This window comes from Vagococcus salmoninarum (assembly GCF_003987495.1).
Classification (GTDB): domain Bacteria; phylum Bacillota; class Bacilli; order Lactobacillales; family Vagococcaceae; genus Vagococcus_D; species Vagococcus_D salmoninarum.
The window spans coordinates 1-57,671 of the sequence record NZ_NGJU01000002.1 but is presented as its reverse complement, the minus strand read 5'-3'; the positions used below and the strand labels follow the sequence as shown (position 1 = coordinate 57,671).

General features: G+C 37.3%; 59 protein-coding genes, 1 tRNA gene and 1 pseudogene (1 of these 61 running past the window's edge). 42 read left to right on the top strand and 19 right to left on the bottom strand.

Annotated elements, in window-relative coordinates:
* The 3 genes in view from hslU to CBF35_RS01925 are tightly spaced (at most 19 nt apart) and all read left to right on the top strand, a layout consistent with a single transcriptional unit that may run on beyond the window.
* Nucleotides 1-1,067: the 3' portion of an ATP-dependent protease ATPase subunit HslU gene (gene hslU / locus CBF35_RS01935; RefSeq protein WP_126778196.1), read on the top strand. It extends 331 nt beyond the left edge of the window; only the last 1,067 of its 1,398 coding nucleotides appear in the window; its start codon lies off the left edge, out of view; its stop codon occupies nt 1,065-1,067.
* Between the two features lie 19 nt (nt 1,068-1,086).
* Nucleotides 1,087-1,878, top strand: coding sequence for a GTP-sensing pleiotropic transcriptional regulator CodY (gene codY, locus CBF35_RS01930; RefSeq protein ID WP_126778195.1), 792 nt, complete (start codon nt 1,087-1,089; stop codon nt 1,876-1,878).
* A 15-nt stretch (nt 1,879-1,893) separates the two neighbouring features.
* The gene (locus CBF35_RS01925; protein WP_126778194.1) at nt 1,894-2,769 is read left to right on the top strand and encodes an aldose 1-epimerase family protein; all 876 of its coding nucleotides are present in this window, start codon (nt 1,894-1,896) and stop codon (nt 2,767-2,769) included.
* Nucleotides 2,770-2,876: 107 nt separating this feature from the next.
* Here CBF35_RS01925 and ald read toward each other — a convergent pair whose 3' ends face one another.
* The 3 genes from ald to CBF35_RS01910 all read right to left on the bottom strand — a co-directional run bounded on the left by ald (nt 2,877) and on the right by CBF35_RS01910 (nt 5,418).
* Nucleotides 2,877-3,989: an alanine dehydrogenase gene (gene ald / locus CBF35_RS01920; protein ID WP_126778193.1), complete on the bottom strand. Its 1,113-nt coding sequence runs from the start codon at nt 3,987-3,989 to the stop codon at nt 2,877-2,879.
* Between the two features lie 136 nt (nt 3,990-4,125).
* The gene (gene plsY / locus CBF35_RS01915; RefSeq protein ID WP_126778192.1) at nt 4,126-4,749 is read right to left on the bottom strand and encodes a glycerol-3-phosphate 1-O-acyltransferase PlsY; all 624 of its coding nucleotides are present in this window, start codon (nt 4,747-4,749) and stop codon (nt 4,126-4,128) included.
* A 102-nt stretch (nt 4,750-4,851) separates the two neighbouring features.
* Complete coding sequence (locus CBF35_RS01910) at nt 4,852-5,418, bottom strand: LOG family protein (RefSeq protein ID WP_228025931.1); 567 nt, start codon at nt 5,416-5,418, stop codon at nt 4,852-4,854.
* 197 nt (nt 5,419-5,615) lie between these two features.
* Between CBF35_RS01910 and CBF35_RS01905 the strand changes: the two genes are divergently transcribed.
* The 3 genes from CBF35_RS01905 to CBF35_RS01895 all read left to right on the top strand — a co-directional run bounded on the left by CBF35_RS01905 (nt 5,616) and on the right by CBF35_RS01895 (nt 6,826).
* A complete protein-coding gene (locus CBF35_RS01905) occupies nt 5,616-6,059 on the top strand; it encodes a CoA-binding protein (RefSeq protein ID WP_126778191.1) in 444 nt (147 codons plus the stop codon).
* Nucleotides 6,060-6,062: 3 nt separating this feature from the next.
* Complete coding sequence (locus CBF35_RS01900) at nt 6,063-6,506, top strand: hypothetical protein (RefSeq protein ID WP_126778190.1); 444 nt, start codon at nt 6,063-6,065, stop codon at nt 6,504-6,506.
* Nucleotides 6,507-6,637: 131 nt separating this feature from the next.
* Nucleotides 6,638-6,826: a hypothetical protein gene (locus CBF35_RS01895; RefSeq protein ID WP_126778189.1), complete on the top strand. Its 189-nt coding sequence runs from the start codon at nt 6,638-6,640 to the stop codon at nt 6,824-6,826.
* 49 nt (nt 6,827-6,875) lie between these two features.
* Here the strand turns inward: CBF35_RS01895 and CBF35_RS01890 are convergent, their stop codons facing one another.
* Nucleotides 6,876-7,763: a Rossmann-fold NAD(P)-binding domain-containing protein gene (locus CBF35_RS01890; RefSeq protein WP_126778188.1), complete on the bottom strand. Its 888-nt coding sequence runs from the start codon at nt 7,761-7,763 to the stop codon at nt 6,876-6,878.
* Between the two features lie 332 nt (nt 7,764-8,095).
* On the opposite strand from CBF35_RS01890, the gene parE reads away from it, so the two are divergent.
* The 4 genes from parE (at nt 8,096) to pflA (ending at nt 16,152) form a co-directional block, all read left to right on the top strand.
* Nucleotides 8,096-10,150: a DNA topoisomerase IV subunit B gene (gene parE, locus CBF35_RS01885; RefSeq protein ID WP_126778187.1), complete on the top strand. Its 2,055-nt coding sequence runs from the start codon at nt 8,096-8,098 to the stop codon at nt 10,148-10,150.
* A 15-nt stretch (nt 10,151-10,165) separates the two neighbouring features.
* Nucleotides 10,166-12,637 (top strand): DNA topoisomerase IV subunit A, encoded by a 2,472-nt coding sequence (gene parC / locus CBF35_RS01880; protein ID WP_126778186.1) that lies wholly within the window; start codon nt 10,166-10,168, stop codon nt 12,635-12,637.
* 332 nt (nt 12,638-12,969) lie between these two features.
* A complete protein-coding gene (gene pflB / locus CBF35_RS01875; protein ID WP_126778185.1) occupies nt 12,970-15,216 on the top strand; it encodes a formate C-acetyltransferase in 2,247 nt (748 codons plus the stop codon).
* 162 nt (nt 15,217-15,378) lie between these two features.
* The gene (gene pflA, locus CBF35_RS01870) at nt 15,379-16,152 is read left to right on the top strand and encodes a pyruvate formate-lyase-activating protein (protein WP_126778184.1); all 774 of its coding nucleotides are present in this window, start codon (nt 15,379-15,381) and stop codon (nt 16,150-16,152) included.
* A gap of 67 nt (nt 16,153-16,219) precedes the next feature.
* On the opposite strand, the gene CBF35_RS01865 is transcribed toward pflA, so the two are convergent.
* On the bottom strand, nt 16,220-16,423 hold the full coding sequence (locus CBF35_RS01865) for a DUF6366 family protein (protein ID WP_126778183.1): 204 nt from the start codon (nt 16,421-16,423) through the stop codon (nt 16,220-16,222).
* A gap of 148 nt (nt 16,424-16,571) precedes the next feature.
* Between CBF35_RS01865 and CBF35_RS01860 the strand changes: the two genes are divergently transcribed.
* From CBF35_RS01860 to CBF35_RS15055, 3 genes and pseudogenes are all read left to right on the top strand, one after another.
* Nucleotides 16,572-17,204, top strand: coding sequence for a GntR family transcriptional regulator (locus CBF35_RS01860; protein ID WP_126778182.1), 633 nt, complete (start codon nt 16,572-16,574; stop codon nt 17,202-17,204).
* Between the two features lie 219 nt (nt 17,205-17,423).
* Complete coding sequence (locus CBF35_RS01855) at nt 17,424-18,617, top strand: quaternary amine ABC transporter ATP-binding protein (protein ID WP_170174684.1); 1,194 nt, start codon at nt 17,424-17,426, stop codon at nt 18,615-18,617.
* Nucleotides 18,610-20,338, top strand: a pseudogene (locus CBF35_RS15055) (ABC transporter permease/substrate binding protein). Before CBF35_RS01855 ends, CBF35_RS15055 begins: the two are co-directional and overlap by 8 nt.
* 114 nt (nt 20,339-20,452) lie before the next feature.
* Here CBF35_RS15055 and CBF35_RS01840 read toward each other — a convergent pair.
* Both CBF35_RS01840 and CBF35_RS01835 read right to left on the bottom strand, forming a co-directional pair.
* Entirely contained in the window at nt 20,453-21,898 is a 1,446-nt protein-coding gene (locus tag CBF35_RS01840; RefSeq protein WP_126778179.1) for a four-carbon acid sugar kinase family protein, read from the bottom strand.
* Complete coding sequence (locus CBF35_RS01835) at nt 21,891-22,784, bottom strand: NAD(P)-binding domain-containing protein (RefSeq protein ID WP_126778178.1); 894 nt, start codon at nt 22,782-22,784, stop codon at nt 21,891-21,893. Before CBF35_RS01835 ends, CBF35_RS01840 begins: the two co-directional genes overlap by 8 nt.
* A 253-nt stretch (nt 22,785-23,037) precedes the next feature.
* Between CBF35_RS01835 and CBF35_RS01830 the strand changes: the two genes are divergently transcribed.
* From CBF35_RS01830 to CBF35_RS01815, 4 genes are all read left to right on the top strand, one after another.
* Entirely contained in the window at nt 23,038-24,300 is a 1,263-nt protein-coding gene (locus CBF35_RS01830; RefSeq protein WP_126778177.1) for a GntP family permease, read from the top strand.
* A gap of 148 nt (nt 24,301-24,448) precedes the next feature.
* Nucleotides 24,449-25,396 carry a LysR family transcriptional regulator gene (locus CBF35_RS01825; RefSeq protein ID WP_126778176.1) on the top strand — a complete coding sequence of 316 codons (948 nt, stop codon included), beginning with the start codon at nt 24,449-24,451 and terminating at the stop codon, nt 25,394-25,396.
* A 25-nt stretch (nt 25,397-25,421) separates the two neighbouring features.
* Nucleotides 25,422-26,348, top strand: coding sequence for a manganese-dependent inorganic pyrophosphatase (locus CBF35_RS01820; protein ID WP_126778175.1), 927 nt, complete (start codon nt 25,422-25,424; stop codon nt 26,346-26,348).
* 87 nt (nt 26,349-26,435) lie between these two features.
* The gene (locus CBF35_RS01815) at nt 26,436-27,356 is read left to right on the top strand and encodes a hypothetical protein (RefSeq protein ID WP_126778174.1); all 921 of its coding nucleotides are present in this window, start codon (nt 26,436-26,438) and stop codon (nt 27,354-27,356) included.
* Nucleotides 27,357-27,359: 3 nt separating this feature from the next.
* Here the strand turns inward: CBF35_RS01815 and CBF35_RS01810 are convergent, their stop codons facing one another.
* Nucleotides 27,360-28,283: an ROK family protein gene (locus CBF35_RS01810; protein WP_126778173.1), complete on the bottom strand. Its 924-nt coding sequence runs from the start codon at nt 28,281-28,283 to the stop codon at nt 27,360-27,362.
* A 295-nt stretch (nt 28,284-28,578) separates the two neighbouring features.
* On the opposite strand from CBF35_RS01810, the gene CBF35_RS01805 reads away from it, so the two are divergent.
* Entirely contained in the window at nt 28,579-29,664 is a 1,086-nt protein-coding gene (locus CBF35_RS01805; protein WP_126778172.1) for an AI-2E family transporter, read from the top strand.
* Between the two features lie 81 nt (nt 29,665-29,745).
* Nucleotides 29,746-30,531, top strand: a complete 786-nt coding sequence (locus tag CBF35_RS01800; RefSeq protein ID WP_126778171.1) for a pseudouridine synthase — start codon at nt 29,746-29,748, stop codon at nt 30,529-30,531.
* Nucleotides 30,532-30,913: 382 nt separating this feature from the next.
* Here the strand turns inward: CBF35_RS01800 and CBF35_RS01795 are convergent, their stop codons facing one another.
* The 4 genes from CBF35_RS01795 to CBF35_RS01780 form a co-directional block, all read right to left on the bottom strand.
* Entirely contained in the window at nt 30,914-31,369 is a 456-nt protein-coding gene (locus CBF35_RS01795) for a GNAT family N-acetyltransferase (protein WP_170174683.1), read from the bottom strand.
* A gap of 109 nt (nt 31,370-31,478) precedes the next feature.
* Nucleotides 31,479-32,021, bottom strand: coding sequence for a DUF1697 domain-containing protein (locus CBF35_RS01790; protein WP_126778169.1), 543 nt, complete (start codon nt 32,019-32,021; stop codon nt 31,479-31,481).
* Between the two features lie 72 nt (nt 32,022-32,093).
* Nucleotides 32,094-32,579: a hypothetical protein gene (locus CBF35_RS01785; protein ID WP_126778168.1), complete on the bottom strand. Its 486-nt coding sequence runs from the start codon at nt 32,577-32,579 to the stop codon at nt 32,094-32,096.
* 66 nt (nt 32,580-32,645) lie between these two features.
* The gene (locus tag CBF35_RS01780; RefSeq protein WP_126778167.1) at nt 32,646-33,830 is read right to left on the bottom strand and encodes a CynX/NimT family MFS transporter; all 1,185 of its coding nucleotides are present in this window, start codon (nt 33,828-33,830) and stop codon (nt 32,646-32,648) included.
* 328 nt (nt 33,831-34,158) lie between these two features.
* Between CBF35_RS01780 and CBF35_RS01775 the strand changes: the two genes are divergently transcribed.
* From CBF35_RS01775 to CBF35_RS01750, 6 genes are all read left to right on the top strand, one after another.
* Entirely contained in the window at nt 34,159-34,962 is an 804-nt protein-coding gene (locus CBF35_RS01775; RefSeq protein ID WP_126778166.1) for a DUF2785 domain-containing protein, read from the top strand.
* Nucleotides 34,963-35,231: 269 nt separating this feature from the next.
* A complete protein-coding gene (locus tag CBF35_RS01770) occupies nt 35,232-36,629 on the top strand; it encodes a PTS mannitol transporter subunit IIBC (RefSeq protein WP_126778165.1) in 1,398 nt (465 codons plus the stop codon).
* Between the two features lie 5 nt (nt 36,630-36,634).
* Nucleotides 36,635-38,719: a BglG family transcription antiterminator gene (locus CBF35_RS01765; RefSeq protein ID WP_126778164.1), complete on the top strand. Its 2,085-nt coding sequence runs from the start codon at nt 36,635-36,637 to the stop codon at nt 38,717-38,719.
* 20 nt (nt 38,720-38,739) lie between these two features.
* Nucleotides 38,740-39,180, top strand: a complete 441-nt coding sequence (locus CBF35_RS01760; protein WP_126778163.1) for a PTS mannitol transporter subunit IIA — start codon at nt 38,740-38,742, stop codon at nt 39,178-39,180.
* Nucleotides 39,173-40,330, top strand: a complete 1,158-nt coding sequence (locus tag CBF35_RS01755; protein ID WP_126778162.1) for a mannitol-1-phosphate 5-dehydrogenase — start codon at nt 39,173-39,175, stop codon at nt 40,328-40,330. The genes CBF35_RS01760 and CBF35_RS01755 overlap by 8 nt, the downstream gene beginning before the upstream one ends.
* A gap of 251 nt (nt 40,331-40,581) precedes the next feature.
* A tRNA-Ala gene (locus CBF35_RS01750) sits at nt 40,582-40,654 on the top strand.
* A gap of 208 nt (nt 40,655-40,862) precedes the next feature.
* On the opposite strand, the gene CBF35_RS01745 is transcribed toward CBF35_RS01750, so the two are convergent.
* The 4 genes from CBF35_RS01745 to CBF35_RS01730 all read right to left on the bottom strand — a co-directional run bounded on the left by CBF35_RS01745 (nt 40,863) and on the right by CBF35_RS01730 (nt 42,550).
* Nucleotides 40,863-41,426, bottom strand: a complete 564-nt coding sequence (locus CBF35_RS01745) for a LysM peptidoglycan-binding domain-containing protein (RefSeq protein ID WP_211345283.1) — start codon at nt 41,424-41,426, stop codon at nt 40,863-40,865.
* 80 nt (nt 41,427-41,506) lie between these two features.
* Nucleotides 41,507-41,791 carry a type II toxin-antitoxin system RelE family toxin gene (locus CBF35_RS01740; protein WP_126778161.1) on the bottom strand — a complete coding sequence of 95 codons (285 nt, stop codon included), beginning with the start codon at nt 41,789-41,791 and terminating at the stop codon, nt 41,507-41,509.
* On the bottom strand, nt 41,788-42,009 hold the full coding sequence (relB, locus tag CBF35_RS01735) for a type II toxin-antitoxin system RelB family antitoxin (protein ID WP_126778160.1): 222 nt from the start codon (nt 42,007-42,009) through the stop codon (nt 41,788-41,790). The genes CBF35_RS01740 and relB overlap by 4 nt, the downstream gene beginning before the upstream one ends.
* 304 nt (nt 42,010-42,313) lie before the next feature.
* Nucleotides 42,314-42,550, bottom strand: coding sequence for a hypothetical protein (locus CBF35_RS01730; protein ID WP_126778159.1), 237 nt, complete (start codon nt 42,548-42,550; stop codon nt 42,314-42,316).
* Between the two features lie 242 nt (nt 42,551-42,792).
* On the opposite strand from CBF35_RS01730, the gene CBF35_RS01725 reads away from it, so the two are divergent.
* From CBF35_RS01725 to CBF35_RS01660, 15 genes are all read left to right on the top strand, one after another.
* Nucleotides 42,793-43,476, top strand: a complete 684-nt coding sequence (locus CBF35_RS01725; RefSeq protein ID WP_126778158.1) for a hypothetical protein — start codon at nt 42,793-42,795, stop codon at nt 43,474-43,476.
* A 16-nt stretch (nt 43,477-43,492) separates the two neighbouring features.
* Nucleotides 43,493-44,128 carry a hypothetical protein gene (locus tag CBF35_RS01720; protein ID WP_126778157.1) on the top strand — a complete coding sequence of 212 codons (636 nt, stop codon included), beginning with the start codon at nt 43,493-43,495 and terminating at the stop codon, nt 44,126-44,128.
* A gap of 149 nt (nt 44,129-44,277) precedes the next feature.
* Nucleotides 44,278-44,937 carry an SNIPE associated domain-containing protein gene (locus CBF35_RS14985; protein ID WP_244922550.1) on the top strand — a complete coding sequence of 220 codons (660 nt, stop codon included), beginning with the start codon at nt 44,278-44,280 and terminating at the stop codon, nt 44,935-44,937.
* Nucleotides 44,938-45,597 carry a GIY-YIG nuclease family protein gene (locus CBF35_RS14980; protein WP_244922549.1) on the top strand — a complete coding sequence of 220 codons (660 nt, stop codon included), beginning with the start codon at nt 44,938-44,940 and terminating at the stop codon, nt 45,595-45,597.
* A 149-nt stretch (nt 45,598-45,746) separates the two neighbouring features.
* Nucleotides 45,747-46,202, top strand: coding sequence for a TM2 domain-containing protein (locus CBF35_RS01710; RefSeq protein WP_126778156.1), 456 nt, complete (start codon nt 45,747-45,749; stop codon nt 46,200-46,202).
* A 207-nt stretch (nt 46,203-46,409) separates the two neighbouring features.
* Nucleotides 46,410-47,321 (top strand): hypothetical protein, encoded by a 912-nt coding sequence (locus CBF35_RS01705; protein WP_126778155.1) that lies wholly within the window; start codon nt 46,410-46,412, stop codon nt 47,319-47,321.
* A 140-nt stretch (nt 47,322-47,461) separates the two neighbouring features.
* Nucleotides 47,462-47,704, top strand: a complete 243-nt coding sequence (locus CBF35_RS01700; protein WP_126778154.1) for a hypothetical protein — start codon at nt 47,462-47,464, stop codon at nt 47,702-47,704.
* 136 nt (nt 47,705-47,840) lie between these two features.
* Nucleotides 47,841-48,290, top strand: a complete 450-nt coding sequence (locus tag CBF35_RS01695; RefSeq protein WP_126778153.1) for a hypothetical protein — start codon at nt 47,841-47,843, stop codon at nt 48,288-48,290.
* A 94-nt stretch (nt 48,291-48,384) separates the two neighbouring features.
* Nucleotides 48,385-48,621: a hypothetical protein gene (locus tag CBF35_RS01690; RefSeq protein WP_126778152.1), complete on the top strand. Its 237-nt coding sequence runs from the start codon at nt 48,385-48,387 to the stop codon at nt 48,619-48,621.
* 112 nt (nt 48,622-48,733) lie between these two features.
* Complete coding sequence (locus CBF35_RS01685) at nt 48,734-49,087, top strand: DUF2500 domain-containing protein (RefSeq protein ID WP_126778151.1); 354 nt, start codon at nt 48,734-48,736, stop codon at nt 49,085-49,087.
* A gap of 22 nt (nt 49,088-49,109) precedes the next feature.
* Nucleotides 49,110-49,538: a GNAT family N-acetyltransferase gene (locus tag CBF35_RS01680; RefSeq protein ID WP_126778150.1), complete on the top strand. Its 429-nt coding sequence runs from the start codon at nt 49,110-49,112 to the stop codon at nt 49,536-49,538.
* Nucleotides 49,539-49,616: 78 nt separating this feature from the next.
* Nucleotides 49,617-49,928 (top strand): hypothetical protein, encoded by a 312-nt coding sequence (locus CBF35_RS01675; RefSeq protein WP_126778149.1) that lies wholly within the window; start codon nt 49,617-49,619, stop codon nt 49,926-49,928.
* A 133-nt stretch (nt 49,929-50,061) separates the two neighbouring features.
* The gene (locus tag CBF35_RS01670) at nt 50,062-51,033 is read left to right on the top strand and encodes an ABC transporter ATP-binding protein (protein WP_170174682.1); all 972 of its coding nucleotides are present in this window, start codon (nt 50,062-50,064) and stop codon (nt 51,031-51,033) included.
* Nucleotides 51,026-51,811 (top strand): ABC-2 family transporter protein, encoded by a 786-nt coding sequence (locus tag CBF35_RS01665; protein WP_170174681.1) that lies wholly within the window; start codon nt 51,026-51,028, stop codon nt 51,809-51,811. Before CBF35_RS01670 ends, CBF35_RS01665 begins: the two co-directional genes overlap by 8 nt.
* Nucleotides 51,812-52,582: an ABC-2 family transporter protein gene (locus CBF35_RS01660; RefSeq protein ID WP_126778146.1), complete on the top strand. Its 771-nt coding sequence runs from the start codon at nt 51,812-51,814 to the stop codon at nt 52,580-52,582.
* Nucleotides 52,583-52,612: 30 nt separating this feature from the next.
* On the opposite strand, the gene CBF35_RS01655 is transcribed toward CBF35_RS01660, so the two are convergent.
* The 3 genes from CBF35_RS01655 to CBF35_RS01645 are packed head-to-tail and all read right to left on the bottom strand — an operon-like array spanning nt 52,613 to nt 55,180.
* Nucleotides 52,613-53,230: a hypothetical protein gene (locus tag CBF35_RS01655; RefSeq protein WP_126778145.1), complete on the bottom strand. Its 618-nt coding sequence runs from the start codon at nt 53,228-53,230 to the stop codon at nt 52,613-52,615.
* A gap of 10 nt (nt 53,231-53,240) precedes the next feature.
* Nucleotides 53,241-53,942 (bottom strand): cell division ATP-binding protein FtsE, encoded by a 702-nt coding sequence (locus CBF35_RS01650; protein WP_126778144.1) that lies wholly within the window; start codon nt 53,940-53,942, stop codon nt 53,241-53,243.
* A gap of 47 nt (nt 53,943-53,989) precedes the next feature.
* Nucleotides 53,990-55,180, bottom strand: coding sequence for a GNAT family N-acetyltransferase (locus CBF35_RS01645; RefSeq protein WP_170174680.1), 1,191 nt, complete (start codon nt 55,178-55,180; stop codon nt 53,990-53,992).
* A 312-nt stretch (nt 55,181-55,492) separates the two neighbouring features.
* Between CBF35_RS01645 and CBF35_RS01640 the strand changes: the two genes are divergently transcribed.
* Both CBF35_RS01640 and CBF35_RS01635 read left to right on the top strand, forming a co-directional pair.
* Nucleotides 55,493-56,833 carry an FAD-dependent oxidoreductase gene (locus tag CBF35_RS01640; protein WP_126778142.1) on the top strand — a complete coding sequence of 447 codons (1,341 nt, stop codon included), beginning with the start codon at nt 55,493-55,495 and terminating at the stop codon, nt 56,831-56,833.
* Between the two features lie 111 nt (nt 56,834-56,944).
* Nucleotides 56,945-57,580 carry an HAD family hydrolase gene (locus tag CBF35_RS01635; RefSeq protein WP_170174679.1) on the top strand — a complete coding sequence of 212 codons (636 nt, stop codon included), beginning with the start codon at nt 56,945-56,947 and terminating at the stop codon, nt 57,578-57,580.
* Nucleotides 57,581-57,671 lie beyond the last annotated feature (91 nt).

Sequence of the window (57,671 nt, the reverse complement as noted above, 5' to 3'; positions counted from 1 at the left end):
GAATTGTCGAAAAAGAGCAATATAGCCGAGTTTATATGCAGGCGAAAAAACAGGCGGATCAACGTTTAGTTAAACTACTCGTACCAGGTATCAAAAAAGAAAAGAAAAAATCATTAAATCAAATGGACGCCATGATGCAAATGGTGAATGCCATGCAAAACCCTCAAGAAGAAAAAGAAGAAGTGACTGATACGATTAAAACTAACCGTCGCACCATTGCTGAAGAACTGGCCAATGGCAATTTAGAGCAACGTGAAGTGACGATTGAAATGGATGAACCTAAAAAAGCTGTCCCAGCTATGAACAATGGTTTGGAACAAATGGGCATTGATTTAGGTGACACTTTAGGCGCCCTTTCCCCTAAAAAACGGATTAAACGGACAGTAACTGTCGAAGAAGCCCGGGAAATATTAATTCGCGAAGAGTCAGAAAAACTTGTCAATAAAGGTGATTTATACAGTGAAGCCATCAAATTAGCCGAAAACAACGGGATTATCTTTATTGATGAATTTGATAAAATTACGTCTAAATCCCAACAGTCAGGTGAAGTTTCTCGTGAAGGGGTCCAACGAGATATTTTACCAATCGTTGAAGGTTCCCAAGTGACGACGAAGTACGGTGTAATGAATACCGATCACGTCTTGTTTATTGCCTCTGGTGCTTTCCATTTAAGTAAACCTAGTGATTTAATTCCTGAATTACAAGGACGCTTTCCAATTAGAGTGGAACTAGATGATTTAACGGCAGCAGATTTTGTTAGAATTTTAACAGAACCGAACAATGCCATTATTAAACAGTACATTGCCTTACTTGGGACTGAAAATATTGAAGTGACTTTCACAATCGAGGCGATTGAAAAAATCGCGACGATCGCTCATAGCGTCAACAGTGAAACGGACAATATCGGTGCTCGTCGCTTACATACAATTTTAGAAAAATTATTAGAAGATTTACTCTTCGAATCAGCGGAAATGCAAATGGGTGAAATCATGATTACTGAAAGCTACGTTGAGGAAAAACTTGGTCATATTGTTAAAGATCAAGATTTAAGTCGCTACATTTTATAAAACTTAGGAGGGGCTATAAATGAAAAGTTTGTTGGAAAAGACGAGAGATATTAATCAATTATTACAACAGAAAAACACCTTTACCGATCGTGTTTCCTTTCCTTACAATGAGATGGCTAAAGTCTTAGGTAATACCTTAGATTCCAATGCGTACATTATTGATAAAGATGGGACCGTCTTAGGTTATTATGTTTTACACGACATTAATAATGCCCGTGTACAAAAGATGTTAGAAGTCTTACAATTCCCTACAGAGTATACGACGGATGTCCTACGTTTTAGTTATACCGAAGCTAATATTGAAATTACGAATGAACTAACTGCTTTTCCGGTTGAATTGAAAGAGATGTTTCCTAACGCCTTGTCAACCATCGTGCCGATTTTTGGTGCAGGGGAACGTTTAGGAACGATTATTTTAGGCCGATTACAAGAGCAATTTAATGAAGATGACTTAGTTTTAGCTGAATATGGTGGCTCAGTTGTTGGCATGCAAATGCTATATCAATTATCCCGCAGCATTGAAGAAAATATCCGCAGTTCAACAACTGTTCAGATGGCGATTCGGACACTTTCTTATAGTGAATTAAAGGCGGTTAAAGCGATTTTTGCAGAATTAGAAGGAGATGAAGGGCGTTTAACTGCCTCTAATATTGCTGATAAAATTGGGATAACCCGCTCTGTCATTGTCAATGCTTTACGAAAACTAGAATCAGCTGGTATTATTGAATCACGGTCTTTAGGTATGAAGGGGACTTTTATAAAAATTATAAACGGTCAATTTAAAGCAGAACTAGAAAAAGAGTCCGTTTAAAAGGAGATTATTGCAATGGTATTAATGATTGAAAATGAGTGTTTAAAAGTTTCCTTTAGTGAATTAGGAGGAGAATTAACGAGTATTCAGAATCAAGAAGACAACATTGAATACTTATGGCAAGGAAATCCGGAATTTTGGGGACGTCAAGCCCCAGTCTTGTTTCCAAATGTTGGCCGTTTAAAAGACGATTCTTATCGTTATGAAGGGGTGACTTACTACCTAGGACAACATGGTTTTGCTCGGGATCAACGGTTTGCTGTTAAAGAGCACACCGCAACTAGGATTGCCTTTAGCTTATTGAGTAATGAAGAGAGCCGAAAGGTTTATCCTTTTGAGTTTGAATTGATTTTAAGTTACGAATTAGTTGGCAATCAACTGATTTGTAGTTACCACGTTGAAAATACTGGAAAAGGACCGATGTACTTTTCAATTGGCGGACATCCAGCCTTTAACGTGCCACTAGGAAATCAAGGAAACTTTGAAGACTATTTCTTACGTTTTGCACCTAAAAAATCCCGCTTAGTCTTGCCTTTAAAAGGGCCATACATTGATTTAGCAAACAAAACGTTAGGGCAAACGAATACGGACATCGCCTTAACACGAGCCTTATTTAAAAACGATGCGATTGTTTATGAAACAGTGGGAACGAATAGCTACAGCATTAAGTCGGATAAAACACCACACAGTGTGACTGTTTCCTACGATAACATGCCTTATGTAGGTATTTGGAGCCCTTATCCCTTAGAATCACCGTTTGTGTGTATTGAACCTTGGTGTGGCGTAGCTGACACTGTAGAGGCTACTGGGGAGTTAACAGAAAAATTAGGCATTAATCATTTAGCCAGTCAAGAAATTTTCAAAACCCAGTACACGATTGAGATTAATTAACGATAAAAATATTATGTAAACAAAAAGTAGCTAAGACTTAAAAGTCAGCTACTTTTTATTTTGCAATAAAAAAAGGAAAGTGACTAAGCATCACTTTCCTTTTTGGCTTAAATTAAGTTTAATAAGTCGGTGTATTCACTGTCTTGCGAGTGAGCGACTGCCCGATTAGTTAATTGTTTTTGATAAGTGTTAACCCCTTTTTGTAAAGGTAGGCTATCATTCAGGGCTTTCACTAGTCCTTTGTTAGCAATCGTGATTGCGTAAGGAATAGTTGCATTTGTTAAGGCCATCGTTGCTGTTTTAGCAACAGCCCCAGGCATATTAGCAACAGCGTAGTGTAAGACACCGTGTTTAACATAGACTGGATCTGCGTGAGTGGTGATTTTATCAATGGTTTCAAAAATACCACCTTGATCAATTGCGACGTCGATAATCACCGAACCAGGGTCCATTGTTTTAATCATCTCTTCAGTGACTAATTTCGGCGGACGAGCCCCAGGAATTAAGACTGTACCGATAACGACGTCAGCTTCAGCAACGGCGGCTGCAATATTAGCCGGGTTGGAAATTAAGGTTTGGATACTATTTCCAAAAATAGTTTCAAGTTGGGCTAAACGTTGTTGGTTAATGTCTAAGATTGTGACATTAGCACCAAAACCAGTTGCGATTTTAGCCGCATTAGCTCCAACATTCCCACCACCAATAATGACGACGTGGCCACGCATAACTCCAGGAATTCCTGATAATAAAATCCCTTTACCACCATTGGTTTTCTCTAGAAATTGCGCACCAATTTGGACAGACATGCGCCCAGCGATTTCGCTCATTGGAACAAGTAAGGGCAATGTTCGGTCAGCCAGTTGAATGGTTTCATAAGCGATGGCTGTGACGCCTTTATTAACTAATTCTTCAGTTAGTTCTTTAGCCGGAGCTAGATGGAGGTATGTGTATAAGATTAAATCTTCTCTTAGATGGTCAAACTCTTCTTCTAAAGGTTCTTTGACCTTGATAACCATATCAGCTGCCCAAACATCAGCGGCTTTTTGGTGAATGGTTGCACCAGCTTCTTCATACTCGTTATCAGAAAATCCAGAACCTGTTCCAGCATCTCTTTCTACGCGAACTGCGTGTCCATTAGCAACAAATCGAGCGACACCGTCGGGCGTAATACCAACGCGATTTTCATTGTTCTTAACTTCTTTTGGAATTCCTATTAACATTTTACAACCTACTTTCAATATTTAAATAACTACATGACTATTATAACATGTAATTGATTAAAATATTCTCATAATGTCGGATTGTACAAAAAAAGTAGAAGAAAGGGCGGTTTCTTCTACAGTGTTTAAGGGGAACTTATTTTTTATTTAAACCAAAAGGCACACGGCTTTCCGTGCCGTTTTTGATCCGAGTAATGTTGTCTTTATGTCTAATAAAAATAAAAACAGTTAAGCCACAAGCAATTAAAGTTAAGAGCCAGTCAAATCCTGGCAAAATTTGCGGGAAGACTAAAGGCAGTAAGAAAGTCGACAAAGTAATGAGTAAAGCACTAATCATACTAGTCAAACTAACCATACTAGTTATTAATAAGGTTACAACAAAAATACTTGCAGAATAAATAAAGAAGAGGGGGTTGTAAGCTAATAACATGCCAGCACTAGTTGCCACGGCTTTGCCACCTTTAAAGTTAGCAAAGATGGGGAAGGTATGTCCAATGACTGCTGCTAAACCGAACCACATCGGGTTGATTGAAACATTAAAGAATAGTGGTAACATCGTTGCTAAAGTTCCTTTGAGAATATCCATCAGTAAAACAGTGACCCCAGCGGTTTTTCCAAGGACTCGGAAAGTATTCGTTGTCCCGGAATTGCCACTGCCATGTTCTCGGGGATCTTTTTTGAAAAATAGTTTTCCTACCCAAACACCTGAAGGGATTGAGCCTAATAAATATGCGATTAAAAATACTAGTGCAATTTTCATCAATAATTAACTCCTCATAATAAGACTAGGCATCATTTTACCATGAAATAATAATTGGAACAATCATCTGAGTTTATTTCGTCTATTATTTCTGAAATAGCTTTAATAAGTTTTGACACCAGGACTTTCGTAGTTGTTAAAATGATTATTAATTGTCTCAAGGGAGTCGCTAATAATAATGTCTTGACGGTGTTTGTGGGCTGTAAAGCCTTCGTCTTCCATGACGTTTAAGAAATCAACTAAATGGTTGTAGTAACCAGCCACATTGTAAAAGGCAAAGGGTTTTTGATGGGCACCAATTTGGGACCAAGTAATGACTTCAAAAATTTCTTCCATGGTGCCGCAACCACCAGGCATTGCGATAAAGGCATCGGCGCGCTCAATCATCGTTTTTTTGCGGACGTGCATGTCCGGCACAGTAATAAATTCATTAATTTTAGGGTTGGCAATTTCTCGCTTAGTTAGTATCTCAGGCATGACCCCAATCACGTGTCCTTGATTTTCCATGACCGTTTCCGCTAGTGTTCCCATTAAGCCGAGACTTGCACCACCGTAAACTAGGCCGTAATTATTTTCAGTTAACCACTTACCTAAAGTCATGGCAGCTTTTGTATAATCAGGTCGTTTACCGGTGTTTGAACCACAGTAAACAGCAACATTTTTAATCATTTAGACATTCTCCTTGCACTATATATAGTTTTTTATTTAGTTATCAATACTATATATAGTATCACAGTTGCGAGCTAATTTTCAATAAAATTTAGCAATTCAATTTAGTTTTAAAGGGCTAATTCTTTAACAATTAATAGAAATAGGCTAAAATAGAAAGCAGTTAGACAGTAGTTAATTTTAGAGGAGGAAATCAGATGACCTTTACAAATCCAAGCCAAGAAAGAATTTTTGATATTTTAAGAACAGCCAAACGAATTGCCGTAGTGGGTTTAAGTAATAAACCAGATCGCACAAGCTATCGAGTAGCCGCTAATTTACAAGACTATGGTTACGAAATTATCCCAGTTAATCCCGTCCTAGCAGGACAAGAGATTTTAGGTGAAACTGTTTATGCCCAATTAGCGGATATACCAGGGGAAATTGATATCGTCGATGTTTTCCGCCGCAGTGAATTTTTAGCTGAAGTGGCGGAAGAATTTGTCAAAACTGAGGCTAAAGTCTTTTGGGCTCAGTTAGGTTTAGAAAGCCAAGCAGCAGCCGATATTTTAACAGCGGCGCAACGAGAAAATACGATTATGAATCGTTGCATTGATATCGAGTTACGCTTACTTCACGAAGGAACGCAGAAAGAGGGCTAGCTAGTGGTGAAATGGTTTAAAAAACGACAAAAAAACAAGCAAGAGCCAAGGGATTGGCAAGGCGAAATGACTGATTTCATCCAAGCCACGGCGATTGACTTAAGGCCAGGAGAACATCAAGTTGAAAAAGTGGCCTTTGCCTTAAGTTATTTAAACGAATACATTAAGGCCCAGAATTTAAATGACAAAAAAAGCCAAGACTTAGATCTCAGCTTTATTCATGAATTTACTAGTTTATGTGTGACTGACAGTCAGGCACTACTAAAAGAAATTACGAGTAGTACAAGTAGTTCGAAGCCTGTCACCTTCGAAGCTCTTATCTTAGGGGCAGAGACATTCGGGAAATATCAAGTTTCCCGTGAGGAAAGTCTTTTGAAAAAGCAAGGAGAGGCGTTTCAAAGACTCTTGGATAGTCAGTTAGATGATGTGACGGACCTTGTAATTTAATCGGGTATTTAGTTAACAAAAAATATTTTATATGTTAGAATGAATGAGAAGCTAAGTATGCTAGTATTATAAATAGCAGACCTTACTTAAAAGGTAATCTCGCGTTATATTATACAGATGGAGGCAGAAAAATGAGCAATATTATGCAAATAATCGGTCTAGTTGCAGGCTTACTAGCACTTCTTGTTAGTTTAATCGCTTTTCTTAAGGCAAACGGACTTAGTAGTCGCATCGAAGAGTTAGAAGATCAACTTGAGGAACTGACTCACAATTCAAGTAGTAGTAGTTCACGTAAAAAGAAAAAACGGAGTCGTGATTAATTAAGGCCAAAAAACCATTGAAATGTCTCAATGGTTTTTTCATTTGTCTTTATTTAGTTACATTTTGCTGTTCTTGGACTGTTAGCCGTTTCATTAAATCAGGTAACCAAGAAGCTAAAGAAGTGACTGGATAACCTACCTCACTTAAACGACTTAAGTCTAAAACAGAATCGTAATGAGAAAAAGGGGAAATATCTTCAGAACCAATCCTAAGGAGGGGTTCTTTGCCAGTCGTGTTTGCTAAAGTGGCTAAGAACCTTTCTGTTGTAAAAGGTGCGTCAGAAGCAATGTTTAAAGGACCAAAGACGTTATTAGCAATGACAAAAGTAATCGCTTGGGGAATCTCTGAGGCGCGAATGAAACCAAAAAGCCCTTCAGACCGTCGGAAAGTAATGCTTTCTCCTTGTAAGACTTTGCGGATGTAATAATGTAACCGTTCAGTATAGTCGTCATCGTCTAAAACGACTGGAAAGCGTAAGTAGGTGACTGGAAAAGTAGCCCTGTGAGTAAAATAAGTTTCGACTTGGCGTTTGCCTTCACCATAGCTGACTTCAGGACTAGGTGTGTAACGATAGCTACTAGGAGCAAAGTCAGCTTCCTTAAAGCCAGTACTCGTAGACTCACCTTCATAGACAGCTAAGCTAGAAGTCACTAAGTAATGTTTGACTTCTTTTAAATAAGTTAAGGCGATGTTAGCATCATTTTCAGTAAAGCAAATATTATCGAAAACGACGTCCCATTGTTGGGCGCCTAGGATTGGCCAACTAGGATGTTCCCCATCGTGACGGTCGATTACGACCCGTGTCACATGATTCTCAAAAGGATCAGTCCTTTGGCCTCGAGTTGCGACAGTCACATCATGACCGGCAGTAATAAACTCTTGAACGACTTTTTGACCAAAATAGCGGGTGCCACCTAAGACTAAGATTTTTTTCATTTAATTGCTCCATTCTCGCTAAACTTGCGATTATTCTTTTCTATCATAACAAATTGTCAGTAAAAGCCCAAGTTGAAAGGTTAGTAGCCAGTTGCGTCTTGATTTATTCTATGATACGCTAACTTAACTTCTATTAAGAGCAGAAGGCTGACATGAGACTCTGACAATGAGGTGTACTTAAAGGGAAAAGCCTTTAGCAAGAACTATAAGAAGTACAAAATAGCTTTTCAATTTTCGATTTATAGAGTATTATTAAAAATGGTGTAGGTAATCGTGGCGGAAGAGCACGTTGCCTTAGTTACCTGATTAGTTTGAGACAAGGGAGTTATATAATGCCAAAGAAAATAAACAATGAATATAACGATGCTTCCATTCAAGTGTTAGAAGGCTTAGAAGCTGTACGAAAACGACCAGGGATGTATATTGGGTCAACGGACTCACGAGGATTGCATCACCTAGTATATGAAATTGTCGACAACGCTGTCGATGAGGCTTTATCAGGTTACGGAAGCGAAATTGATGTCGTTATTTATAAAGACAACAGTATTAGTATTCAAGATTACGGTCGGGGAATGCCTACTGGGATGCATGCGTCTGGTGTGCCAACAGTCCAAGTGATTTTTACGGTTCTCCATGCTGGTGGTAAATTTGGACAAGGGGGTTATAAAACCTCAGGTGGCTTACATGGTGTAGGTGCCAGTGTTGTTAATGCGTTGTCGAAATGGTTAAATGTAAAAATTGTCAGAGATGGCATTGAATACGAACAAAAATTTATCAATGGCGGTAAGCCTGATGGCAACTTAAAAAAAATCGGCAAGACAAAACAAAAGAATGGTACATTCATTCATTTCTTGCCAGATGATACGATCTTTTCAACGATTAAGTTTTCTTACGATACTTTAGCAGAACGGTTAAGAGAGTCAGCCTTCCTATTAAAAGGGGTTAAAATCTCGATTCGCGATGAACGACCGGAAGAAGCAGTCACTGAAACGTATCATTATGAAGAAGGCATTAAAGAGTTCATTAGCTATTTAAATGAAGACAAAGATGATCTCACACCGGTCGTTTATTTCGCTGGTGAAAAAGAAGGCATTGAAGTCGAGTACTCTTACCAATACAATGACGGCTATTCTGAAAATATCTTATCATTCGTTAATAACGTCCGGACAAAAGATGGGGGAACCCATGAAGTCGGGATGAAAACAGCTATGACGAAAACTTATAATGAGTATGCCCGGAAAGCGAGTTTACTTAAAGAGAAAGACAAGAACTTAGAAGGTAGTGACTTCCGTGAAGGCTTAACGGCGATTATCTCCGTTCGGATTCCGGAAAACTTACTTCAATTTGAAGGTCAGACGAAAGGCAAGCTAGGGACACCTTTAGCTCGTTCAATCGTCGAGAATGTCATTAGTGAACAAATGGGCTTCTTCTTACAAGAAAATAGTGAGATGAGTCATATGTTAATTCGGAAAGCCATTAAAGCTCGGGAAGCTCGAGATGCTGCCCGGAAAGCCCGGGAAGAAAGTCGCAGTGGTAAAAAACGTCGTAAAGGGGAGTCGTTGTTATCTGGGAAGTTAACACCTGCTCAATCACGTAACCCTAAGCGTAACGAACTTTACTTAGTGGAGGGAGACTCGGCCGGCGGTTCAGCCAAACAAGGCCGTGATCGAAAATTCCAAGCGATTTTACCTTTACGAGGAAAAGTCATTAATACGGAAAAAGCTAAGATTGCTGATATTTTAAAAAATGAAGAGATTAACACGATGATCTACACGATCGGCGCAGGCTTTGATCCTGATTTTTCATTAGAAGATTGTAACTACGATAAAGTTATTATCATGACCGATGCGGATACCGATGGTGCCCATATTCAAACGTTACTGTTAACTTTCTTTTACCGCTTTATGAAACCTTTAATCGAGGCTGGTAAAGTATATATTGCCTTACCGCCTTTGTATAAGATTAGTAAAGGAACGGGTAAAAAAGCCTTAATGGAATATGCTTGGACCAATGAAGAAATGGAAGAAATTGCGGCAAAAATGGGCAAAGGTTACATCTTACAACGTTACAAAGGGTTAGGTGAGATGAATGCCGACCAATTGTGGGAAACTACGATGGACCCAGAAACTCGGACACTGATTCGAGTGACGTTAGACGAAGAAGATGGGGAAGCGGGAAGTAATGAACGGATTGTTTCAACTTTAATGGGGGACAAGGTCGATCGTCGCCGCCGTTGGATTGAAAACAATGTGGAATTTACTTTAGAAGAAGCTGATAGTATTTTAGAAAATAAAGAAGAAGACCTTCGCAAAGATCATTATCAAACAGAAGGCTTTAATGAAACAGATAACGAGACAGAAATTAGTCTATTCGAGTTAGAAGAGTAAGGAAGTGACATCAAGATGACTGCACGGGATGATATTCAAGAACTTGCCCTGAAAGAAGTGATGGGCGATCGCTTTGGTCGCTATTCAAAGTATATTATTCAAGAACGGGCGTTGCCAGATATTAGAGATGGCTTAAAGCCTGTTCAACGCCGGATTTTATATGCCATGGATCATGATGGCAATACCTATGATAAAGCTTTTAGAAAATCAGCTAAATCTGTAGGTAATATTATGGGTAACTATCACCCTCACGGAGACAGTAGTATTTATGAAGCCATGGTTCGGATGAGCCAAGATTGGAAACTTCGAGGCGTCTTAATCGAAATGCACGGTAACAATGGTAGTATGGATGGTGATCCACCAGCTGCGATGCGTTATACGGAAGCCCGCTTGTCAAAATTAAGTGGCGAACTCTTAGAAGACATTGAAAAAGAAACAGTTGATTTAGTTTGGAACTTTGATGACACTGAAAAAGAGCCAACGGTTTTACCTGCTAAGTACCCAAACTTATTAGTCAATGGGTCTACAGGGATCTCCGCTGGGTATGCTACGGACATTCCTACTCATAATTTAGGTGAAGTGATTGATGGGACAATCTATTTGATTGACCATCCGAATGCTAGTCTAGATAAATTAATGGAATTTATTCCGGGACCAGATTTCCCAACAGGTGGTATTTTACAAGGGGTTAAAGAAATTAAACAAGCCTATCAAACAGGTAAAGGTCGGGTCGTCTTACGTTCTGAAACGAAGATTGAAGGGATTAAGGGCGGTAAGGAACAAATCGTCATTAATGAAATTCCTTATGAAGTCAATAAAGCTAGTCTCGTTAAGAAGATGGACGAAATCCGTTTAAACAAAAAAATTGACGGGATTGCTGAAGTTCGTGACGAAAGTGACCGAACAGGCCTGCAAATTGTGGTGGAACTTAAAAAAGAAGCCAATGCTGAAGGGATTTTAAACTATCTTTTCAAAAATACTGAGTTGCAAGTCAATTATAACTTCAACATGGTGGCGATTGATAAGCAACGTCCGCAACAAGTTGGTTTACGTCGCTTCTTAGAAGCGTATGTTGATCACCGCAAAGATGTCATTACTCGTCGTAGTGATTTTGAATTGAAAAAAGCCCGCAAACGTCAGCATATTGTAGAAGGTTTAATTAAAGCCTTATCAATTTTAGATGAAGTGATTGCAACGATTCGTGGCAGTAAAGATAAAAAAGACGCTAAAATGAATTTAGTGGCAGCTTATCAATTTACGGAAGAACAAGCTGAAGCCATCGTTTCATTGCAATTGTACCGTTTAACGAATACTGATATTACCGCTCTAGAAGCGGAAGGCCAAGAACTAGCTGAGACAATCAGTCGGTTATTATTAATTTTAAACGACGAAAGCCAACTCTTCAAAGTCATGAAAGCGGAATTAAGAGATGTTAAGAAAAACTATGCTACGCCGCGAATGACCAGAATTGAAACGGAGATTCAAGAAATTGTCGTAGATACCGAAGTCTTAATCGCTCAAGAAGACGTGATTGTCACAGTCACGAAAGAAGGGTACATGAAACGGAGTGGCTTACGTTCTTTCAGTGCCTCTAGTCCAGAAGAAATTGGCATGAAAGAAACGGACACATTAATTTACGCAAAACAATTGAATACGTTAGAACATATTTTAATGGTGACAAACCAAGGGAATATGATTTACCGACCGGTTCATGAGTTACCAGATATTCGTTGGAAAGACGTTGGCGAGCATATCTCCCAACATCTTTCAGGCTTAGAAGTCGATGAAGCGATTATTAGTGTCTTTGATTATAAAGAAATAGCGAAAGATAAGTCTTTTGTCTTTATTACTAGAGATGGCATGATCAAACAAACCAAAATGTCAGAATTCGCAGTTTGGCGCACATATAAAGGCCGACCAACGATGTGTATGAACTTGAAAGGTGACAATGAAGAGATTGTTGACTGTTACTTAGTTGATGATAATGTGGCACTAGATGTCTTCTTAGTCAGTAACCGGGGCTTCGGCTTACGTTATCCTTTAAATGAAGTCACAACAGTTGGCGCCCGAGCAGCTGGGGTTAAATCAATTAACTTAAAAGATGGCGATTATGTCATTAATGGTTTACTCGTTTATCCTGAGGGCGACACGCCAATTGTCATTGTGACTCAACGGGGAGCAGTTAAGCGGATGTTAGCTCAAGAAATACCGCCACTAAGTCGAGCTAAACGAGGCTTAATGGTCATTCGTGAGTTGAAAAATAATCCTCATCGCGTAGTTTATATGACTGAAACGATTAAAGGACAGACTCTCGAAATAACCACTCAAAACAATACCCGCTACACTTTTGAAGGGAAAGATTTCCCAATGAGTGACCGAACATCCAATGGCTCATTTATTACTGATGAGAAAAAAGATGGGGAAGTATTCTCTGTTCATAAGTTAGTTGACATGGATGTCATTAAAGAAAAACCAGAAACGAAATAAGCTTAACAGGTAAGGGGCTGCCCTTATCTGTTTTTTTGTTGTGCTATTCCAACTGCTCTGTTATACAAAAAAACGATTACATTGCAACTGTTATAGTACAGAGGAAGAGGTGTTTTTTCAAATAATGCTGGATCTGCGAAAAAGATTGTTCAAAGATATTCAAACTTGAAAGGTTGTTAAAACAGCGTTTTTAGTATAATTATGTTAAAAAACAGCTCCTTTGTATAGTTTTTGACAAAAAAAGCTTGTGATTTAATTATCTTGTGTTATACTGAGTTTATAAACCTGTTACATATGATTTATTGTCATATAATTTTAAGGAGGCTATTTAAATGGAAGCATGGAATGGATTTAAAGGCAAACAGTGGAAAACAAGTGTCAACGTAAGAGACTTTATTCAAGCTAACTACACAGAATACAAAGGTGACGACAGCTTTTTAGAGCCTATCGCACCAAGTACAGACAAATTATGGACTAAATTACAAGAATTATTCGAAGTGCAACATGAAAAAAATGGCGTTTACGACATGGATACAAATATCCCTGCAACAGTGACTTCTCATGGTCCTGGTTACTTAATCAAAGATGAAGAAAAAATTGTTGGATTACAAACAGATGTCCCATTGAAACAAGCTTTCATGCCTTACGGCGGAATTAACATGGCAAACAATGCTTTAAAAGCTAATGGCTATGAAGTAGACCCAGAAATGTCTAACATTTTCTCTAACTGGAGAAAAACTCATAACCAAGGCGTTTTCGATGCTTACACACCAGAAATGCGTGCAGCACGTAAAAACAAAATCATTACTGGTTTACCAGATGCTTATGGCCGTGGTCGGATTATTGGTGACTACCGTCGTCTAGCTTTATATGGTATTGATTTCTTAATGGCTGAAAAAGCAAAAGATCATGCTAACACAGGTAACAAAGTTATGACTGACGATATTATTCGTTTACGTGAAGAAATTAACGAGCAATATAAAGCCTTAGGTCAAATTAAAGAAATGGCTGCTTCATACGGTTTTGATATTTCTGGACCAGCTACAAATGCTCAAGAAGCTATCCAATGGTTATACTTTGGTTACTTAGCAGCAATCAAATCACAAAATGGCGCGGCAATGTCAATTGGACGTGTCTCTGCCTTCTTAGATATCTTTATCCAACGTGATTTAGACAATGGTGTAATTACTGAATTTGAAGCCCAAGAAATGATTGACCACTTGATCATGAAATTAAGAATGGTTAAATTTGCTCGGACACCTGATTACAACCAATTATTCTCTGGTTACCCAATTTGGGCAACATTATCAATCGCTGGTATGGGATTAGACGGTCGTTCATTAGTTACGAAGAGTGATTTCCGGATCTTACATACATTAACAAACATGGGACCTTCACCAGAACCAAACTTAACAGTCCTTTATTCATCACACGAACCAGAAGGCTTCAGAACTTATGCAGCTAAAATTGCCAAAGAAAGTTCATCGATTCAATTTGAAAATGATGACTTACTACGTGCTAACTGGGGATCAGATGACTGTGCTATCGCTTGTTGTGTGTCTGCAACAGTTATGGGTAAAGACATGCAATTCTTCGGTGCCCGTGCTAACTTAGCGAAAGCTGTTCTTTACGCCATCAATGGTGGTGTCGATGAAATGACGAAAGCTCAAGTTGCTCCAAGATTCCGTCCGATGACTGGTGATTCACTTGATTACGAAGAATTCTTAACGCGTTTCACTGATATTATGGATTGGTTAGCTGAATTGTATGTAAATACTTTAAATGTTATCCACTTTATGCACGATAAATACGCTTATGAAGCGCCACAATTAGCCTTTATGGAAAGTGACTTAAAACGTACTTTCGCAACTGGTATTGCTGGAATTTCTCATGCTGCTGATAGTTTAATGGCAATCAAACATGGTGAAGTTGAAGTTATCCGTGATGAAACTGGTTTAGCAATTGATTACAAACCAACGAAAGCTTTCCCAACTTACGGAAACGATCAAGCAGAAGCTGATGCAACTGCAAACTGGATCTTAGAATACTTTATGACTCAAATCAAACGTCAACACACATACCGTCACTCAACACCAACAACGTCATTATTGACAATTACGTCAAACGTTGTTTACGGTAAAGCGACTGGTAACACACCAGATGGCCGTCGTGCTGGTAAACCGTTAGCGCCAGGAGCTAACCCAAGTTACCAAGATGGTAAATTCTTAGGTGAGAAAAATGGTCTTTTATCATCATTAAACTCAACTGCTCGTCTTGATTATACAAATGCCCTAGATGGTATTTCTAATACACAAACAATCAACCCGAATGGTTTAGGTAAAGATGATACAACAAGAATTAACAACTTACGAAATGTGATGGATGGTTACTTCAACAATGGTGGTTACCACTTGAACGTTAACGTCTTCACTAATGAGTTATTATTAGATGCCCAAGCTCATCCTGAAAAATACCCTAACTTAACAATCCGTGTTTCTGGTTATGCCGTTAAGTTCCGTGATTTAACAGCTGAGCAACAAGCAGACGTCATTGCAAGAACTTCACACGATCACATGTAAATTAAAAGTAATTTTAATTTGCAAGACTCACAGTAAATAAGTAGCAAGAGTTATAAAGCTTGTGAAGTATTTATAAAAGCGATACAATAAATATAACTTAAAGAAGTGACTAGGTGACTAAGCCAAGTCACTTCTTTTTAAATAAAGAGAAGAGGAATAATTATGGCAAATCCTGTAGTTGGTAGAATTCACTCCACAGAAAGTTTTGGTACTGTTGACGGACCTGGTGTCCGCTTTATCGTCTTTACTCAAGGGTGTCGCATGCGTTGCGAATTCTGTCACAATCCCGACACTTGGAAAATCGGTGGCGGCCGTGAAGTGACTAGTGATGAAGTATTAGAAGAAGCCTTAAAATATCGTAGCTATTGGGGCGAAAAGGGCGGTATTACAGTCAGTGGTGGCGAACCTTTATTACAACTGGATTTCCTAACCGATCTCTTTAAAAAAGCGAAAGCCCTAGGCATTCATACAACAATCGATACGTGTGGCAAGCCTTTCAGTCATGAAGAACCTTTTATTAGTGAATTTTCAGAACTAATGAAGTATACGGATATGTTGTTGTTTGATATTAAACATATCGATGCTGAAGGTCATAAACAATTAACTAAAAATACGAATGACAACATTTTGGAAATGGCTAAATACTTATCAGACATTAAAAAACCAGTTTGGATTCGTCACGTTTTAGTGCCTGAAAGAACCGATTACGACGAGTACTTAATTCGTTTGAATGCTTTTATTGAAACGTTAGAAAACGTTGATAAAGTTGAAATCTTACCTTATCACACGATGGGTCGATACAAGTGGGAAGAGTTGGACTTAGAATATCCATTAGAAGGCATTGATCCGCCAACGCAAGAACGGGTTAAAAATGCCCAAGATATCCTCCATGTTCACGATTACCAAGGCTATTTAACTCAAACTTACCAAAAATAAAGTTAAGCCCTGATTCATCAAGTTAGTTGATGAGTCAGGGCTTTTTAATATGAAGGCAGAATCAACACTACTTAAAAACAAAAAATACAATCAGTAACAAGAGACATAAAATAATCGAAATCGCTGTCAAGCTCAGGGAACTAGTTAAGTCGGTGAGACAACCTATTTTAGCTTTGTGGTGAGCGTCATTTAGGGAGCTTAATGGCCGGTGCTTTTTTTCTTCAAAACGGCTTTTTTCTTGTGTCAAATGAGGGTCATCTCGATTAGTCATAAGTTTACCTCCTGATTTATGGTTATTTTTAATTGACTGGTTATAGTAGTAGTCAAAGGTTACGTGGTTTAGTCTAATATCTTTGGCTATGATATAATATAAAAAATGGTTTACGACAATATGTAGCCAAAGAAAGGTGAGTCCTAGTATGATTAACAAACCTAAAACCCGTTTACCACGCTATCAACAAGTAGCTGTTGACGTGGCTAACCGGATTGCCCAAAATGAGTTTAAAGTCGGCGATAAACTGCACGCCCGTTCCAAATTAGCCTCATATTATAAAGTATCACCAGAAACAGCTCGAAAGGCCGTTTCGATCTTAGTTGACCTAGACATTGTGACTGTTAAACACGGCAGTGGTTTTTCCGTTGCCTCGGCATCATTAGCTAAAGAGTTCACAGAGCAGTATCAAGACGTTCAGTCAATTCAAGATTTAAAGACGATGATGGAGCAAAGTATGATTAGACAACAAGAAGAATTAAGCTTTTTTTCAGGTGTCTTAGATAATCTCTTAGTCCAAACAAATAATTTTTATACAGCCAATCCTATGAATCCTTTTCAGATAAAAGTGTCTGATAAATGCGAGTATTTAAATGAAACTATTGGCGAAATAAACTTATGGCAAAAAACCTATGCTACTTTAATAGCAATTGATCACCAAGGCGAGTTAGTTGTTTCGCCAGGACCCTATGCTCAGATCCAAGAAGGGGACTTATTATACTTCGTTGGCACAGCTGCTTCAATCCAACGGGTCGAAAATTATTTTTATCCTAATGATTAAAGTGACTACTTATACACCCTTAAAAAGTGATAAGTAGTCACTTTTTGTCTTTTTTAATAAGGGCGTTACCTCAAGTTTGTAAGCGGATAAATGCTGATTTATTACTATTTTAATCTAGTTTCCAGCTAAGGAACTTTGACATAGTGACCATTTAGTTATACTCTTAAGAGGTCACTTTTTGTGAAGACAAATAAGAAGAATTAATTTGGAGGGGCTATTTTGCCAAAAGTTAAAATAGAAAATCTAACGAAGATTTTCGGAAAAAAAGTAAAAACAGCGTTAAGTATGACTCAAGAGAATCGAAGTAAAACAGACATTTTAAACGAAACTGGTGCAACAGTTGGCGTTTATAATGTTAACTTCGAAGTTGAGGAAGGAGAAATTTTTGTTATTATGGGACTTTCCGGTAGTGGGAAATCGACGTTGATTCGCTTATTGAATCGTTTGATTGAACCAACAGCTGGTAACATCTTCATTGATGAACAAAACATTTCGACTTTAGATAAAGATGACTTGCGTGAAGCACGTCGCACAAAAATGAGTATGGTATTCCAAAACTTTGGATTGTTTCCTCATAAAACAATTCTCGAGAATACTGAGTTTGGTTTGGAAATTCGTGGTGTTGAAAAAGCCGACCGGGAAAAAGTTGCCTTACAAGCTTTAGATAACTCTGGCTTATTGCCTTACAAGGACCAATTCCCGAATCAATTATCTGGTGGAATGCAACAACGGGTTGGTTTAGCTAGAGCGTTAGCGAATGATCCTGAAATTTTATTAATGGATGAGGCTTTCTCAGCCTTAGATCCTTTAATTCGTCATGAAATGCAAGATGAATTATTAGACTTGCAACAAAATGTTAAGAAAACCATTATTTTCATTACTCATGATTTAAACGAAGCCTTACGTTTAGGTGACCGGATTGCTTTGATGAAAGATGGTCAAATTATGCAAGTCGGAACTGGGGAAGAAATTCTGAAAAACCCGGCCAATGATTATGTTGAAAGTTTTATTGAAGACATCGACCGTTCGAAAGTCTTAACAGCTGAAAGCATTATGATTCCTGGTATCACCACTAATATTGATGTGGATGGACCGAACGTGGCTTTAAGTAAAATCAGAAAAGCTGGTGTTAGTTTATTAATTGCCGTCGATAAATCTCGTAAGTTACATGGTTACGTAACGGTTGATGATGCATTAAGAGCTAAAAAAGAAGAATTAAAACTAGCAGATGTGATTAGGACAGATATTATCGAAATTTCTAAAGATACTTTACTTAACGATATATTTGATTTAATTCATGATTCTCCAGCACCAGTTGCCGTCACTGACAATGGGCGTTTATTAGGAATCATTATTAGAGGTGCGATTGTCGGCGCCTTGACTAAATCAAATGGAGTGAATGTAAATGAATAGTATATTATTAGTAGCAAAATTACCAGTAGCAAAATGGGTGACTAGTTTTGTCGACTGGTTAACCGAAGCCTTTTCTGGGTTCTTTAGAATTATTCAAGTGATTGGCCAATTCATTATGGACTCAATAACGGATTTCCTGATTTTGATCCCACCTGTTGTGTTTATTATTGCGGTAGTGGCTGCGGCTTTCTTCCTATCTAATAAAAAATGGGGCTTAGCCACCTTTAGTGGTCTTGGTTTATTGTTTATCTTAAACCAAGGACTATGGATTGACTTAATGAATACGATCACCTTAGTTGTTGTGTCTAGTGTCGTCTCGGTCGTCATTGGTGTGCCTTTAGGAATCTTAATGGCGAAAAGTGATCGTGCTCAAGCGATTGTGACACCATTCTTAGACTTTATGCAAACAATGCCGGGCTTTGTTTACTTAATTCCAGCAGTAGCCTTCTTTGGAATTGGTGTTGTCCCAGGGGTTTTCGCCTCAGTGATTTTCGCCTTACCACCAACGGTTCGCTTTGCTAACTTAGGGATTCGTCAAGTACCGACAGAATTAGTAGAAGCCTCAGACTCATTTGGTAGTACTGGGTGGCAAAAACTCTTTAAAGTTGAACTGCCTTTAGCTAAAAATACGATTATGGCCGGTGTTAACCAAACGGTGATGCTAGCTTTATCAATGGTCGTTATCGCTTCAATGATCGGTGCACCAGGTCTTGGCCGTGGCGTACTGTCAGCACTGCAACGTGCACAAGTCGGCAATGGTTTTGTCAGTGGGGTTGCGATTGTTGTCTTAGCAATTATTATCGACCGCTTTACTCAATACTTAAATAAAGATAAATATTAATCAAAGGAGTCTTTTTGTGAGACATAAAATAAAAATTGTTAGTTTACTAACTTTATTAGCAACAGTTAGTGTCTTTTTAATCAGTTGTGGCACGAGTGAGAAAAAAACCGGCGACAAAGGCGATGTGTCATTAGTCTACGTTGAATGGGATACAGAACTAGCTTCGACGAATGTCATTGGTCAAGTGATCGAAAGCTTAGGTTACAATGTAACATTAACACCTTTAGATAATGCCATTATGTGGGAATCTATTTCTAAAGGCGAAGCCGATGCAATGGTCGCTGCTTGGTTACCAAATACGAGTGGTGCTCATTACGAGAAATTTGAAGATAAAATTGATCACTTAGGTGTCAATTTACCTTCTGCCCAAGTTGGTTTAGTTGTTCCTACTTATATGGATGTGGATTCGATTGAAGACCTTGATGATCAGGCGAAAAAGACAATTGTCGGAATTGAACCTGGAGCAGGTGTAGTAATGGCTACTGAAAGAGCCTTAGAAGACTACCCTAACTTGAAAGACTGGACAATTGATACATCGTCATCAGGAGTCATGACTGTGGCCTTAGACCAAGCAATTAAGAACAAAGAGGATATTATTGTCACTGGTTGGTCACCGCACTGGAAATTCGCAAAACATGACTTGAAATATTTAGAAGACCCTCGTCAAAGCTTTGGTGGGGAAGAGTCAATTAACACGATTGCCCGTCTCGGCCTAAAAGAAGACATGCCAGAAGTTCATAGCGTGCTTTCAAAATTCCAATGGGATCAAGCTGATATGGAAGAAGTCATGTTGCAAATTAACAAAGGGGAAGACCCTGATGTAGCCGCTAAGAAATGGATTGAAAAGAATCCTGAGAAAGTTAATAGCTGGCTCGAATAATTTAAGCGAAGGACGGTGATCTATTTCTGAAGAAAATTCAGAAATAGATCACCGTTTTTTTCCCTTTATAAAGACTTTAGTTCCTAGGAAACTAGCAGAACGATCAGTCAAGTCTCACTGCTGAGTGTTATGGCGTTGGTCTTCCAAAGCTTTAACAATCTCATCTAAGGTTGTAACATGGCCGATATTACCAGGAAAAATAATACAAGGAAGTTGGTTAAATTTAGTGGGAGCAACGCTCTGCCAAACAGGGATTCCTGGTTTTATTTGACCTCTGACAGTAGCGTGATTAATTTTTAATGCTTTAGTTAAGATGTCACTAGAAGTTATCCCCCCTTTAGTTATAAGGTAAGCTGGAATGACTTCTAAGTTCTCAATTAACTCAGTCAGCGCATTACCAATTAATAAAGCAATCTCCAAATCGGTCTGTTTTTGGTTTAGGGGGGCGTTGACAACTGTCCGACTTGTATAAATCAAGACGGTTTGGCCTCGGTTAATGTCGCCACTGATTTTCCTTAATAAGTTTTGGGACTCTTCAGCCAGGAGTAAGGGATCTAAAATGACTTCTGTCTTTAGTAAGTAACTGGAAACCCCTTTGTTAACTAACAAAGCGGCTAATTGTTTTGTCGTTAAGTCGGTATGGGAACCAACAATAATTAAGCCACCTTTAGTAGCGGACCTTGGTAATAAATCAGAGGCTGTCAATAAAGGTTGGTCCGTTATGCCTGCTAAAATCTGAGGAAAACTAGCTGCGGTTCGAAAAAGAAAGTTTTTACCGGTTCTTAAGCTTCTTAGGATAATGATGACTGCCACAGCAATGTCTTCATTCAGGATGGCGTTAAGAATCAATTTCTTAAAATCAGTTAATTGTGTTAGTTGGACTGAAAGCGTGGCAAAATCTAGTTGACGAATAGTTGCCAAGTCAAAGCTGAGAATTTGCTCATCTGTCAGTGGCGGGGAAGTTTTTTCTTTCAACCACTCCTCGAGATTTGAATGTTGATAGCCAAAAGTTAAGTCTTTGGCGAATTCTGTCTCAGCTACTGGAATTAATTCCGTATTAGTTGCCAAGTAATGGTGATTATTAATCGTTAAACGACCACCTTCTAAGAAAAAAGGGCAAATGATTTCCCCATCAAAACTTAAAGGACTTTCAGTTTCAAGAGTCTTTTTGAGAGTCAGGGTTTCTAAAGGATAGTGACCTCTCAAGGTGGAGTCGCTGCGACTAACAATTAAGAATGGTCGGCCCTCGGCTGCAGTTAAAATATTTTTAGCAATCTCTTGATGAATTTTTTCTGTTTCAGCAGGGGACATACTGCGAGAGTTAGTTAAAATATAAAAAAGCCGATTACTATCGTTAAAGCCTTTTCTCAGGCTTTTAAGGGACCAATTAGTGAAGACGCTGACACTATGAACGGTTTGGGTTCCAGTAGGATCATCGTCAAGGACGATAATTTGGTGTTGGGATTTTTTGAGTTCCTCTTTGAGCAAGTAAGTAATTACCTTTTTATTCGGTAGCGGGTAAGCATTGGCAATTGTCGGGGAAGGATTTTTTTTAGTCATCAGTGGCTCCTTTAAGGGGGTTACTTAGTTCGTAATATTTAAGTAAGGCGGAGTGATCTTCATGGGCGAGACCTTCGGAAGTTAAGCGGTCAAAATAAGAGTGAACTTGCTCGGATAAGGGTAAAGCTATTTGCAAGTCCCGACTAGCAGCTAAGACGTTGGCCATGTCTTTTTGATTAATATCAATCCGGCCGCCAGCTTGAAAGTTTCGCTGTAACATCATCGGTGCTTTCTGTTCGAGGACGGCACTACTAGCTAAGCCTTGACTAATAGCTTCGACCATTTTTGCTGTGTCAATTTGAAATTCCGATGCTAAAAAGATGGCTTCTGAGAGGGCAGCGATAGTCGTATTAACGAGAATTTGATTAGCTAATTTAGCAATTGTGCCTGCACCAACATCACCGATTAAGACAGTTGAGTGACCTAAGACCTCAAACAGCTCACGGCTTTCTTTTAAGACTTCTGCTTGCCCACCGACCATAAAGGAGAGGATGCCTTCAATCGCACCAACTTCACCACCACTGACAGGGGCGTCTAGGAGAGCAATCTGTTTTTTTGCTAGAGCTTTGGCCAATTTAGTAATTAAACTTAGTGAGACGGAACTCGTACAAATCACAATTGAACCTGGTTTGATGACATTAATTATACCAGTTGGACTAAAGAAGAGGTCGTCAATAATTTGATTTGTCGGTAACATAATAAAGATAATCTGGCTTTTTAAGGCTAAATTAGTTGGCGAGTCGCAGATGTGAGCGCCTAAGCTTTCCACCATTAGGGCTTGGTTGTGATTGATATCGTAAACAAAGGGACGGAAATTGGCTGCTAAGAGGTTTTTGACCATTGGTTGGCCCATAATTCCTAAACCGATAAAACCAATATCTTTCATAATAATTCTCCTTTATAAGTAAAACTAAGAGACAGGCAAAAAGGTCTGTAGTAGGGGGAATCAGAAGGGGCTGAAGGCAATTGGGAAAATACAAAACAATCCTACCATTTTTATAAAACGCTGTCAATTGCTTAGTTGTTGACTTTGTGCCAGTCAGATATTACACTATTTTTAAGTTGTCACTTCAGATTTTAGACTAGAAAATTGTCCTTACCAATTGTTGTCATTTGGAATTGTTTAGAAAGGATTAACTATGACTAGCGATATTTCGGCTTTAGGAGCCATCATTGGTTTGTTGTTTTCAGTTTTCTTAATTTTCAAAAAAGTCACTCCCGTTTATTCGTTAATTAGTGGTGCTATTTTTGGTGGCTTAGTTGGCGGTGCTTCTTTAACAAGAACTGTTGAAATCATGATTGTCGGTGTTCAAGGAATTTCACCAGCCATTTTACGAATCTTAGCCGCCGGTGTCTTAGCAGGTGTCTTAATCGAGTCAGGAAGCACGATTGTGATTGCCGAAAGAATTATTAAACAGCTCGGAGAATCCAAAGCCCTTTTAGCATTATCAATTGCGGCGATGATTTTAACAGCTTCAGGAGTTTTTCTTGATGTGGTCATTATTACTATTTCTCCAATTGCCCTTTCAATTGCGCAAAAAGCTGGTTTTAGTCGCTCAGCTATTTTATTAGCGATGATGGGTGGGGCTAAGGCTGGCAATATTATTTCACCAAACCCCAATTCAATTGCCATTGCAGAAGCTTTTGACATTCCTTTGTCCCAAGTCATGTTAGGGGGGATTATTCCAGCTCTTTTCGGCTTAGCCGCTACCTATCTCATGGCTAAAAGGACGTTTAAAAGTGGCAGTTATCTAAAGACAGTAAGTGTCAAAGAAGTGGAAAGGGTTGAATTGAGTTTTATTAAGGCGATGTCACCAGCAGGGATTGCGATTTTTTTACTAATGCTAAGGCCCCTAGCTGGGATTGAAATTGATCCGATTATTGCGTTGCCCCTCGGTGGGGTGATTGGTTGTTTAATAATCGACAGCCATCAAAAAATAATCCCTTATTCTGAAAAAGGATTGCTGAAAATGTCCGGCGTGGCTTTGATTTTATTAGGAACAGGAACGTTAGCTGGGATCGTTAGTCATTCCGGGATTGGTGAACTGTTAATTCAAGGGATCGAATACATCGGGTTGCCAGTCTATATGTTAGCGCCTATTTCTGATATTTTGATGGGCGCTGCTACCGCCTCAACTACGTCTGGTTCCGCTATTACCGGTTCCGTTTTTAGTGACACCATTGTCAATTCAGGGATATCAGCTGTCGGTGGCGCGGTTATGATTCATACCGGCGCGACTGTTATCGATATGTTACCCCATGGCAGTATTTTTCATGCTTCCTCAGGGCCAATCGATATGACTTTTAAAGAAAGATTAAGGTTAATCCCTTATGAAGCAACTATTGCTATGGTGACGGTAGTTGTGGCAACATTGATCTACGGTTTGTTGAAAATCATGTAACTTACAGTTAAAGAAGTCTTTAATAATAAAAGAAATCATCAAGGGCTGGCTCTCAGTAGTGATAAAGTCTTGATTTCTTTTATTTTTTACTAGTCTTTGTGTTACAATATATAAGTATTCAGTAATTTTAGAAAGAGGTTTTTACCAGATGAAAGATCAACCGAGTAGTATTATTTCATCACGGGCGTTTGCTTATTTTTTACAATTAGCCGACACACTAAACTACACGAAAACAGCTAGTTTATTGGGGATTTCACAGCCGGCCCTGACACAGCAAATAAAAAAACTTGAAAAAAAATTAGAAACAACCTTGTTCGCCACCAATGGTAAACAACTCCATTTGACTGAAGCAGGTCAAATCATGCGTGATGCTGTAGAAAATATTTATGATATTTTAATTGATGCAGCGGAAAAAATTCACGATGAAAACTTAAGCACGACAGGTAAAATTACAATTGGTATTTCAGCTTCCGTAGAAGATAAAGTCATGACGGAGTTTATTACTAATTATTATAAGCAATATCCAGATATTACGGTAACTTTATTAATGGTTGGTCGGAAAGAAGTCTGGGAGTTTTTAGAATCAAATCGCATCGACATTGCGGTTTTATATTTACCAAAAGAAGTGTTATCAAAGTGGCGAGATTACGAGTCCATTAATATTATTGAAGACGAGTTACTGTTCTTACACCACAATCAAGCCTTAGAAAAATTACAACGGATCTCTTACGAGGCTGCCCTAGCTTTTCCTTGGGTGACTTATCCGAAAAGTTATTTCGTTTCCCAAGTCATTCAATCAGCCTTTGCCGATCAAAGTCTGCCGAAACCTGAAGGGGTGGCACACTTTACGAAACCAGATCAAATGTTCCGTTTCAGTAATGAAACAGGTACTAATACAGCTTTACCAAGGTCTTTTTTCCAAGCTCATCGGCAAGAAGGCCAATTAGAAGCGATTCCTTTTGATCCGCCAATTGCTATGGACTTATCTTTTGTCTATCGCAAAGAAAAATTAGAAATTCCGCGAATTAGTCATTTTCTCAAAGAATTTATGTCTTACGTGTCTACCGAGGATTATATTTCTCGTTTAACAAAATAATAAATCATTTATAAGGGGTAATCATATGTCAAAAGTTTTAGTTTTCGGTCATCAAAATCCAGATACAGATGCCATTACATCAGCGATTTCATTCGCTTATTTACAAAATCAATTAGGGGTTGCAGCTGAAGCTGTCGCTTTAGGTCCAGTTAACGAAGAAACAGCTTATGCTTTAAATCATTTCGAGACAGCAGCACCGCGGATCGTCACAACAGCGGCCAATGAAACTCAGCAAGTCATGTTAGTCGATCACAACGAAGCGCAACAAAGCATTGCTGATATTGCTGACTTAGAAGTCTTAGCAGTCGTTGATCATCACCGAATTGCTAACTTTGAAACAGCTAACCCATTGTATTACCGAGGGGAACCTGTGGGCTGTACGAACACTATTATTTTGAAATTATACAAAGAACATGGCATTGCTATTCCTGAAAAAATTGCTGGCTTAATGTTATCAGCCATTGTTTCAGATTCATTATTATTCAAATCACCAACTTGTACCCCAGAAGATGTGGCGGCTGCGAAAGAGTTAGCCGTTATTTCTAAGACTGATTTAGAAAGTTACGGTTTAGACATGTTAAAAGCTGGAACAAATTTAAGTACTAAATCTGAAGCAGACTTACTGAACATGGATGCTAAAAGTTTCCCAATGGGAGATAAAAATGTCCGTATCGGTCAAGTAAATACTGTTGACGTGAATGAAGTCTTAGCTCGCCAAGTTAAGTTGGAAGCGGAAATGACTAAACAAAATGCAGAAGGTGGCTTTGATTTGTTTATTTTAGTCATTACTGATATTTTAGCAAGTGATTCAGCGATTTTAGTGATTGGTTCTGATCAAGACAAAGTTGAAAAAGCCTTTGAGACTAAATTAACGAATAATCAAGCTATTTTACCAGGAGTAGTTTCTCGGAAAAAACAAGTTGTACCACAATTAACAGCTGCATTTAAATAAGAATTCTCTGAGGCTGAAGCTAAAGTTTCAGCCTTATTTTTATAAAGTAGGCAATAATTATATTATGTCAACTAGAATGGAGTCACTATGAAAAACTTTACTTTAGCTAATTTTGGAGAAAAGCAGAAAAAATTTAAGTCAGCGCAACTTAAATGGCTGGAAGAACTAATTATTTGGCAAGAAGTTAACAACAAACCTCACATTACGTTAAGAGAAATTAAGGAAGTCTTACCAGCTTGGCAGTCAGTTGATGTTGATATGGGGTTATATGTGGAATCAGCCTTATACAACCGTGAACAAGGAAAATATACGAGTCAACTGCCTTTAATTTTAAGGGAAGAGCTCATGGAACTAGGGGGAATGGTTGAGGAAGTCAGTCAGAAAATGTTAGCAGGACTAGAAGGTTCAAAACTAACAAAGGTCTATAGTGCCATTGCCAGTCAGGAATTAAGAGCGGAATCAAGATTAACTTATGTAATGTCACCCTTAAACTATGACGAGCTTTACCAAAGTTTTATCATTAAAGAAGGGCGATATCTATATTGTGAAGCTAATAAAATTAATAGCGGCCAAGGAGTGGCTAATTTCTTTGCTAATTATCAAGGAACTCCTTTACAAGAAAAGGTCTATTCCTTATTAGGAGATATTAATCCAAGTTATTTTGTTGAAACTAGTGGAATATTATTAGAAATGGTCGATAACCAAGAACGAATTCGGCGAAGTAGACATAATATTATTATGGGAACCTTGCTTGAAATGGATTACTTAGCTGAGATCGGTCGGACAAATACTTTAGCTAAGCCGCTGCTTAAAGTGACTAGCAAAAACTTAGCTAAAGAGGTCAATCAAGTGAAAAATCGGCTTCAGACTGTTTGTCACGACTCTTTCAAGACTTGTCAGTCAGACTGGCAGCAAGAACTAGCAAAACACTTGCTAATTAGCCAAGTGTTAGCCGACCTAGGACCGATTCAAGAATTAGTAATCCTGGAAGAGGAGACTGTCACTTAATCGTTAGTCCTTACAGTTGTTTTGATAATGAATGACTGCTCCGATTAAGTTAGCCTCACTTTTAAAGTGACAAGTTTTTAAGACAGGTAAGGGAAAATCGGTTAATTCTACTGCAAAAAGACTATTTAAAATCGTTAAAAAGGGTGGGTTCTCACTAATCATTTCTGTCATATGCTGCTCTAAATTGGGAATCAAGGCAGGATTATTACTAATGCCACCACCAAAGCCAATCATTTCTGGTTTAAATGCCGCATTTAAACTAATTAAGACATGAGATAAGGCAACATACATTTGTTCTAACTCTTTTTGAGCTAAGTCGTCTCCTTGATCAGCTAACTCAAAGATATCTTTACCATTAAATGTGCTAGGTAATTTTAATTTTTTTAAAGAGACTCGGCGGGCAATTTTAACTAAGGAAACTTTTGAATTGTTGAAGACTTTGATGCTATCAGCAATGAGTTTTTCAAAATCATTAATTTTATCACTCGTTGTCGTTACTAATTGATGATCAGCCACCATGCCAATCCCGATGCCGGTGCCAATAATCACGAACAGACCATCTTTGACGTCTTTCCCAATTCCATAAGTTAATTCCGCTAAAGTCGCACTGTTAGCATCGTTAATCATCCGGACAGGTAGGTCGACAGTCTTTGAAAATTCTTGCTGGAATTCACCTAAATGAAGGAAAGGCACAAAACTAAACCCATTCACAAAGCCAGTCTCTTCATCAGTGTCCCCAGGGCAACTAAGAGCAATGCCGTTAATGTCATAAGTGCGATAAGTCTCACTTTTTAGCTCAATGATTTTATCGTAAAAAGCTTGTCGGGTTTTGGGAGTGGTAAATTCACCTGTTTGTTGCAATTCTTCTTGATGCCAAAGGCCATATTTAACAGCTGAACCACCAATATCAAGGGCAAGTAAGGTCATAATAGACTAACTCCTTTCTTATTTCTTTTTAGTGTAGCGAATCTAGACGCTGATAGCAAGTTTTCCGAAAACTCATCGGAATAAAATCAATTTTTGCATAATATGATGCAGAAATTGAGTGGATGACAGGAGCTAGGGGTGGTATATTAAGAATGTAAATGTTCAGGAATTTTGTTTTTAAATTTTTTTCATCCTATAGGGAAGAGGCAGCGGAAACTGTCTCTTTTTTTTTGTGTAAAAAAGTTGGTGGCGCAGAAAAATCGTGTTAAACTGAAAAATATTAAGGGGGTTTTTGATGAATTCACAATTTAAAGAGTCACGGCTATATTTTTGGACAGTTCAAATTCTGTTGATCATAATAGGGGTGTTTTTATTATCGAGAATGCCATTTATCTTGCTGCCAATCAAAAAAGTCTTTTCAGCCATTGTTGGCCCGGTCCTAATTGCAGTATTTTTGTTTTATGTCTTAAAACCTTTGATTCGTTTTTTTGAAAAGAAGGGGATTCATCGCTTAATCAGCTTTTCTTTAAGCTTATTACTATTAATTTGCTTCATTTCTTTGTCAGTTATCAGTCTCTTGCCACAATTAGTTGACCAATTTGTCGCTTTAAGTCAAATGATTCCTGAATATTCAAGTCAGTTTAGCCAATGGTTGAATCAAGTTGATTTACCTAAGAGTCTCGGGGGGTTCAATGTCCAAGAGCAGTTAAATCAAATGAATTTAACGATTAGTAATCTGTTGAATTTTACAATCATCAGTTTAACGAATAGTTTATCTGTCTTCGCCAGTTTCTTAATGACATTTTTAATTTCACTTTTTACGGTGCCTTTTATCTTATTTTTTATGTTTAAAGATGGCGATCATTTTTTAAAAGCCTTATCCGTTTTTTTTCCTAAAAAAATCAAAAGTGAATTAGAAATAGTCTGTCGTGAAATTGATGAGGTTTTATCAGCTTATATTACTAGTACGATTTTAGATGCCTTGTTAATCGGAATTCTTAGTTTTGCTTTATTTACTATTTTAGGACAACCTTATGCCTTGCTGTTAGGTGTCTTCTGCGGTGTGACTAATATAATCCCGTATTTAGGGCCTTTTATTGGCGCAGTACCAGCTTTGTTGATCGCTTGTTTTATTTCAGGCTGGCAAGTTCTCTGGACTGCTGTTGGCTTGTTTATTATTCAACAATTAGATGCCAACTTAATTAAACCTTTTTTAATGGCTAAGTCTCTAAGTATTCATCCGTTAACAATTATCTTAATCTTAATTGGTGCCGGTAGTATTGGTGGTATTATTGGGATGATTATTTGTATTCCTTTATATGGTATCGTAAAAGTCATCGTTTTAAACAGTCGGCGGCTGTATTTAGCTGCTATTAAGTAATTAAGGAATTACTTTGCTTATTTGCTGCTAACCTTTATAATGGAAGAGGAGCATCATAAAACATAGATAAGAGGAAGCTAAATGAAACATGCACGTCAACAATCGATTAAAAAGAATTATGAAGGATCACCGATTGAACATGAAATAAAAGAAAGTCTTAGATTAAATAAGTACATCAGTGATACTGGCTTCTCATCAAGAAGAGAAGCAGACCGCCTGATTGAAGCCGGCCGAGTGACTGTTGATGGCGAACTTGCACCAATTGGCTTACGAGTGTTGCCAGGACAAGTTGTAGCCGTTGATGGTCAGGTCTTAACACTTAAAACAGAAATGGTCTATATTGCCTTAAATAAACCAGCTGGAATTACTTGTACTACGGATAAAAATATTCCCGGTAATTTAACAGACTTTATGAACTATCCTGGGAAGATTTTCCCAATCGGTCGCTTAGATAAAGATTCGACTGGTTTATTGTTAATGACAAACGATGGCGACATTGTTAATAAAATTTTACGGGAAGAAAATGGCCATGACAAAGAGTACCAAGTGATGGTTGATCATAAATGTACCCCAGACTTTATTCATAAAATGAAAAATGGTGTTGAAATCTATAATTTAGTAGCAGATCAACGGCAAGTGACACTGCCTTGTAAAGTTGAGCCAATTGGCGCCACAAGCTTTAACTTAACACTTAAACAAGGTTTAAATAGACAAATAAGACGAATGTGTCAAGAACTAAACTATAAAGTAGTTAGTTTGAAACGTAAACGCATTATGAATGTCCATTTAGGTAATCTTGGCGAAGGTCAATGGCGTTACTTAACTGAAGCAGAATTAAAAGATATTAACGAAGCAATTAAGCAGTAATCATCGAAACAGCCCTCAGCGCATGAATTGAGAGCTGTTTTTTGGTGATGTAAGATAGGGAATGGGCTGGATAACTCAAGTTAAAAAATAATTTAATCTTAGTTTACATAATACATATTATACAAAGTAGTTTTCGCGAAAAACAAGACGTTAAATTGACGTCTTGTTTATGTATTAAATTTGAGTATATTCATTAAAACAAACTAATTGTAGCTGCATATTAAGAACCAATCATTTTTATAATCAATTATAGTGCAAACGAATAAACGATTTGGTGGAACATTGTTATTGGTTGTTTCTGATGCTGAAGCTACGTTAACAAAACTAATCAATAGCAATGCCATTCCACAAGAGAAGAAGATCTTTTTTTAGACTATGTCTGTTAATCTTTAGCGAGCTCTTTTTTCATGTAATAGTTGATAAATTTTAGCCCTTTAAGTGTGGCGATGTTTTCTTTGACTACATAATAATGCTGCTTCTCAAAAAAAGGTTTAGCAGTAATTGAAGCATAAGTCTCAAAAGTAGTTAGGTTAGAACTGTTTTCCAATGAATCAAGTAATTTAGTTGCAATATCTTTCCTTTGCCAATCTTTATGGACAAACAATCGATCTAAATAACCATTACTAGTCATATCACCATAACCAATAACGGCATTTTTCTCAGATAGCATCACCTTTGAATAAAGAGGAATGGAACCTTCAAATGACGCTTTGTCGATAGTGGACCAAGTTTTTATTTGTTTTTCAGAATAATCATCACAATTGATTTTCTGAATGGATTCTTTAATCATACTTAAAATTTCCTCTAAATAGATGCCATCATAATTAACTATATGCATTAAGAGCCTCCCCTTCATTAATTAGTAAGTCCTAAACAGGCTATAATAGCGACTTCTTCTCCTCCAGATAACTCTGAGACCGCCTTTGATGTCGGCTAATTAAGCACTTTTATGATTCTGTCAGTAACCTTAATTTATTCACAGTATTAGCATTACGAATGGTGACATGTTGATTTACTGTTGAACTGGCAATTTTTGACCAGCGACTTTTAGTGTAGGTTTGCCGGGGGGCAGATAAAAAAATAACTTCTTCAAAAATTTCGATTTTTTCATAAAGAGCATTGGGTTCCCCTACAGCTACTAGGACTTCTGCTCCACTGATTGGTGGGATTAAAAAAATAACGTAATTAACAGCTTCTGAGTCAGTGTTCCACCAACTTGGTGCCACTTTAAGGACTCTAGTTAAGTCATTGGCTGAGATCACAGATACCGGTATATCCAAGCTGAAATGAAGTTTAATTAAGCTTTGAATTTCTTGATTTAAGGCTAATTTATCTAAATTATCTGAAGTAAAAAGGACATTACCACTATTAATGTAAGTAATGACTTCGCCATAACCAGTTTCTTCAAAGGCCCTTTTTAATTCCACCATCTTTATTTTATTTTTGCCACCAACATTGATCCCTCTTAAAAGGGCAACATATTTAACCATGTTCTTTCCTCCTTAAAGCCATACTAACTATCAAGACAATAAAATAAGGTGTGACTGGAGTCACACCTTATTTTACTGAAGTTTTAATTCATATTCAATACCAGCATCATCAACTAGCCGGAAATTGTTGTCTTCAACCATTTTAAACTCTTTTTGATAATTCTTACCTATTAAGCGAACTGTTCGCTTTTTATTATCGATTTTTATTTTGGCATTGTTTACAACTTTTTCGATGGGTTGTTCAAAGTCTCCTTGATTTAATAATGTTTCGGAAAATTCAGCCTTTAAACGCTTATTTTCCTGTTCAATTTGCGCTTTAATTTCTTCAGTGACGGCTTCAGTCGGTTGGCTATTAGGGTTACTTAATAAAATGAAACGTTTGAAGACAGTTAATTTTTTATCTTGTAACGTGTAAACAGCCCCATTTTGCATACTTTCGGGATGATTCAATACTTGAGTAATATAAGCTTGTTTGGGGTTTCTTGAAAAACCGCTAAAGACACCTACTAGGATAAGGATTGATAATAGCGAGATAATCCATTTCTTCTTGTTATTCATAATAGTTAACCTCCTTTAAATATAATATGATTATACCATATGAGGAACTATATCAGTTAAGTCTTGTTAAACGAAGCCTTCTTTTGATGCTGAAACCCCTACATAAATTTGAATTAAGGCTAAACCTGTTAGTAAAATAAAGCTACTATGCCATGAGCTTGAATAATCAAAGAGACTGCCTAGTACAATTGGTCCAAAACTAGCTAATAAGTAACCTAGAGCTTGTGCCATGCCGGATAATTGAGACGCCTCAGCCCCATCTCTCGTTCGCAAGCTAAAGAACATCATTGCTAAACTAAAACATGAGCCACAGCCAATTGCTAGTAAGGCCATTGCTAAATAACTAATAACTAGGTTAGAACTAACCCACAAACTTAAAATCCCACTTAGCAAAGTCAGTGTCCCAACCCAAGCTAATAGGACTTGGTCTTTCATTCGACCAGCAATCACTGAAACAATAAACGTCACTGGCACTAAAATGATTTGTAAAACAGCTAACAGACTACCACCGTTCTCAATTCCAAGACCTTTAGAATTCACAATTTGCGGTAACCATGTGACGATTGTATAAAATATTAATGACTGGATTCCCATTAAGAAGCTAATTTTCCAAGCTAAGGCGGAACCAAATAATGATTTTTGAGCTGTTGCTAAAGGAACGACTTTGACAATTGTTTGTTTTCTTAATTGTGGGAGCCAAACAATTAAAGCTAAGAGACAAGTAATTAGCCAAACCCGTAAAGCACCTTCCCAACCTAAGCCCCATTTAGTCGCTAAAGGTAAGCTTAATCCTGAAGCTAAAGCCCCAAAGACATTCATCGTGACGGAATATAAACCGGTTACTAGACCTGAATGGGCACTAAAATCCCGCTTAACTAAGCTAGGAACTAAAACATTACAGTGAGCAATGGCGATACCAATTAATAAAGTTCCACTGAACAATGTTAGCTGGCTGCCCATAGAGCGGATACTAATTCCAGCTGCAAGTAAAATAATGGCAAAAAATAAGACCCTTTCGATTCCGAACCGACGCTCGGTGTAAGGGGCGACTAGGGAAAAGACCGCAAAAGCAATCAGTGGAATCGTCGTTAACATACCAGAAATGGCCAAACTTAAGTTTAGCTCTTGGCTAATAGCACTTAATAAGGGGCTAATCCCTGTTAAAGGTGAACGTAAATTAGTAGCTATTAACATAATTCCAATTAATAGTAACCAATTGACGGAATGGTTTTTCTTTTGATTGATCTTCATACAACACTCTCTTTCTTATTACAGTAATCTTTCATCTTAAAAATTAAAAATATCCTAGGATTTTTAAGGTAACTTCAATTATAACGTAGTCCAGGTGTTTATTAAATAGTAATGCTCCCCTTCGTTTTTTCATTAAAGTTTAGAAAACATATATCCCCTCCTAGCTCAAGTCAACTATCACGTTAACTTACTAGTTTTATGGTCCTATTATCCTTAAAAAATTACGAAAAAGTCTATTATGTCACCTTTTTAGTCGGAAAAACTATCCTATTGTAAGCAAGTGTGCTATCGTTAATTAAAGAAACTAATTATAGGGAGTTGGAGCCAGTTGAAAAATCACTTAGAACAAGTTTTAGCAGCAGATACGATTCAGTTTAAGGAGGAAGAACTAACCTTTATGTTAGCTAATATCGGTTCAGTTGATCCTGAATTAAGAGACGGGATTATTTATTCTTTGTTTTACCGTGGCTTTTCAGAAGGGGTCTTAACTCCTAGTCAAATTCAAACAATTACTAAGACAATCATTAATGAGAATTACCTCTATCGTGACATCGATCAAAGTGAAGCTGACGGGGTCTTTACTCGCAGTTTTACCGCCTTATTAGGGACTCTCATCTTAACTTATGATAAGCAGCCCCCTTACAAGGCTTACTTATCAGAGACAGACAAAGAGTGGCTCTTTAAAAATTCCCAAGACTATTTAATCCAAGAACATGATTATCGAGGCTATGTTCCTATCAAAGGTTGGGCTCATAGCATTGCCCATGGGGGAGATTTCTTAGGCAGTGCCGTTGGCCATGAAGATTTTCCAAGAATTCAAGTTGAAAATGTCTTGAAAGTCCTGGAAATAGTCTTATTAACTAGTCGCCCCACCCCACTCATCGATGACGAAGAACAACGGTTAGTGCCAGTAATTGTTCGTTTATTAGAGACTGATAAATTACCAGTAGAAATCCTAAGTATCTGGTTAGAAAATCTGTTAGCTTCTCTACCAGTTTATCGTGGCGAACTCCCCCACTTTTATACTCGTTTGTCCGTTAAATTATTTCTGTTTCATCTGTATTTTAAACTTAAAGCTAAAAACTTATTAACGACTAATGTAGCTAGTATTATTAGTGACTATTGCCAATAAATAAAAACTAACCTAACTGGTTAGTTTTTTCTTTTTCCTTCTATCAAGAAGAGTCCAAAAACTTTGTCCAAAGGCTTTTGACAAAATGATACTTTCATTTGATTGAACTAACGGCTAGAAACCGATTACAATAGAGTTACGCAACACAGCTGTTGCTCCTTAATTCTTTTGCGCAAAAGAATTTCACAAAGTCAGACTGAAGAACTCATACTTCTGCTGATTTTATGAACGTTACATTCACTGAAAAAGTTTATTAGGAGGAATACATAATGGAAAAATCGCAAGGTCTTAAAGTAAAAATCCAGCAATTTGGTAGTTTCTTGAGTGGCATGATTATGCCAAACATTGGGGCTTTTATTGCTTGGGGAATTATAACCGCTTTCTTTATTCCCACAGGTTGGTTTCCAAATGAAGCACTTAGTTCAATGGTTGATCCAACAATCAAATATTTATTACCGATTCTAATTGGTTATACCGGTGGTACATTAGTCTACGATAAACGTGGTGGGGTTGTTGCTGCCATGGTTACGATGGGGGTCATCGTTGGAACGGACATCCCGATGTTTCTTGGCGCAATGATTGTTGCACCACTAGCCGCTTGGTTAATGAAGAAATTTGATGATGCTGTTGACGGTAAAATTCCAGCAGGATTTGAAATGTTAGTCAATAACTTTTCAGCCGGAATCTTAGGGGCCCTTTTAGCCATCTTAGCCTTCTGGGCAATTGGACCAGCCGTTGAAGTCTTAAACCGTTCTTTAGCAACTGGTGTCGCTTTCTTAATTAATCACTCACTGCTACCTCTCGTTAGTTTGTTCGTTGAACCGGCAAAAGTTTTATTTTTAAATAATGCCATTAATCATGGAGTTCTTGGGCCAATTGCGATTGAACAAGCCTCGGAAATTGGTAAATCCATTCTTTTCTTAGTCGAAGCGAACCCTGGGCCAGGTTTAGGAATCTTATTAGCCTATACGGTCTTCGGTAAAGGGACAGCCAAACAAACTGCTCCAGGCGCAATTATTATTCACTTCCTTGGGGGAATTCACGAAATCTACTTCCCTTACATTTTAATGAAGCCGGCCCTATTATTGTCAGCAATTGCCGGTGGGATGGCTGGTATCTTTACTTTTTCACTCTTCGATATCGGACTAGTTGCCCCTGCTTCACCTGGGAGTATCTTTGCCCTGTTAGCCATGACGCCTAAGGGAAATTATCTAGGTTTAATCGCTGGCGTCTTAGCCGCGACGGCTGTTTCTTTCTTCGTTTCCGCTCTCATTTTAAAAACATCAAAAGAGACAGATTCTTTAGAAGAAGCCCAAGTGAAATCTAAAAATCTAAAAGTCACAAGATCTGACACAAACCAAGGAACGATCGACACCTTAGCCAGGGTTGAAACAATCGTCTTCGCTTGTGATGCTGGCATGGGATCAAGTGCCATGGGAGCTTCTGTCTTACGGAAAAAAATCAAAGAAGCCGGACTTGAGATTAAAGTCATCAATAGAGCAATTGCTCAGTTACCAGAAAGTGCTGATATTGTCATTACCCATCAAGACTTAACACCACGAGCTAAAGAAAAAAATCAGACAGCGTACCATATCTCTGTCGATAACTTCTTAGGAAGTCCGAAATACGATGAACTAGTCGCTGACTTACTCCAAGCTAGAGGCTAGTATCAATGAAAGGAACTGTGATACCTATGTATGTAACTGCCCGCTCACGCCTTATTCTAGAAAAAATGTTAATGACGAAACACCTTGTTTTGTTAAGTGACTTAGCAAGTGATTTTGAAGTTAGCGAACGAACCATTCGCCGTGATTTCAAAGAAATTAAAGCCTTGTTAAAATCATTTGATTTAGGCTTAGAAAAAGCTGGTGCATACTACGGGATTCACGGTTCTGAAGATAAATTAGCAGCCTTTAAGTGGCAGTTATTGGATTTAACTTATAACGAATACACCCCCGATGAACGCCAACATTATATTTTAAAGGAACTCTTAAAAAGTGATGATAGTTTAAAATTAATCGCCTTAGCCAATGACTTAAACGTGACAGTGGCGACAGTTAGTAATGATCTATCAAAAATCGAAGAAGATTATTTATTAACGGAACAAATTACTCGCAAGCCTGGTCTAGGCATCTCTTTAAATGTTGATGAAAAAGTTAAACGCCGTTTAATGAGTCAACTTTTTTGGGAAAAGATTCCCCGAAACCAATTTATTCAACTTTATAATCAAAAAGACGTGGATGAATTATCAGAAGAACGATTAAGTTATCTGTTTGAACAAATCGGTATAGAAACCATTGAAGATAGTTTAGAAGACATTCGGCAAGCTCTTTCTTATGACATGTCCGATGATGCTTACTTTAATTTAGTCATTCATATCACGATTACTGTAGATCGTATCCGAAGTGGTCAAACCTTAGCTTTACCTGAAGATATCGCTGATTTACGAGAGCATGAAGAGTTTGCCTTAACAAGGGGGTTACTTGCTAGCTTACTCTCCCTTCCGCCTTTAGAAGTCCCAGAAAGTGAAATTGCTTTTGTGACAACTCATTTACGAGGGGCTAAGCACTTAACTGACTCTGGAACTTTTAGTGAAAATGAACAAATTCAAGCGGTAACCTTAGCTTCCCAACTAATTAACTATGTCTCTGAACAAACAGACCGGGACTTAAATTCCGAAATGTTATTAAAAGGTTTAACGGCTCACTTACGGCCGACTTTAAGACGCCTAACAAATCAACTGAGTATTAATAATCCCCTATTAGGAAGTATCCAGCGAGATTATCCTAAGTTGTTTAAAATTGTCCGAGCAGGTTTTGATTCCATCTACCGAGACATCCCTGTGCCAGATGAAGAAATTGGCTACTTAGTCTTGCACTTTGGCGCAGCCATTTTACAAGACGATCAACAAGTTCAACTGTCAGCCTTAGTTGTCTGTGCCAGTGGGATTGGCACGTCGAAAATGCTTGTTACTCGTTTGCGAAAAGCGATTCCTCAATTAAAACAGCTCAAAACAATCTCTTTATTTGAGCTAGAACGAACTTTGGAACAGCAACCCTTTGATGTGATAGTATCAACCATTGATTTAGGTGAAGTTCCTTACCGTTACATCCACGTCTCCCCGATCTTAACGGAACGGGAAATATCGCAAATTGAAGTCTATTTGCAATCGAAAGGGTCAACTTACGGTCGCAAAAATCGCCAAGAAAATCAACAAACAAATTTATCAAAACGTGAAGCGGTTCATCTCTTAGAAACCAAACACTCAGCCATTGAAACGGTTATTTCTTTAATTGATAGTTTTGAGGTGATTCCAATTACCGAGACGAAACTATCCCCTAATAGTATTATTCGAGCCATGTGTACGAACTTATTAAGTCACCAACCGGCGTTAGACATTGAAGCCTTAGTTAAGGCCCTAACAATTCGTGAAGAATGGAGTGGTTTTGGGATTACTAATACTAAGATTGCCCTCTTCCATGCTCGCACGGCAGAAATTAAAGCACCTGTCTTTCAACTCTTCCCTCTAAAAAATGAGGTTCAAATCCCAGGGATGGATGGCAGCCAAGTCATGGTTAACACCTTAGTCTTACTTTTAGCACCAGAAAAACTAGACAGTAGAGGACTGGAAGTCATGAGTCAAATCAGTTCACTTTTGATTGAAGACCCAGAAACAATTGCTTTAATTCAATCAGGTAAAATCTCAGAAATTTCTGATTTTGTTATTCAACGACTCGTCTCATTCATCGACAATTAATTCACATGGAGGCAATAACTATGAAAAATTTACAAGCAAGAGACATTCAAATCAAGCAACACTTTCCCGATAAAATTAGTGCCATTCACGGAACTGGTCACTTATTAGCAGAAAATGGTTACACTGAGTTAGATTATATTGAAGAGATGATCAAGCGCGATCAGCTGACTTCCACATACATTGGCAATCTAGTAGCCATCCCTCACGGAACCGATGACTCCCAACCTTTAATTAAAGCCTCAGGAATTGTGATTACCCAAGTTCCTGAGGGAGTTGACTTTGACGGTAACTTAGTCAAAGTTATTATCGGCATTGCCGGGATTGGTGAGGAACATCTCGAATTATTATCGACAATCGCTATTGTCTGTTCTGATTTAGCTAACGTGGAAGCTATCGTTCAAGCTGAAACTCCAGAGGCAATTATCGAAATCTTTAAAGAAAATGGTGATGATCATGAGTAAACCACTAGCGATTCAATTTGGTGCTGGTAATATTGGCCGCGGCTTCATCGGTTGGTTATTAAAAGAATCAGGTTATGACTTAGTTTTCGCAGATGTTAATGACCAGTTAGTCAAAGAAATTAACCAACAACAAACATACACGGTGATATTAGCTAATGAAGCCAAAGAAAGTTTTACCGTTACAGATGTCTCTGCTGTTAACAGTCAGAAACAAGATGCTGAATTAACGGCCTTGATTAAGCAGGCAACACTAATCACGACAGCTGTTGGACCGACGATTTTACCATTGTTAGCACCAAGTATCGCAGCTGGCCTTGAAGAACGTAAAGCTAGCCAGAGACCATTGTCAATTATTGCTTGTGAAAATATGATAGGCGGCTCAGAAATCTTACAAGAAGCCATCCTACCACTGCTTTCTGAAGAAGGATTAGCATATGTTAAGAACTTCGTCCAATTTCCTAACTCAGCCGTTGACCGGATTGTACCAGACCAACATAACGATAATCCTTTAACAGTCATGGTTGAGCCTTTTTACGAATGGGTTGTGGAAATACCGCCAACAGAACATGAACTCTTTCCAACGGTCACTGGCATGAAGCAGGTGAGGGACCTCACACCTTATATTGAACGAAAGCTCTTTACTGTCAATACTGGTCATGCTGTCACAGCTTACTATGGCTATATGAAAGAAATTGCTTCAATTGAAGACGCCATTCATAATGACCGGATCGTCTATGCTGTTCGCAGTGCTTTAGAAGAAACTGGTGCCTTATTAGAAAAGAAATTCGCTTTCTCCCATAAGGAACACCAAGAATACATTGATAAAATTATTGAACGCTTTAAAAATCCTTATATTTCTGATTATGTCGTTCGGGTTGGTCGTTCCCCGATTAGAAAAATTAGTGAAAATGACCGCTTTGTCCGACCAGCTAAACAATTCGTTGAAGCTTTTAACGAAGTTCCTAAAGGCTTGTCAAATGCCATTGCAGCTGCTCTGCTTTTCACTGATCCTGATGATCAAGAAGCCCAAAAACTCCAGCTATCAATTAAAGAAAAAGGGTTAGACCAAACGATTACAGCTTATACAGGTATCCCGCCCTACTCTATGTTATTTGAAAAAGTCAAAGAATCTTACGAACTAATGGTTTAAGAGTTAAATTAGCTGACTCGAAAAATTGAGTCAGCCGTTTTGCTTGTAGTTAAGTGATGTCAAACAATGAAATATTCTTTGAACTGTCAGTAACTTCTAGTGTTTAAGAAGCACCCCGCCCCAAAACTAAGAGGGTGACTGACACCGAAAGATTAATTGTGAGACTAACTCTCTGAGATCTAATTTCCTGAGTTGACAGCCTTCAAGAAATTAGATAGAATAGTTGTTGAGAGTCTGACGATTCTAGTTGCGGGGGTATAGCTCAGTTGGGAGAGCGCTTGCATGGCATGCAAGAGGTCAGCGGTTCGAGACCGCTTATCTCCATAATCACCAAACATAACACAAGAAATTAGTAGAAAACCTTGATTTTATAGGTTTTCTACTTTTTTGTTAGACTAAATTTGCGGTTATGTTTTACCTTAAACTTAGTCAAAAGCTTAGTCAAAAACCCAATGGTAATTTAGTCACTTCCAAACAAAAAAACTAAAATAACCGCCCCTCTTAACTTAGATTGAAAGGAGCGGTTATTTAGTTAATGTTTGACGACGTATTGGCGGTTAGCAGTTAATAGAAAGTTGCTTTGAGTAATTAAACGAGGAATGCCACTAGCAGAGTGTTTGATGCCACGGATCACAAAAATTGTTCCCGCATTGTAAGTTCCACCAACATGTCCACCAGTAAACCCAACATCATTGATTCCATAGAGGCCTGCCCTTACTAATAAACGAACCCGTTGAGGATTAGTTGTGTAATAATTTTGGCTTAAATTGGCTTGGGGTGATTGACTGGAGCTACCGCTAGTGACTCGCAAGCGTTGACCAATAACAATCGTGTCAGAAGTCAAGTTATTCCAAGTTTTAATCTGATTAACCGTTGAACCATAACGACGGGATAAGCTATATAAAGTATCGCCTCTAACAACTGTATGAAAGGTTGCGGAACTACTGGACCCACTAGGCGTTGGAACTGCTTGAGCAGGTGCTGCACTAAGCTTTCGATTAATGATGGCTTCGGCTAATTTTCGGGCCAAACTATCCATATTACCAATTGTTTTTTGTCGATCACCACTATTAGTTATAAAGCCTAATTCAAGCAAACGATAAGAAATTCCTCGATTGGCTGCAGTATTTAAGTTATACAAATTGTTACGGTAAGAAAAACCATTAGTACTTGCGACTAGTCTTTACCTTCATAAACATCTTTGCGATGGCCGATTGTTAAAATTAAAATGGTGATTAATTGATCATCAATATTAGCAATAATACGGTAGTCTCCCACGCGATAACGCCATTCACCGCTGCGGTTACCCACCAACCCTTTGCCGATTGCTCGAGGATCATCTGAACCTTCTAAATGTTTGCCAATCCAAGAAACTAATAATCGGGCTTGAAAACGATCCATTTTTTTTAACTGTTTTTGAGCTACCCGTTCGTATCTGACTCGATAATTTTGAGAACTCATAGATCAAGTTCCTTTAACATTTCAGCATGTGAGATACTTGTATCTTTTACTTGATGTTCCGTCATTAACCTACGATACGTTGCTAAGTCCACTTGATTTTCAAGGTTTTCCAAGATATTCTTACGAGCTAATTCAGATAAAGATAAACCATGTAATTCAGCCATACTCTGCATAAATTGTTTTTCTTCTTCTGATACTCTAAACGTCACTGTACTCATAGAACTCACTCCTTTTTTTTATTGTAACACAATTGTGTACAATATCAAATAAAAAGACCACCTGCTTTTGCGACCAGTCTTATTGAAAGGAGTTGTAGCTGTTCCACACTTCTACACACTAATAGTATATCACGATATCCGTACTATTCCCCTTAAAAATCCCTCAAATTTCCCTTAAGGTAGTTATTTTTTAAAATCAACTTACTAATAGTGAACAAAAACCTATGCTAAAATAGTTGTGTGTAATTAGGTAAAAGATGATGGCACTACGACTTACGGCTTGGTTGTCCCTTATCTCTACGCATTAAAATGCTAGAATAACGGATAGACTTTTTACAAAAGGAGTAAGCGTGACCGTATTTGAAGCCATATCACTAATAATAGCTTTTGCTACATTAGTGATGCTGATAACGACGCGAAACAACAAAAAATAATCATCTTGATCAGCTAGTTCTCGTTTCGATAAAGCTATCTCTAAGCGGTACCTTTCGACATTTTCAGCAATCACTACTTTTAAGAGACGTTCCCCTAGTGGAATCATTTTCTTCACTCCTTTTAGTTTATGGTACCTTAGTTAAAAATGAGACTCAGCAACTTTAAACCAAGGGGATTGTTAAAAATTACTAGTTCTTTAAATTTAGCAAGGATACTATCACATATCCATCTATTTATTTTTTGCTATAATAATTAAGATGCGTTCAAAGCTTTCAAGATTGATCTTGTCCTTAACGATACTACTTCAAATTTTTAGTTCGTCCTTGGCAAGATTGGAGGTTAACTTCAATGATACAACGGATCTACCAGTTAAGGCTAGCCAGTCTCATTATTTTATTGACGGGCTGTACAGCTAATTCAAATACTCATGCTCCACGTTCAAGTGATCCACTGCCTGCTCTTGAAACAACTGAACAGAGTACTGTCACATCCTTACTGGAACCAGTTATATTAAGTCGTCCTGGTGACTCGCAACGTAACCGCTATGACGAATCAATTGATACTCTAGCGCTCCATTATGATCTTAATCAAAGTTTTGAACTAATGCCAGATGTTGCCCTAGAGATTGATTCAGTGAACGTTATTACGACTTCAAATCTCAAACCTGCTTTGTTAGATGGTAATGAAGAGCTCAAGCCCTTTATTCATAATGACAGCTATCGAGCATTAGTTTTCACTACTAATATCGTCAATAGTTCAAAATACACCTTTTATTTTAAAGGTTTTCAAGAGATGATACTTAGCCAAAATAATCAACCACTCCCAACAATATCGCCTTTAACCCTTCCCCATAATCAGTTAAGCTTACCACAAACGACGATACCACTAACTTTTTTTGAAACCCACTTAGACCCAAAAACTCCCGAAATATTGGAAGTATTAACCGTGACTACTTTCCCACTAGAAACCAAGACAGAAGAAAAAATTAGCCCTGAGATAACTTTCGTTTTGCAATTAGTGAACTTGCCTTAAATGGAAAGAGGTTCTCATGAAAAAATACAAGAGTATCATCATATTAACAGTAATAATCATTGGCCTTACAGCCTGTAAAATAAAGACGACTGAAAATCACCAACAAGCTTTACCTAGCCTTCCTCAAAATCAAATTCAAGTAAGCACAACTGAGCCGTTTCCTGATTTCTTACCAACACCGGAACCACTTTCAAAAAGAGTGATCAAACAAAGCTCACCAAATCAAACTGTCGAAATTTACGAAGACTTTTCTTTAACAATTAACCAAATCAAAATTATCGAAGAAGAAATGCCTGCCAGCTATATAGAAACCGCCCCCTACCTTGTACCCTTCTTTAAGGATCACCATTTTTATTATTTGGAACTAACTGTAATTGTTGTTAACAATCGGGAAGAAAGTATCTTTCATCCAGGTTTTGAGTACGTTGTCACAGACCAACGGCAACAGATCCCAATTTTTCATGAAGCTGGTCAAGTCAAATGGCCAAGCACATTTCAACCAGGAACTTCGACTACGATCAACGAGTATCATCTAAGACTTTTGCCAAACAACTTGGAAGAATTGACAAAATTTATCTTTTGGACTCCTTATAATGGCTATAGTGAAATTGATCTAAAAGTTGAGCCGGTAGCTATTGAAATCAGGATTTAAAAAACGGCGAGCCAACTATTTTAATTAATACAAGAGTGACAATAGATATCTCGTACCTAGATTTCCCGGTTTTGGAGGTTGGACTATGAAGTGATATAATAGCCCAAAAGTACTTAATACTAAAAAAGAAAATTGGAGGTATCAGTTTTATGGCTATACTAGATATATTTAAGATTAAAAACTTAAAAAAAGAAATCGAGAATCTTTCAAAAGAAAATAGTTACTTAAAAAAAGAGAATAAAAAAGTGTTATCGATTGAGCAAATGAGCATTATTGAACTAGTTAATGAAAGTAATAATAAGGAAACAGAAATCGCCAAGCAAACCCAGAAAATGAATGATTTGATTGCCTTAGAGGTCCTCTCTACTGACAAAATCAATGAATTAAATAGTAAAATTAGTAAACTTAGAAACGAAATTACTACCCTAGATGATGAAATAGATATGGAAAGTTATGGACTCTATCGTCCGCGGTATGATTTCGCTACATCGACTGGTTATAAAGAACGTTTAGTTGAAGTGAGAAAGAATCAAAAGAAGCTTATTAAAGATAAAACTGCTCTTCTATTTAATGCTAATTGGACTGTTGATGGTACCAAATCTAAAGGTCGTAAAATGAATAATGATAATATGAAGATGGTTTTACGAGCATTTAACAACGAATGTGAAGCTGCTATTAATAAAGTTAAATATAGTAACTTGGAAGTTATTTATAAACGAATTGAGAAATCTTTCACACAAATAAACAATCTAAATGCTACAAATAAAATCGAAATTACTAATCATTACTTAGAACTTAAGTATGATTAATTGCACCTTGCCTTTGAATTTGAAAATAAAAAACAAGAGGAAAAAGAAATATTAAGAGAGCAAAGAGAACGTGAACGGGAAGAGAAAGCGCTACTTAAAGAAGTTTTCGCTAAGAAAAAAGTCCTTGATAAAGAAATTACTCACCTAGATAATATGATTGCTGAGCTAACAATTAAAGTAAGTTTAACGGATGAAGGTGATAAGGAAGCTATTCTATCGCAAATTTCTGAACTAAAAAGTAAACGAAATGACCATCAAAACTCAATTGAGGATTTAGATTATCGCGCTGCTCATGCTAGTGCTGGTTATGTGTATATTATTTCAAATATTGGATCTTTTGGTCAGAATGTTATCAAAATTGGGGTTACAAGACGTATTGATCCCCTAGACCGCATTGCTGAATTGAGCAGTGCTTCCGTCCCTTTTAAATTTGATGTTCATGCCCTGATTTTCAGTTATGAAGCTTATGATTTGGAACGTCAGTTACATCAAAAATTTGAAAAACAACGAATTAATAAAATTAATTCACGTAAAGAATTTTTTAAAATATCTGTTGAAGAACTTGAACGTGAGTTATTAGAATACAAAGACTTAACGATTACTTTTGATAAAGTACCTAAAGCTAGTGAGTATCGAGAAACTAAGAAAATAGATGTCTGAAGCTTAGCTAATTCTCTTCATAATAATACGGCTGAGTTTTAAGTGTATAATCACCATAGTAAATTCTATTAAGCTTATTGCATTAGTTACCAAGTCTTTAGCAAAAATAACCATAAAATAAATTTAATCTCAATCGGAGGAATTAACTAATGTCAAAAATCATCAAATTAGAAGAAGAGTACGTAGTTATCGCCACTCAAAATGAAAGTATTGTTAGAGCCAGATACGAATGGTTAAACTTTAGACCAAAAGTTGGCGATCAAGTTGAAGTCTTTGAAGACGGTGACGAACTTATTGTCTATCAATCCACGGACTCTTCCACAAGAGAAGATCAAATAAATATTAATATTGTAAATGAAAACACCCAACACCAAGCTAACTACGCTTACACTCAAACAGGGAAATTCATTAACAAATGGCTATACATTCTAGTTGCGTTGTTTCTAGGAGGTTTTGGAATCCACAAATTTATGGTTGGTCAAACTGGGGCTGGCGTGATGTATTTATTGTTTTGTTGGACCGGAATCCCAGCTTTAATTGCCTTTTTTTCAGCTATTGGCGCAATCTTTAAAGCAGCGGACATCAACGGCAATATAATCATTTAAAAAATAATTGACAGTGTTACAAAAGAACCTGTCTTCAAAATGGAAAGTTAATTTTGAAGGCTGTTTCTTTTGATAAAAACGCTTTCCAAAAAAATATAGAATATGTTACACTAACTTTATTAATAAACTATTGTTGTCACCTCTATAAACTCCCCCTCCCCTCAACCACTTAGTCGTCATCGGGTCCTACTATAGGAGAGTGAATACATGAAAAAGAAATATCTGATATTAATTAGTTTAATCGCTACAAGTGCTTGTACAAGAACTACAGGCAGCCAAGTCACCACAGCCCCCTTAAAAACCAGTACCGCTACCTCTCAATCGGCTACTACCCTCACTTCTGAAACACTAACTGAGTCTCTTGACGAAAGTTTCCCCTACCAAGTCAACCTTGAGGATTTCGCACAGGATATCACACTAGATAATGGCACTAAACAAACTACTTACTACTTAACTTTCACCACATCACAAAAAAATGAACATCATCAAATCGTCATAAATACAAAAGATTTAAATGACGAAGGCCATGGGATTTATCTGTACTCAAATGATGACCAACTCTTTCACCCAATTCGCATAACAACTATTCCAACTAAAAAACTTAATTTGATTAGCGATAATGGACAATTACGACAAGTTAACGTTAATACCGCTGTAACAGTTATGGCTACTGATGAGAGCGATTCATCAGAATTCATTGGAGATACCTACTATTTATTTTACAATGATTTAAATAAGATTTCTTTAGCCACCCGGGACTTCACTAATAGATCTCAAAGCTTAAACAACGATGACGTTAAGATGGTTGAGTACCTTCAAGCAAGCTTAACTAATTCTAGTGAAAGTAATTATGAGCAGCCGGCTAATCATCTCCAATCAAATGATGACATCCAGAGTAACAATAGTTCTGAAAGTAAAAAGAGCTATTTTGATGTCATTTATACAGCATGGCGTCAGCAAAAAGATTATCGTGATTCAATTGAAGACCCTGAGATCAAACAATCTTTGCAAACTGCCCATTCTGCGGCGATTATGGAAGCTACTCGTTTAGAACTGACTTATCCCGAAGACATTGACTTGATTCAAGAAAGTTTACAAAAAGTTCTGGCTAATGATTAATTGGTTGAGTTTCAGACATCTTTCAGAGAATGTTTCTCCTTGAATAATTCAAACTAGTTTATTAGACATTCTGTCAATATTGTCACTTAAAAAGGATGATATCGAGGTATAATGAAAAGAAATGACAAAGGAGTCTTTCGATGAAAAATAAACTGACTTTCTCATTAGCTTTTGCTCTGCCTTTGAGCCTGGTAATTTCTTTAGTTTTAATTGGTTGTTGTGTTTTATTTTATGCCCTTTACCCTACTACCCTCTTTGAATTTATTTTATGGAAAATAATTGCCTTGTCTTCTCAGCCTTGGCTGATGTTTAGTAGCTTTTTAGTTGTTTATTGGCTGACTAGTTGGGGAATCTTACTTGTTAGAAAGCACCCTTCAAAATAACTTTTATGTTAACGAATAAGTGGACTTGCTAGTACCTACCAAACTTAGATTCTTTCTTTTATATTTTAAGCATGTATGTTATCATAAAACCTGCCTAAAAAGTTTAAGAAATAATTTGATTGAAAGGTTTCTTTCCATGAAAAAACAACTGATAATTTTAACGAGTCTTTTAATGATCCCCTTAGCGCTTTGGGGACTGACCTTATTAAGTCCGCCAAAGACTAATAAGTCTCTGCCATTAGTGTCAACAGCTCAATCTAGTGAAGACGCTGCTTCTTTACGACTAGAATTAACTGAGGTAGACGATACAAGGATTCATTTTTTGTTAATTAATGACTCCACTGTCACTTATAGCTATATCATGACTGATCAGAAGCTTGACGTATTAATCGGCGAAGCTTGGCAAGAGACAGCGAAGCGTAAAACTGCGAACTACATTGCCGCACCTATTTCTGCGAAGAGTTCTTCAGAATTTAGTGTACCTCTCCCTGAAGAGCAGTACCAAAGGCGTCCTCTTCGACTGACTCTTCATCTCATTGATGAGCAAGGAAATACGACTTACTTAAAGTGTCAATTTGAGTTATAGTCACTTATCTTTAGGGGAAACTTACAGTCTCTTTATCTGGGCTACATCTTGCTTCGTTATAATCAAACTATCTTAAAAGGAAAGGTTGATTACTATGTTTAAAAAAATAATATACGCAAGTTTAGTAGTTGTCAGTTTAGTTACTATTATCGGACTAAAAGGCAACATTGGAAAATCTGAGGTTCCTAGAGACAATCAAATTAGCAATGGAGCCAAAGCAAACAATAAGGACTCTTTAACAAATGAAGAGGAGCTAATTATTGAAGATGCCTCTGGTCACCAGTTTAATGGTGCTGCTGGTGACAACGAAGATTTAGACGTTTTTGAATAAACATTAGCCTTAGCAAAAATGGTTATGACATGAGTCATGACCATTTTTGTTAATCTTCTTTTCTAATAACTTTCTGGTATAATTAAGTATCTAAATCTAAGGAGTGAAATCAATGTTTTTTGATATTTTTTATCTGATTCCTATTGTAATCTTTACACTGATTGCCGGTGTAATTATCTTTAAAATTATTAGTGGAATTTCAACTTGGGTCACAAATAACAACTCAGAAAAAATCACCACTTCAGGGCGAATTGTTGCAAAAAGAACAAACGTCGACCATTCATCAGATATGAATACTAATAGTTCTCATTCTACAACGACTTATTACATTACTTTTGAATTACAGTCTGGTCACCGTCAAGAATTTCAAATAAAAACTAAAGATTATGCCTTGTTAGCTGAACAAGATTTAGGAACGTTAACGTATCAAGGGACGCGCTTTTTAAGTTTTGACCGCGGCTTTTAATAATTAAGAGGAGGAAAGACTGATGAAAATAATTGACTACCCCTTAATGGAGAATATCCAAACCCTTATGAAGATGTTAGAAGAACATCACCAGGCAGTCTTAAAAGAAATCCCTGTTTATGACTCTCAACCAGTCTCGTTTGCCGCCTATGACAAGGGTGTTTATTTAGGTGGACTAACTGGTAAAATTGTCTGGAATCATCTTCATATCGACATGTTAGCCGTTACTAGCAACTTACGTCATAGCGGTGTCGGCACTGCTTTAATGGCTCGCGCTGAAAATTTAGCCCTATCTCATGACCGTCAATTGATTATTATTGAAACGATCAATTGGCAAGCCCCTGGGTTTTATCAAAAAATGGGCTATAGTGTTTTTGGTGAAGTTAAAGACATCCCAGTAGCTAACTCCCATAAAATCTACTTAGTTAAATACTTACCTGCAAGTCTCTGACAACAGTGTCACTTATCATTATGAGACGACGTGGTATACTTTAGATAGTCTAAAACAACTTACTCGAGGAGTGTTACGATGAAAAAAGCTATTTTAATTTACGGTCCAACTCCCATTCTCTTTGGTATTGGTAATAATAAAAAGTTAGTTAAAGCCGTTCAAACTAAAATTAATGAGGAAGGCTTACATTGGGAGTTTGATTTTGATTCAACAGAATCCGACCCTGAGGCCATTCTAAAGCAAGGCAATGCATTAATTGTAGTTTTACCAACCCTTGAGCTGACATTTGATAAGTCACTCTTACCGCAAGATCAGTTACTCCAATTAAGTTCTCTAGAATATCACCAAAATGATATTTCCCGGATTATTGCTTTTATGAAAAAGAATTAGTAATTGTTAATTAATTAACTGGAACAGCTGACCTAGGTTGGCTGTTTTTTGTTCGTATTAATTATTAAGCTTGTACTTTTAATTTGCTCCTCATACAATGAAAGCATCACATCACTTAGTTAGGAGGAATTCGATGATTGACTGTCGTAATTTAAGTTATGCTTACCGTTCTTTTGATAAAGGGGCTGGTTTAATCGGGACGTTGAAAGATTTCCGTAAACGCCAATACAAAGATATCAAAGCTCTTGACCAGATAAATTTAATGATTAACAAAGGTGATATTATCGGTTTATTAGGACCAAATGGCGCAGGTAAAACGACTTTAATTAAACTAATGACTGGGATATTAGCACCGACAGAAGGCTCACTAACTTGTGGCGGTCATCAGCCTTTTCAAAGAGAACATCCCTACTTACGTTCGATTGGCTTATTGTTAGGTCAAAAAAGTCAATTGCTTTGGGATTTACCGCCTGAAGAAACCTTGAAAATGTTACAAGTCATTTATCGCATTCCTCTTCCAGCATATCAGCAGCGTTTAGAACAGATGCTCAGCCTCTTAAACATTCAAGGAAAACGCTACACCCCTACTAGAAAACTCTCCCTTGGCGAACGAGTCAAATTTGAATTAATTTGCGCCTTAATTCATCAACCTCAGATTCTCTTTCTCGACGAACCGACAATTGGTTTAGATATTACTAGTCAGCGAGTCATACATCAATTTTTATTAGAAATCAACCAATCCTTTGACACAACAATTGTGTTAACGAGTCATTATTTAAAAGACATTGAAGGTTTAACAAACCGAGTAGCTATTCTGTTAAAAGGACAATTAGCCTTAGATACGTCCATCCCCGCTTTAAAGAAGGAGCATCAGCAAGCTGAGCGGATTGTGATTGATTTTCAACTTGGCAGTCGCCCCTTTTCCATCCCTCAGCCCCCTTCTATTCCCCTAACACCGACGTCAGTTGAACTTTTAGCCACTGATTACCATAGCCATTATGAGGCCCTAAACTTAGCTAATATTACTAATATCAACCATGTCAGCCCCTCAATTGAAGAGATTATCTTTCAGATTTTTAATGAGGCAGGTTCTGATCATGACTAAATACTTAATTATTATGTTAATGGAAGTTCAAAGAAGTTTCCTTTATAAATTTGATTTTCTCGTAGGACTTTTAAGCCAAGGCTTAATTTTAATCACCACCCTCTTTCTTTGGCGAAGTATTTATCAAAGTAGCGCCTTAACAGCGCAGATTCCTTATCAGCAAGGGGAACTTCTGCAATATTTAATCATCGCTAATTTTTTAGCCTTACTTTTTAGTTTTAATCATTTGTTGCGTTTAAGTCAGCTCATTAAAAGTGGCAAACTAACGATGATTCTTAGTCGCCCAATTAGTCTCTTAGCAGAGTCATTTGCCGTTTATTTAGGCAATCGCCTAATTGTTGTGATTGCTTTAAGTAGTTTGATTGTAGTCGGTCAAAGTCACTACTCTAGCTTAAGTCCTTATTATTGGTTTTTTCTGCTTGTTTATTTATTTACGAGTGTCACGATGTTCTTCTTATTGCTTTCTTTAATTAGCACTTTAAGTTTTTGGGTGATTCAAATGTGGCCATTACGTCCCTTGTTAAACGGTTTTTACTTATTGTTAGGGGGCTTATATTTCCCTTTAGACTTATTGCCAGAGCCCCTCTACCAGTTTTTAAAACAGAGCCCTTTTGCATTAGCCGGTCACTTATTAACTAAATCACTCCAAGGCTTGCTGCCTTTTGAGGAGCTGATTCACAGTATCGGGGTTGCTAGTCTTTGGTCGGTAGTTTTATACGTTAGTTACCGTGCCAGTTTAAAAGCTGGTCTGAAACGCTTTGAAGGAGTGGGTCATTAAATGTTAAAGTTGTACTCTAAACTACTGTCACAGAGCTTTCAAGAATTATTAATGTATCGATTAACAGGCGTTACTAGTGTAGTATTTGGTTTGCTCTTCTTTAGTATTGAGCTATTAACTGGCTGGTTACTATTTAGTTACACTGACAGTATTATTGGCTGGTCTCGGACTGATTATTTTTTACTCATTATAACTGGAACTTTAATCACCAACGGTTATCAAATGTTTTTTTCCGTCGCCCACGAAAATTTAGCTTTCGATATTTTAGAAGGCAATTTAGACTATATTTTTGTCCGACCGGTTAACTCTTTTTGGTTTTACAGTTTTTTTAGATTTGATTTTGCAAGCTTAATTAATTTCATCGTCGTTTTAAGCGGCTTGTTATTAATGTTTCAACAGCTAACTGTGACTTGGGGAGCCATGCTGCTCTACTTTATATGGCTCTTAGGGAGCTGTTGGTTTTTATTTTTAATGAATCATTTAGTTGTCATGGTGACTTTTTGGTATGAGCGTTCCACTAAAATTCTGGGCCTACCAGAATATGTGACGGATATGACAACTCGACCAAAAGTTATCTTCCCCCAAGGCCTAGCTTTTATCTTAACTTGGCTCAGTCCTTTTCTTATTGCCATTAATGGGCCAGTAGAAGTTCTTAAAGGTCAGTTTTCATATTGGCAGCTTGGCTTTTTCGCCTGTTATTTACTAATTTTAACTAGAATGTGTTTTATCATATGGAAGAAAGGCTTAAAAAAATACCAATCAACAAATTAAAAAGCCAAAAGTCAGGAGCACTTTTGGCTTTTAGGCAGTTGTATTAATTTTTTTCTTTAACCAATAATAGTAACAAATGAGGGAAGCTGGCATCAAGACTAACCACAAACTAATAAAAGTTAAGCTAGTTTTGATGATGTGAGGAAAGTTTTCCCTAGCTAATAGGAACGTTTGTTTTAAAGTTTTGGCAGTTAAACTAAACAGCCAGAAGCTAAGACTGCCACTACAGAAAAAAATAAGAGGCATCATCATAAATTTTTCCATTAAGATTTCTTGACTTAATTGAAGGGAAGTCCGGCCCAGCAGGAGTTTAGTTAAATGCTCACTCTTTTTTAAGATAAGTTCTTGTTTTAACTCAATCAAAGCCGTTGTTAGACCATAAAGAATTATGATTAGAGTTAAGCTAAAGAGGGAAAATAAACCCGCTCCTAGTAACAAAAGTAACATCGGTGACGTATTAACTTCTTGAAGGTCAAAATGTTTAGCAGTTAAGGCTTTCTCATATTGATTGATTCCGATTAAATAAGTAGTTAACAAACCTAAGTACAAACTAATGAACGTAAAGCCAGCTAGTTTCAAGTCATTTAAACAATAAGCGAGCCAATTATTTTTTCTTAAATCCCAGCTACTAGTAATTAAGGCAGTCACTGTTTTAGTATTAATTCTCTTTTTCAGAATCGTAATAACCTCCTTGGTCAGCGATCCGAAGGACTTGTCCAGCAGCTAATTCAATCACTGGATGTTGGTAATTATTAACTAGCTTAACGTCATGACTAGCCATAATAATCGTAGTTCCTTGCTGGTTTAAGTTTTCTAGAAGGCTCATAATCCGCAGACTATTTTTCTCGTCGATATTTGCTGTCGGTTCGTCAGCAATCAATAAGTCTGGTTCAGTAATCACTCCCCTGCCAATTGCCACCCGTTGCTGTTCCCCACCGAAAATTTCCCTAGGAGAGTGCTGGCTCAGTTCTGCTATGCCTAAATCCCTCATAACTTTTTTGATTTTCGTCGTAATCTCTTCCTTATCAAGGCCACGTCCGATTAAAGGATAGGCAAGATTATCAAACACAGTCAAGTCAGCTAATAAACGAAAATCTTGATAAATAATCCCAATGTCTTGGCGATAATTTGCTAGCTGGTCGTGATTAACCTTTGATCTTGGTTTGAATTGCTCATTTAAAACTGTAAACTCACCTTCAGTCGGAGGGATTTCTGAGCTAAGAAGTTTTAACAAACTTGACTTGCCTGCCCCACTTTTACCAATAATAAAATAAAAATCACCTTTTTGAACATTAAAAGAGACATCCTTTAATGAGAAGGAGTCCTGGTACCGTAGACTAACATGTTTAAATTTAATCATTTTTCAGTGACTCCTTTCACTTGTTTACATAATTTTTTTATCGACAACTAAAAGAAATCATGTAAACCTAAATGTGTTTCTTTGAGGCTATTTAAAAATTGACTGCCCTCTTCGATGTCATTAATCTTTAAACGCTCCAATAAGACTAGGTTAGAGACTGCAGTGCTTTTAAGCAAGACTTGCGCCCATGTTTTAATGTCCGCTACTAAATGATTTTTTGAAACTAGATCAGTATCGATTAACTCAGCCTGAGCTTGGCCAGCTTTAATTGTAATTTCCCAAGTTCCATGATTCCAAGAACTATACTCGTCACTGACTCCAAGGTAGAAACGCTGTGAACCCGTTACATTAAAACTCATCTTTTCAATTAAACCTTTAAAAGAAATAATTTTAACCATCATACTTGGGATAAGAGTTTGTTTAACTTCTTTATTATTCGTAGCTACTAAGGGAAGTAATGCCCCTAAGTCTTTTTTAAAACGGAAAGTCTTAAAAGTCGGTTGATGTGAGGCAATAAAGCCTAAAATTTTATTTAAACCTGACTGATTAAGGTAAACAATTTCAATTATTTCCATTTCAGTTTTAGTCATTTGGTAAATCAGATAGCCATTAGGACAGTTATTATCATCGTAACTGATTGCTAAAAGCTCCTCTGTTTGATATTTAAAGCTTAAGTCCCACCACCAGTCTTCCCGAATCAAGCTACCATCATCTTTTTGCAACGTCTGCCGGTAGAGCTCTTTTAAAATACTTTGAACGTTGGCTTGGGTCTTGTCACTCCGACGAATTGATCCAGTTTTTTCAAATGGTAATTGAGCAATCTCTTTTTGCTGAATGACCGTTTCTTGCAAATAAAAGATAACTTCGTAGCCGTATTTCCGATAAAATTCTTGGTTAAAAGGATTTAAGTAAGATAAAACCGTTTGATTATTTTTTAAATCTTCAAAAATCCCAGTAAATAACTGATTAATACTGCCTGTCCCCCGGTAATCAGGATACGTTGCCACATTGCCGATACCGGCCATTTTAAGCTCTTTGCCAGCTAAATTAACTTGATATGGCAAGACTAAGACTTGACTAGCTAACAGGTCGCCATCAAAAATCCCCCAATTAGTAGTGTGTTGTAATAGTTCCTGATTTTTAGCGATGTCTTCTTTTGAAGGGACAGCATTAAAAGCGTAAGCACTGAGAGCAATACTTTTTTCAAATTCAGGTGTCTCGGTAAATTTTTTAAGCAATTTCGCCACCTCTTTCTTACTTTATATTGTACAATTTATCGAAAGAAAAGACAAAAGTTAAAAAAAATCAGAAGTTTTTTGTACAAATATGTCTTTTTCATTAATATGAACATGTGAATTTTTCATTTGTGAAAAATAATACTTTGAGAAACTGAACATTGAACCTTGTTAAAATAAGCTAGAATATCATAAGTTTGTGAATGTTTACTCTTTAAAAAAACATACCTATTTCACAAGCATCAAACTGTTATTTAAAGCTGTACCCATGTTAAATTAAGACTGTACTAAAAAAATATTAGGAGGAATTAATTTATGAAAGTTATCGTCGTTGGCTGTACTCATGCTGGGACTTCAGCAGTCAAGAATATTTTGAAAGAGGCGCCCGGTGCCCAAGTAACAATCTACGAAAGAAATGATAATGTCTCGTTCTTATCATGTGGAATCGCTCTTTACGTTGGTGGAGTTGTAAAAGATTCAGATAGTCTTTTCTATTCAAACCCTGAGGAGTTAGCAAGTCTTGGTGCTAGTGTCAATATGGAACATGATGTGTTAAATATTGATACAGACAATAAAACTGTATCTGTTCGCAACTTACAAACAAACGAAGTCTTAGAAGACTCTTACGATAAATTAGTTATGACTACTGGCTCTTGGCCCTTAACACCGCCAATCCCAGGTATTAAGCAAGAAAACATTTTGTTATGTAAAAACTTCAATCAAGCGAAAGAAATCATTGCTAAAGCCGATGATGCTAAGAAAATCGCGATTGTTGGAGCTGGTTACATTGGCATTGAACTAGTGGAAGCATTTGAAATGTCAGGCAAAGATGTGACATTAATCGATGGTTTAGATCGAATTTTAAATAAATATTTGGACCCTGAATTTACTAATGTTCTCGAAGATAAATTAGTTGAAAGAGGGATTAAACTCGCTCTTAACCAACAAGTTTCCGAATTTATAGGAGAAGATAACAAGGTAACTCACGTTAAAACAAGTCAACAAACAATTGAGGCTGATTTAGTTATTTTATGTATCGGTTTCCGACCAATGACAGACTTATTAGCCGATAAAGTCGATCGTTTACCGAATGGTGCGATTATCGTTGATGAATACATGAGAACAAGTAATTTAGACATCTTTGCTGGTGGAGATAGTGCAGTTGTTCACTACAACCCAACAAACAGTCACTCATACATTCCTCTAGCAACTAACGCTGTTCGTCAAGGCTTATTAATCGGTCGAAACATCGTTGAACCGACTTTAGCTTACCGTGGTACTCAAGGAACTTCTGGCTTACACTTGTTTGGTGTTAACATTGGTTCTACAGGGGTTACTGAAGAAAGTGCCAAAGTCTTAGGTTTAAATGTTAAGGCAACTTACATGGAAGATAACTATCGTCCAGAATTTATGCCGACGACAGAAAACGTCCAAATGAAACTAGTATTTGAAGCAGATAGCCATGTTATTCTTGGTGCTCAACTAATGTCTAAGTATGACATTACTCAATCGGCTAACACGTTGTCATTAGCCATTCAAAATAAAATGACTGTTGAAGATTTAGCAATTAGCGACTTCTTCTTCCAACCTTATTTTGATAGACCTTGGAACTACTTGAACTTACTTGCTCAAAAAGCCATGGATGAAAATAGATAATAAAAAATTAAAAACAAAACCTTGTTAGGTTTTGTTTTTTTTGAGCATTCTTTTAAAAGTTAATTAACCCCTCATGGTATGATAGGAGTAATTGATTTAGGAGGGATTTCCATGATTAAAACCATCTTTTTTGATTTTGATGGAGTGATTACGGTTGATGCTAAAGGTTCTTTGAGCTTTGCGAACTATATTGTTAGTCAAACTGGCATTGATAAAACACTTTTTTTAGAAAAATACCGAGGGTTCGGCCAAAGATTATTAACTGGGGAAGTTAATCACCTAGATATTTGGTCAGATTTAAACAAGGCTTTGAATGCTGACTTACCTGTGTCCTTAATTGAGGAAGCTTTTATTGCTACCCCCATTAACGAAGAGATGATCGCTTTAATTAAAGAGCTGAAAACTAGTGGCTATAAAATCGGCTTAATTACTGATAATAAAGCTGATCGAATGAAAACACTCTTTGATCACCATCAATGGCAAGAGCTGTTTGATGTTTTAGGTATTTCTGCTCATGTCGGCAGTCGTAAAAATCAACCTGAGATCTACCACTATGTCTTAAATGAAGCTGGCGTTCAACCAGAAGAGGCAGTTTTTATCGACAATACACTGAAAAATCTTGAGATTCCTAAGGAAATTGGCTTTCAAACGATTTTCTTTGATAATCAAGGTCAAGATGTTCCTTTACTAAAAAACGAATTAGAAAAACTGGCTCTACGTCAAATTGTGTGGATGGCTAAAATTTAGTCGAATAAATAGTTACTTAGGCAGCTTCATCAGAAATGGTGAAGTTGCTTTTTTGTGTCACTTTAAAACTGATTAGAATGCGGTGTTTAAA

Bases quoted from the DNA above. Each gene is read 5' to 3' on its own strand.
- CBF35_RS01825 (WP_126778176.1), top strand. From the start codon at position 24,449: ATGAAAGATCAACCGAGTAGTATTATTTCATCACGGGCGTTTGCTTAT.
- parE (WP_126778187.1), top strand. From the start codon at position 8,096: ATGCCAAAGAAAATAAACAATGAATATAACGATGCTTCCATTCAAGTG.
- CBF35_RS01790 (WP_126778169.1), bottom strand. From the start codon at position 32,021: ATGGTTAAATATGTTGCCCTTTTAAGAGGGATCAATGTTGGTGGCAAA.
- CBF35_RS01795 (WP_170174683.1), bottom strand. From the start codon at position 31,369: ATGCATATAGTTAATTATGATGGCATCTATTTAGAGGAAATTTTAAGT.
- CBF35_RS01635 (WP_170174679.1), top strand. From the start codon at position 56,945: ATGATTAAAACCATCTTTTTTGATTTTGATGGAGTGATTACGGTTGAT.
- CBF35_RS01700 (WP_126778154.1), top strand. From the start codon at position 47,462: ATGAAAAATAAACTGACTTTCTCATTAGCTTTTGCTCTGCCTTTGAGC.
- CBF35_RS01820 (WP_126778175.1), top strand. From the start codon at position 25,422: ATGTCAAAAGTTTTAGTTTTCGGTCATCAAAATCCAGATACAGATGCC.
- CBF35_RS01755 (WP_126778162.1), top strand. From the start codon at position 39,173: ATGAGTAAACCACTAGCGATTCAATTTGGTGCTGGTAATATTGGCCGC.
- CBF35_RS01725 (WP_126778158.1), top strand. From the start codon at position 42,793: ATGATACAACGGATCTACCAGTTAAGGCTAGCCAGTCTCATTATTTTA.
- codY (WP_126778195.1), top strand. From the start codon at position 1,087: ATGAAAAGTTTGTTGGAAAAGACGAGAGATATTAATCAATTATTACAA.
- CBF35_RS01895 (WP_126778189.1), top strand. From the start codon at position 6,638: ATGAGCAATATTATGCAAATAATCGGTCTAGTTGCAGGCTTACTAGCA.
- CBF35_RS01650 (WP_126778144.1), bottom strand. From the start codon at position 53,942: ATGATTAAATTTAAACATGTTAGTCTACGGTACCAGGACTCCTTCTCA.
- CBF35_RS01665 (WP_170174681.1), top strand. From the start codon at position 51,026: ATGACTAAATACTTAATTATTATGTTAATGGAAGTTCAAAGAAGTTTC.
- CBF35_RS01705 (WP_126778155.1), top strand. From the start codon at position 46,410: ATGAAAAAGAAATATCTGATATTAATTAGTTTAATCGCTACAAGTGCT.
- CBF35_RS01805 (WP_126778172.1), top strand. From the start codon at position 28,579: ATGAATTCACAATTTAAAGAGTCACGGCTATATTTTTGGACAGTTCAA.
- CBF35_RS01760 (WP_126778163.1), top strand. From the start codon at position 38,740: ATGAAAAATTTACAAGCAAGAGACATTCAAATCAAGCAACACTTTCCC.
- CBF35_RS01925 (WP_126778194.1), top strand. From the start codon at position 1,894: ATGGTATTAATGATTGAAAATGAGTGTTTAAAAGTTTCCTTTAGTGAA.
- pflB (WP_126778185.1), top strand. From the start codon at position 12,970: ATGGAAGCATGGAATGGATTTAAAGGCAAACAGTGGAAAACAAGTGTC.
- CBF35_RS01910 (WP_228025931.1), bottom strand. From the start codon at position 5,418: ATGATTAAAAATGTTGCTGTTTACTGTGGTTCAAACACCGGTAAACGA.
- CBF35_RS01675 (WP_126778149.1), top strand. From the start codon at position 49,617: ATGAAAAAAGCTATTTTAATTTACGGTCCAACTCCCATTCTCTTTGGT.
- CBF35_RS01670 (WP_170174682.1), top strand. From the start codon at position 50,062: ATGATTGACTGTCGTAATTTAAGTTATGCTTACCGTTCTTTTGATAAA.
- CBF35_RS01865 (WP_126778183.1), bottom strand. From the start codon at position 16,423: ATGACTAATCGAGATGACCCTCATTTGACACAAGAAAAAAGCCGTTTT.
- CBF35_RS01690 (WP_126778152.1), top strand. From the start codon at position 48,385: ATGTTTAAAAAAATAATATACGCAAGTTTAGTAGTTGTCAGTTTAGTT.
- ald (WP_126778193.1), bottom strand. From the start codon at position 3,989: ATGTTAATAGGAATTCCAAAAGAAGTTAAGAACAATGAAAATCGCGTT.
- CBF35_RS01815 (WP_126778174.1), top strand. From the start codon at position 26,436: ATGAAAAACTTTACTTTAGCTAATTTTGGAGAAAAGCAGAAAAAATTT.
- parC (WP_126778186.1), top strand. From the start codon at position 10,166: ATGACTGCACGGGATGATATTCAAGAACTTGCCCTGAAAGAAGTGATG.
- CBF35_RS01680 (WP_126778150.1), top strand. From the start codon at position 49,110: ATGAAAATAATTGACTACCCCTTAATGGAGAATATCCAAACCCTTATG.
- CBF35_RS01740 (WP_126778161.1), bottom strand. From the start codon at position 41,791: ATGAGTTCTCAAAATTATCGAGTCAGATACGAACGGGTAGCTCAAAAA.
- CBF35_RS01770 (WP_126778165.1), top strand. From the start codon at position 35,232: ATGGAAAAATCGCAAGGTCTTAAAGTAAAAATCCAGCAATTTGGTAGT.
- CBF35_RS01840 (WP_126778179.1), bottom strand. From the start codon at position 21,898: ATGACTAAAAAAAATCCTTCCCCGACAATTGCCAATGCTTACCCGCTA.
- plsY (WP_126778192.1), bottom strand. From the start codon at position 4,749: ATGAAAATTGCACTAGTATTTTTAATCGCATATTTATTAGGCTCAATC.
- CBF35_RS01685 (WP_126778151.1), top strand. From the start codon at position 48,734: ATGTTTTTTGATATTTTTTATCTGATTCCTATTGTAATCTTTACACTG.
- CBF35_RS01810 (WP_126778173.1), bottom strand. From the start codon at position 28,283: ATGACCTTACTTGCCCTTGATATTGGTGGTTCAGCTGTTAAATATGGC.
- relB (WP_126778160.1), bottom strand. From the start codon at position 42,009: ATGAGTACAGTGACGTTTAGAGTATCAGAAGAAGAAAAACAATTTATG.
- CBF35_RS01765 (WP_126778164.1), top strand. From the start codon at position 36,635: ATGAAAGGAACTGTGATACCTATGTATGTAACTGCCCGCTCACGCCTT.
- CBF35_RS01800 (WP_126778171.1), top strand. From the start codon at position 29,746: ATGAAACATGCACGTCAACAATCGATTAAAAAGAATTATGAAGGATCA.
- CBF35_RS01710 (WP_126778156.1), top strand. From the start codon at position 45,747: ATGTCAAAAATCATCAAATTAGAAGAAGAGTACGTAGTTATCGCCACT.
- CBF35_RS01780 (WP_126778167.1), bottom strand. From the start codon at position 33,830: ATGAAGATCAATCAAAAGAAAAACCATTCCGTCAATTGGTTACTATTA.
- CBF35_RS01905 (WP_126778191.1), top strand. From the start codon at position 5,616: ATGACCTTTACAAATCCAAGCCAAGAAAGAATTTTTGATATTTTAAGA.
- CBF35_RS01720 (WP_126778157.1), top strand. From the start codon at position 43,493: ATGAAAAAATACAAGAGTATCATCATATTAACAGTAATAATCATTGGC.
- CBF35_RS01830 (WP_126778177.1), top strand. From the start codon at position 23,038: ATGACTAGCGATATTTCGGCTTTAGGAGCCATCATTGGTTTGTTGTTT.
- CBF35_RS14985 (WP_244922550.1), top strand. From the start codon at position 44,278: ATGGCTATACTAGATATATTTAAGATTAAAAACTTAAAAAAAGAAATC.
- CBF35_RS01660 (WP_126778146.1), top strand. From the start codon at position 51,812: ATGTTAAAGTTGTACTCTAAACTACTGTCACAGAGCTTTCAAGAATTA.
- CBF35_RS01890 (WP_126778188.1), bottom strand. From the start codon at position 7,763: ATGAAAAAAATCTTAGTCTTAGGTGGCACCCGCTATTTTGGTCAAAAA.
- pflA (WP_126778184.1), top strand. From the start codon at position 15,379: ATGGCAAATCCTGTAGTTGGTAGAATTCACTCCACAGAAAGTTTTGGT.
- CBF35_RS01640 (WP_126778142.1), top strand. From the start codon at position 55,493: ATGAAAGTTATCGTCGTTGGCTGTACTCATGCTGGGACTTCAGCAGTC.
- CBF35_RS01695 (WP_126778153.1), top strand. From the start codon at position 47,841: ATGAAAAAACAACTGATAATTTTAACGAGTCTTTTAATGATCCCCTTA.
- CBF35_RS01730 (WP_126778159.1), bottom strand. From the start codon at position 42,550: ATGATTCCACTAGGGGAACGTCTCTTAAAAGTAGTGATTGCTGAAAAT.
- CBF35_RS01860 (WP_126778182.1), top strand. From the start codon at position 16,572: ATGATTAACAAACCTAAAACCCGTTTACCACGCTATCAACAAGTAGCT.
- CBF35_RS01835 (WP_126778178.1), bottom strand. From the start codon at position 22,784: ATGAAAGATATTGGTTTTATCGGTTTAGGAATTATGGGCCAACCAATG.
- CBF35_RS01785 (WP_126778168.1), bottom strand. From the start codon at position 32,579: ATGAATAACAAGAAGAAATGGATTATCTCGCTATTATCAATCCTTATC.